Annotated in this window: 51 protein-coding genes and 2 riboswitches (2 of these 53 only partly in view); of the genes, 22 read left to right on the top strand and 29 right to left on the bottom strand. The window is 66.9% G+C overall.

All coding sequences use genetic code 11. The features are described 5' to 3' along the window. Positions 1 to 307, bottom strand: partial view of a serine/threonine dehydratase gene (locus VX037_RS10245; protein ID WP_287016429.1) — the start only. Its footprint begins 644 nt before the window's first position; 307 of the gene's 951 nt are visible here — the first part of the coding sequence; it begins with the start codon at positions 305 to 307; its stop codon lies off the left edge, out of view. 53 nt (positions 308 to 360) lie between these two features. On the opposite strand from VX037_RS10245, the gene VX037_RS10240 reads away from it, so the two are divergent. The 3 genes from VX037_RS10240 to VX037_RS10230 all read left to right on the top strand — a co-directional run bounded on the left by VX037_RS10240 (position 361) and on the right by VX037_RS10230 (position 3,203). Continuing rightward, a complete protein-coding gene (locus VX037_RS10240; RefSeq protein ID WP_235723724.1) occupies positions 361 to 1,239 on the top strand; it encodes a bifunctional methylenetetrahydrofolate dehydrogenase/methenyltetrahydrofolate cyclohydrolase in 879 nt (292 codons plus the stop codon). After that, on the top strand, positions 1,236 to 1,583 hold the full coding sequence (locus VX037_RS10235; RefSeq protein WP_372475002.1) for a DUF3017 domain-containing protein: 348 nt from the start codon (positions 1,236 to 1,238) through the stop codon (positions 1,581 to 1,583). Before VX037_RS10240 ends, VX037_RS10235 begins: the two co-directional genes overlap by 4 nt. Before the next feature lie 120 nt (positions 1,584 to 1,703). Next, the gene (locus VX037_RS10230; protein ID WP_328714129.1) at positions 1,704 to 3,203 is read left to right on the top strand and encodes an Hsp70 family protein; all 1,500 of its coding nucleotides are present in this window, start codon (positions 1,704 to 1,706) and stop codon (positions 3,201 to 3,203) included. Between the two features lie 38 nt (positions 3,204 to 3,241). Here VX037_RS10230 and metX read toward each other — a convergent pair whose 3' ends face one another. Further along, positions 3,242 to 4,390, bottom strand: coding sequence for a homoserine O-acetyltransferase MetX (metX, locus tag VX037_RS10225; RefSeq protein WP_235723726.1), 1,149 nt, complete (start codon positions 4,388 to 4,390; stop codon positions 3,242 to 3,244). Positions 4,391 to 4,465: 75 nt separating this feature from the next. After that, positions 4,466 to 5,794, bottom strand: a complete 1,329-nt coding sequence (locus tag VX037_RS10220; RefSeq protein WP_328714128.1) for a bifunctional o-acetylhomoserine/o-acetylserine sulfhydrylase — start codon at positions 5,792 to 5,794, stop codon at positions 4,466 to 4,468. A 61-nt stretch (positions 5,795 to 5,855) separates the two neighbouring features. Beyond that, positions 5,856 to 5,975, bottom strand: a riboswitch (SAM riboswitch). A 241-nt stretch (positions 5,976 to 6,216) separates the two neighbouring features. On the opposite strand from VX037_RS10220, the gene VX037_RS10215 reads away from it, so the two are divergent. Next, the gene (locus tag VX037_RS10215; protein ID WP_328714126.1) at positions 6,217 to 8,082 is read left to right on the top strand and encodes a cutinase family protein; all 1,866 of its coding nucleotides are present in this window, start codon (positions 6,217 to 6,219) and stop codon (positions 8,080 to 8,082) included. Positions 8,083 to 8,185: 103 nt separating this feature from the next. Beyond that, positions 8,186 to 9,421 carry an MFS transporter gene (locus VX037_RS10210; RefSeq protein ID WP_328714168.1) on the top strand — a complete coding sequence of 412 codons (1,236 nt, stop codon included), beginning with the start codon at positions 8,186 to 8,188 and terminating at the stop codon, positions 9,419 to 9,421. On the opposite strand, the gene bfr is transcribed toward VX037_RS10210, so the two are convergent. Together bfr and VX037_RS10200 are read right to left on the bottom strand one after the other, a co-directional pair. Next, positions 9,379 to 9,864 carry a bacterioferritin gene (gene bfr, locus VX037_RS10205; RefSeq protein ID WP_235723729.1) on the bottom strand — a complete coding sequence of 162 codons (486 nt, stop codon included), beginning with the start codon at positions 9,862 to 9,864 and terminating at the stop codon, positions 9,379 to 9,381. The genes VX037_RS10210 and bfr overlap by 43 nt on opposite strands. 105 nt (positions 9,865 to 9,969) lie before the next feature. Beyond that, on the bottom strand, positions 9,970 to 10,152 hold the full coding sequence (locus VX037_RS10200; protein ID WP_235723730.1) for a (2Fe-2S)-binding protein: 183 nt from the start codon (positions 10,150 to 10,152) through the stop codon (positions 9,970 to 9,972). Between the two features lie 114 nt (positions 10,153 to 10,266). Here VX037_RS10200 and VX037_RS10195 point away from each other — a divergent pair, with 114 nt between their 5' ends. From VX037_RS10195 to VX037_RS10185, 3 genes are read left to right on the top strand one after another with little or no spacing between them, the layout of a single operon-like run. After that, positions 10,267 to 11,103, top strand: coding sequence for an exodeoxyribonuclease III (locus tag VX037_RS10195; protein ID WP_235723731.1), 837 nt, complete (start codon positions 10,267 to 10,269; stop codon positions 11,101 to 11,103). Between the two features lie 28 nt (positions 11,104 to 11,131). Beyond that, entirely contained in the window at positions 11,132 to 12,166 is a 1,035-nt protein-coding gene (gene trpS / locus VX037_RS10190; protein WP_328714124.1) for a tryptophan--tRNA ligase, read from the top strand. A gap of 50 nt (positions 12,167 to 12,216) precedes the next feature. Next, complete coding sequence (locus VX037_RS10185; protein ID WP_328714122.1) at positions 12,217 to 13,269, top strand: YhjD/YihY/BrkB family envelope integrity protein; 1,053 nt, start codon at positions 12,217 to 12,219, stop codon at positions 13,267 to 13,269. Between the two features lie 3 nt (positions 13,270 to 13,272). On the opposite strand, the gene VX037_RS10180 is transcribed toward VX037_RS10185, so the two are convergent. From VX037_RS10180 to sdhC, 9 genes are all read right to left on the bottom strand, one after another. Further along, on the bottom strand, positions 13,273 to 14,496 hold the full coding sequence (locus tag VX037_RS10180; protein ID WP_328714166.1) for a D-alanyl-D-alanine carboxypeptidase family protein: 1,224 nt from the start codon (positions 14,494 to 14,496) through the stop codon (positions 13,273 to 13,275). Between the two features lie 318 nt (positions 14,497 to 14,814). Further along, the gene (locus VX037_RS10175) at positions 14,815 to 15,834 is read right to left on the bottom strand and encodes an adenosine deaminase (protein ID WP_328714120.1); all 1,020 of its coding nucleotides are present in this window, start codon (positions 15,832 to 15,834) and stop codon (positions 14,815 to 14,817) included. Positions 15,835 to 15,837: 3 nt separating this feature from the next. Beyond that, on the bottom strand, positions 15,838 to 17,235 hold the full coding sequence (locus VX037_RS10170; RefSeq protein ID WP_328714119.1) for an aspartate aminotransferase family protein: 1,398 nt from the start codon (positions 17,233 to 17,235) through the stop codon (positions 15,838 to 15,840). Then, a complete protein-coding gene (locus VX037_RS10165; RefSeq protein WP_235723736.1) occupies positions 17,232 to 17,696 on the bottom strand; it encodes an Lrp/AsnC family transcriptional regulator in 465 nt (154 codons plus the stop codon). Before VX037_RS10165 ends, VX037_RS10170 begins: the two co-directional genes overlap by 4 nt. 117 nt (positions 17,697 to 17,813) lie before the next feature. After that, positions 17,814 to 18,254, bottom strand: a complete 441-nt coding sequence (locus VX037_RS10160) for a hypothetical protein (protein ID WP_328714118.1) — start codon at positions 18,252 to 18,254, stop codon at positions 17,814 to 17,816. A 132-nt stretch (positions 18,255 to 18,386) separates the two neighbouring features. Next, a complete protein-coding gene (locus tag VX037_RS10155; protein WP_266059541.1) occupies positions 18,387 to 19,175 on the bottom strand; it encodes a succinate dehydrogenase iron-sulfur subunit in 789 nt (262 codons plus the stop codon). Next, a complete protein-coding gene (gene sdhA, locus VX037_RS10150) occupies positions 19,175 to 20,929 on the bottom strand; it encodes a succinate dehydrogenase flavoprotein subunit (protein WP_235723739.1) in 1,755 nt (584 codons plus the stop codon). Before sdhA ends, VX037_RS10155 begins: the two co-directional genes overlap by 1 nt. Before the next feature lie 17 nt (positions 20,930 to 20,946). Beyond that, complete coding sequence (locus VX037_RS10145) at positions 20,947 to 21,405, bottom strand: succinate dehydrogenase hydrophobic membrane anchor subunit (protein WP_328714116.1); 459 nt, start codon at positions 21,403 to 21,405, stop codon at positions 20,947 to 20,949. Positions 21,406 to 21,415: 10 nt separating this feature from the next. Continuing rightward, positions 21,416 to 21,823 (bottom strand): succinate dehydrogenase, cytochrome b556 subunit, encoded by a 408-nt coding sequence (sdhC, locus tag VX037_RS10140; RefSeq protein ID WP_235723762.1) that lies wholly within the window; start codon positions 21,821 to 21,823, stop codon positions 21,416 to 21,418. A gap of 224 nt (positions 21,824 to 22,047) precedes the next feature. Here sdhC and VX037_RS10135 point away from each other — a divergent pair, with 224 nt between their 5' ends. Genes VX037_RS10135 through VX037_RS10125 form a run of 3 tightly spaced genes read left to right on the top strand, consistent with a single transcriptional unit; the run spans position 22,048 to position 24,955 of the window. Further along, positions 22,048 to 22,449, top strand: coding sequence for a cytidine deaminase (locus tag VX037_RS10135; RefSeq protein WP_328714115.1), 402 nt, complete (start codon positions 22,048 to 22,050; stop codon positions 22,447 to 22,449). Next, positions 22,446 to 23,798, top strand: a complete 1,353-nt coding sequence (locus VX037_RS10130) for a thymidine phosphorylase (protein WP_328714113.1) — start codon at positions 22,446 to 22,448, stop codon at positions 23,796 to 23,798. The genes VX037_RS10135 and VX037_RS10130 overlap by 4 nt, the downstream gene beginning before the upstream one ends. Continuing rightward, positions 23,795 to 24,955 carry an adenosine deaminase gene (locus VX037_RS10125; RefSeq protein WP_235723743.1) on the top strand — a complete coding sequence of 387 codons (1,161 nt, stop codon included), beginning with the start codon at positions 23,795 to 23,797 and terminating at the stop codon, positions 24,953 to 24,955. Before VX037_RS10130 ends, VX037_RS10125 begins: the two co-directional genes overlap by 4 nt. 107 nt (positions 24,956 to 25,062) lie before the next feature. Here VX037_RS10125 and VX037_RS10120 read toward each other — a convergent pair whose 3' ends face one another. The 3 genes from VX037_RS10120 to VX037_RS10110 form a co-directional block, all read right to left on the bottom strand. Continuing rightward, positions 25,063 to 26,370 (bottom strand): primosomal protein, encoded by a 1,308-nt coding sequence (locus tag VX037_RS10120; protein WP_235723886.1) that lies wholly within the window; start codon positions 26,368 to 26,370, stop codon positions 25,063 to 25,065. A 198-nt stretch (positions 26,371 to 26,568) separates the two neighbouring features. After that, the gene (locus VX037_RS10115) at positions 26,569 to 27,501 is read right to left on the bottom strand and encodes a C40 family peptidase (protein ID WP_328714111.1); all 933 of its coding nucleotides are present in this window, start codon (positions 27,499 to 27,501) and stop codon (positions 26,569 to 26,571) included. Then, a complete protein-coding gene (locus VX037_RS10110; RefSeq protein WP_328714109.1) occupies positions 27,501 to 27,854 on the bottom strand; it encodes a type VII secretion target in 354 nt (117 codons plus the stop codon). Before VX037_RS10110 ends, VX037_RS10115 begins: the two co-directional genes overlap by 1 nt. A 69-nt stretch (positions 27,855 to 27,923) precedes the next feature. Here VX037_RS10110 and upp point away from each other — a divergent pair, with 69 nt between their 5' ends. Beyond that, positions 27,924 to 28,547 carry a uracil phosphoribosyltransferase gene (gene upp / locus VX037_RS10105; protein ID WP_235723883.1) on the top strand — a complete coding sequence of 208 codons (624 nt, stop codon included), beginning with the start codon at positions 27,924 to 27,926 and terminating at the stop codon, positions 28,545 to 28,547. A gap of 108 nt (positions 28,548 to 28,655) precedes the next feature. Here the strand turns inward: upp and VX037_RS10100 are convergent, their stop codons facing one another. Genes VX037_RS10100 through VX037_RS10090 form a run of 3 tightly spaced genes read right to left on the bottom strand, consistent with a single transcriptional unit; the run spans position 28,656 to position 31,966 of the window. Continuing rightward, entirely contained in the window at positions 28,656 to 29,447 is a 792-nt protein-coding gene (locus VX037_RS10100; RefSeq protein WP_235723904.1) for an ABC transporter ATP-binding protein, read from the bottom strand. Between the two features lie 29 nt (positions 29,448 to 29,476). Further along, positions 29,477 to 31,156: a phospho-sugar mutase gene (locus VX037_RS10095; protein ID WP_235723882.1), complete on the bottom strand. Its 1,680-nt coding sequence runs from the start codon at positions 31,154 to 31,156 to the stop codon at positions 29,477 to 29,479. Between the two features lie 6 nt (positions 31,157 to 31,162). Continuing rightward, positions 31,163 to 31,966: a purine-nucleoside phosphorylase gene (locus VX037_RS10090; RefSeq protein ID WP_235723881.1), complete on the bottom strand. Its 804-nt coding sequence runs from the start codon at positions 31,964 to 31,966 to the stop codon at positions 31,163 to 31,165. 36 nt (positions 31,967 to 32,002) lie between these two features. Between VX037_RS10090 and VX037_RS10085 the strand changes: the two genes are divergently transcribed. Together VX037_RS10085 and VX037_RS10080 are read left to right on the top strand one after the other, a co-directional pair. Next, positions 32,003 to 32,701, top strand: a complete 699-nt coding sequence (locus VX037_RS10085; RefSeq protein WP_235723880.1) for an enoyl-CoA hydratase/isomerase family protein — start codon at positions 32,003 to 32,005, stop codon at positions 32,699 to 32,701. A 10-nt stretch (positions 32,702 to 32,711) separates the two neighbouring features. Further along, positions 32,712 to 33,905: an amidohydrolase gene (locus VX037_RS10080; protein WP_287016210.1), complete on the top strand. Its 1,194-nt coding sequence runs from the start codon at positions 32,712 to 32,714 to the stop codon at positions 33,903 to 33,905. 11 nt (positions 33,906 to 33,916) lie between these two features. On the opposite strand, the gene VX037_RS10075 is transcribed toward VX037_RS10080, so the two are convergent. After that, entirely contained in the window at positions 33,917 to 34,393 is a 477-nt protein-coding gene (locus VX037_RS10075) for a gamma-glutamylcyclotransferase (RefSeq protein WP_235723878.1), read from the bottom strand. A 216-nt stretch (positions 34,394 to 34,609) separates the two neighbouring features. Here VX037_RS10075 and VX037_RS10070 point away from each other — a divergent pair, with 216 nt between their 5' ends. Then, the gene (locus VX037_RS10070; protein ID WP_235723877.1) at positions 34,610 to 36,013 is read left to right on the top strand and encodes an NAD(P)H-quinone dehydrogenase; all 1,404 of its coding nucleotides are present in this window, start codon (positions 34,610 to 34,612) and stop codon (positions 36,011 to 36,013) included. A gap of 63 nt (positions 36,014 to 36,076) precedes the next feature. Here the strand turns inward: VX037_RS10070 and glpK are convergent, their stop codons facing one another. Further along, positions 36,077 to 37,585 (bottom strand): glycerol kinase GlpK, encoded by a 1,509-nt coding sequence (gene glpK, locus VX037_RS10065; RefSeq protein WP_328714108.1) that lies wholly within the window; start codon positions 37,583 to 37,585, stop codon positions 36,077 to 36,079. Positions 37,586 to 37,639: 54 nt separating this feature from the next. Between glpK and VX037_RS10060 the strand changes: the two genes are divergently transcribed. Both VX037_RS10060 and VX037_RS10055 read left to right on the top strand, forming a co-directional pair. Then, entirely contained in the window at positions 37,640 to 39,382 is a 1,743-nt protein-coding gene (locus VX037_RS10060; RefSeq protein WP_235723876.1) for a glycerol-3-phosphate dehydrogenase/oxidase, read from the top strand. 104 nt (positions 39,383 to 39,486) lie between these two features. Continuing rightward, positions 39,487 to 39,909 (top strand): pyridoxamine 5'-phosphate oxidase family protein, encoded by a 423-nt coding sequence (locus VX037_RS10055; RefSeq protein WP_235723902.1) that lies wholly within the window; start codon positions 39,487 to 39,489, stop codon positions 39,907 to 39,909. A gap of 98 nt (positions 39,910 to 40,007) precedes the next feature. On the opposite strand, the gene VX037_RS10050 is transcribed toward VX037_RS10055, so the two are convergent. Both VX037_RS10050 and VX037_RS10045 read right to left on the bottom strand, forming a co-directional pair. Beyond that, entirely contained in the window at positions 40,008 to 40,805 is a 798-nt protein-coding gene (locus tag VX037_RS10050; RefSeq protein WP_266062014.1) for a DNA-formamidopyrimidine glycosylase family protein, read from the bottom strand. After that, positions 40,798 to 45,435, bottom strand: a complete 4,638-nt coding sequence (locus tag VX037_RS10045) for an ATP-dependent helicase (RefSeq protein ID WP_287016445.1) — start codon at positions 45,433 to 45,435, stop codon at positions 40,798 to 40,800. The genes VX037_RS10050 and VX037_RS10045 overlap by 8 nt, the downstream gene beginning before the upstream one ends. A gap of 37 nt (positions 45,436 to 45,472) precedes the next feature. Then, positions 45,473 to 45,612: riboswitch (cobalamin riboswitch) on the top strand. A gap of 32 nt (positions 45,613 to 45,644) precedes the next feature. On the opposite strand from VX037_RS10045, the gene VX037_RS10040 reads away from it, so the two are divergent. The 4 genes from VX037_RS10040 to VX037_RS10025 all read left to right on the top strand — a co-directional run bounded on the left by VX037_RS10040 (position 45,645) and on the right by VX037_RS10025 (position 48,603). Further along, positions 45,645 to 45,881, top strand: a complete 237-nt coding sequence (locus VX037_RS10040) for a CbtB domain-containing protein (RefSeq protein WP_235723873.1) — start codon at positions 45,645 to 45,647, stop codon at positions 45,879 to 45,881. 26 nt (positions 45,882 to 45,907) lie between these two features. Continuing rightward, positions 45,908 to 46,729: a CbtA family protein gene (locus VX037_RS10035; protein WP_328714105.1), complete on the top strand. Its 822-nt coding sequence runs from the start codon at positions 45,908 to 45,910 to the stop codon at positions 46,727 to 46,729. A 2-nt stretch (positions 46,730 to 46,731) separates the two neighbouring features. Continuing rightward, the gene (locus VX037_RS10030; RefSeq protein ID WP_266062020.1) at positions 46,732 to 47,220 is read left to right on the top strand and encodes a histidine phosphatase family protein; all 489 of its coding nucleotides are present in this window, start codon (positions 46,732 to 46,734) and stop codon (positions 47,218 to 47,220) included. A 156-nt stretch (positions 47,221 to 47,376) separates the two neighbouring features. Then, positions 47,377 to 48,603: an acyl-CoA dehydrogenase family protein gene (locus tag VX037_RS10025; RefSeq protein WP_328714103.1), complete on the top strand. Its 1,227-nt coding sequence runs from the start codon at positions 47,377 to 47,379 to the stop codon at positions 48,601 to 48,603. Here VX037_RS10025 and VX037_RS10020 read toward each other — a convergent pair whose 3' ends face one another. From VX037_RS10020 to VX037_RS10000, 5 genes are all read right to left on the bottom strand, one after another. Then, complete coding sequence (locus tag VX037_RS10020; RefSeq protein WP_287016212.1) at positions 48,604 to 49,881, bottom strand: Nramp family divalent metal transporter; 1,278 nt, start codon at positions 49,879 to 49,881, stop codon at positions 48,604 to 48,606. Then, on the bottom strand, positions 49,859 to 52,630 hold the full coding sequence (locus tag VX037_RS10015) for a molybdopterin-dependent oxidoreductase (RefSeq protein ID WP_287016213.1): 2,772 nt from the start codon (positions 52,628 to 52,630) through the stop codon (positions 49,859 to 49,861). The genes VX037_RS10020 and VX037_RS10015 overlap by 23 nt, the downstream gene beginning before the upstream one ends. Beyond that, a complete protein-coding gene (locus tag VX037_RS10010; protein ID WP_235723868.1) occupies positions 52,627 to 53,445 on the bottom strand; it encodes an FAD binding domain-containing protein in 819 nt (272 codons plus the stop codon). The genes VX037_RS10015 and VX037_RS10010 overlap by 4 nt, the downstream gene beginning before the upstream one ends. Next, positions 53,445 to 54,803 carry an 8-oxoguanine deaminase gene (locus tag VX037_RS10005; RefSeq protein ID WP_235723900.1) on the bottom strand — a complete coding sequence of 453 codons (1,359 nt, stop codon included), beginning with the start codon at positions 54,801 to 54,803 and terminating at the stop codon, positions 53,445 to 53,447. Before VX037_RS10005 ends, VX037_RS10010 begins: the two co-directional genes overlap by 1 nt. 91 nt (positions 54,804 to 54,894) lie before the next feature. Beyond that, positions 54,895 to 56,346: an MFS transporter gene (locus VX037_RS10000; RefSeq protein ID WP_328714101.1), complete on the bottom strand. Its 1,452-nt coding sequence runs from the start codon at positions 56,344 to 56,346 to the stop codon at positions 54,895 to 54,897. 416 nt (positions 56,347 to 56,762) lie between these two features. Between VX037_RS10000 and VX037_RS09995 the strand changes: the two genes are divergently transcribed. Beyond that, positions 56,763 to 57,671: the beginning of a pyruvate carboxylase gene (locus VX037_RS09995; RefSeq protein ID WP_235723866.1), read on the top strand. The gene runs 2,481 nt beyond the window's last position; the window shows 909 of its 3,390 coding nt (coding positions 1-909); its start codon is at positions 56,763 to 56,765; the stop codon falls past the right edge of the window.

Raw genomic sequence — 57,671 nt, 5'->3', positions numbered from 1 at the left:
CAACGGTGCAGCGGCAACCGGCGATCCGGCCCGCCCAGGCCGCGCCGATCGCGGCATTGCCGCCCGAGGCCACCAGCACGCCGGCATCGTCGAGTCGTCCATCGTTTGCGGCATGCAGGACCGCGTTGAGGCTGCCGCGCGCCTTGAAGCACCCGCCGAGCTGCAGATACTCCAGCTTGATGACCACCTCGACGGGCCCGTCCACCGTGGGCAGTGCAGTTCGAAGCGTCGGCGTGCGCCGCAGATGCCCCGCGATCCGGTCTTGTGCCGCGATGACATCGGCTCGGGTCACGGCGTCGTTCGACATCGGATGAGTGTCCACGTCCGGTCACGCTAGTCGGAGTGGAACAATGGTCTCCCGTGACCGCGATACGACTAGACGGCAAGGCCACTCGCGACGAGATCTTCACCGACCTCGGAGCCCGCGTGGAGAAGTTGCGGGCCGCCGGCATCACCCCGGGCCTCGGCACGGTCCTCGTCGGTGACCACCCCGGATCGCAGTCGTATGTGAAGGGCAAGCACTCCGACTGCGCGCGGATCGGGGTGGCCTCGATCCGCAAGGACCTGCCGGCGGACGCGACAACCGAGGAACTCAACGCGGCCATCGACGATCTCAACGCCGATCCGGCATGTACCGGCTACATCGTGCAGTTGCCCTTGCCGCGGCACCTCGACGAGAACGCGGCACTCGAGCGGATCGATCCCGACAAGGACGCCGACGGTCTGCATCCCATCAACCTCGGGCGACTGGTTCTCGGCAAGGAGGCGACGCTGCCGTGTACGCCGCGCGGCGTCGTGCATCTGCTGCGGCGATACGACATCCCGATCGCCGGGGCGCGGGTCACCGTGATCGGGCGCGGCGTCACCATCGGTCGCCCGATCGGGCTGTTGCTGACCCGCCGCAGTGAGAACGCCACTGTCACGCTCTGTCACACCGGCACGCGTGACCTCGCGGCGGAAGTTGCCCGCGCCGACATCGTCGTGGCCGCCGCCGGCGTGCCGCACCTGATCACCGCGGACATGGTGAAGCCGGGTGCCGCCGTCATCGACGTGGGCGTCAGCCGCACGGATGCCGGACTCACCGGCGATGTGGCTCCCGACGTATGGGAGGTGGCCGGACACGTGTCGCCCAACCCCGGTGGCGTCGGGCCGCTGACTCGCGCGTTTTTGCTGGTCAATGTGGTGGAACGGGCAGAGGCGCAGCTGGCCGAACGGGCCCGGGTGGGAACGTCGGGGTGACGCCGGCCGACCGGGACCCTACGGCCCGCGGCTCCGTCACCAGGGTCCGGCGTGGCCGCAACGCAGCGCGGTTGCGCCGCTACCTGGTGCAGATTCCGTACTTCGTCGTGTTGCTCGGTCTGCTCGCCGCAGCGGTGCTCGTGTTGTTCGACCGCTGGCGTCGCGGCGCTTTCGTCTTCGGGTCGGTCTTGCTGCTCGGTGCCGTGTTACGTGCCTTCATTCCAACCTCAAGAGTGGGATTGTTGCAGGTCAGAAGTAAATTCTTTGACGTCGCCGTGATGGCGTCGGTGGGCTCGCTGATCTTGTGGCTGGCGACGTCCATCGATCCGTTGGGCACAGATTGATTACAATAGAGATCAACATGTGACCTGACGGCCCCCGACCGGGGACAACACAGCTGGAGAAAACGCATCACTTCGACGATCACCACCGACGACTCGACCACCGCCGACACCTACACGTCGATGGGTGTGTCCGCAGGCGAGGGCATGATCCATTTCGTCCTGCTCACCCGCGACGACGTGGGTCGCAACGTGGTCGACACCCGGGTCATCGACATCGATCGAAGCGACGGCCTCGACATGGCGGGTCGCGTGAACGCCGGCATTGACCTCATGCTCACCGCTGCCCGGGACGCCGGTCGGCGTGTCGGACCCATCGGCGTTGCAGCGCGCACCGCCAAGCAGCGGCGCGATCTGGCCTCGCGGGGCAGCGGTCCGCGTCGTCAGATCCATCTCGTCGACGAGGGCGACGCTGTGGTGGCCTATCTGTCGGCAAGCGGGCGAATCGACCGCTACGCGTCGGTCGTGGTGGCCGATTGCGGTGATACGGGGATGTCGCTCTACACCGTGGATCCGTCCTCGCAACGCATCTCGGCGCCGATGCGCTCGCGTGCGCTGGCCGGCCGTGACGTGGACCGGGCGCTCGTGGCCGAGCTGACCGCTGAAGACACCCACCGCGACAGTCACCTGGCGCGCGGCCGTCGCAGCGCACTCCTCGCGGCCTGCCGCGCCGCCAAAGAAGAGGTCACTCCGCACGGTGACGATTCGGTCGTGCTGGCCGAAGGCCGCGGTCATCCTCGCCTCACCAGCGCCGTGATGGAGCGGGCTCTCGCTCCGATGGTCGCCGAGGCCCGTGCGGTGATCACGCGCTATCTGTCCGAGAGTGCGGTGCGTGACGCCCGCCCGGAAGCCGTCGTGCTGGTCGGTGGCATCGCGAATCTGCCGGCCGTGCGTGCCATGCTCGACACGGCCCGCGTCGAGGTGGTGGTGCCCGACGCCCCGGAACTCGCGGCATCGGTCGGCGCGGCGATTGCGGCCCGGGCACAAACCTCGGCGGCAACCTCGCGATTGGCGTTCATCGGTGGGCGGCGCAACCGGGAATGGCTCTCGGCCACTCCGCTGGCGGTGGTGGGGGCGATCCTCGCGGCTGCGACGATGACGATCTATGCGGTGAGTTCATCGTTGGCGGGTCACAACGCCCCGGCGCCGTCACCGATACCGCCGGTCGCCACATCCATCGAGTCGGAGACGTCCACGACGACCGCCCAGACGTCGAGCACCACCACCGCCGCCGCACCGGCGCCGCGGACCCCGCAGCTCCAACCTGAACCGATGGTGCCGACGACGCAGCAGCCGCAACCGCGGTGGGACGAATCGCCGGGATGGGCGACCACGGAACTGCCGCCGACCGCAGAGTCGGGCCCCGCCACGTCGACACCGACACGCACGCTGCTGCCGTATCCGCTGCCGTCGTTGCCGTGGCCGCCGGGCACCCGCCCCACCCCGACCCTGCCGGAGTTCATCCCACCGGGACTGCTGCCGCAGTCGTCCACGCAGGCGCCACCCGCAGCACCGGTGACGCCGACCACGACGACGCCGGCACCGCGGCGCGCGGCTCCGGAGGATGCGGCGCCGGTGTCCACGACCACACCGACCACGACAACGCCGACCCCGGTCCGGTAGCGCCGATCAGGCCGACCGCCATCGGGTCGGGTCGGGTCTCAGGTTCGGGCGATCTCTGCCGTGCGCTTGAGAAGGTCACTGATCGCGTCGAATTCGGTCAGGAAACCGTCGTGACCGTTGTCGGAGTGCAGCACCTGCAGACCCCCGACGCAGTTGCCGAGTTGCTCGGCGAGTTCTTCCTGCAGCCGTATCGGATACAGGCGGTCCGACGCGATCCCACCGACGATCACCGGAACCTGGCAGGCACCCAGGACGTCCTCGACGCGGCCCCGGTTGCGGCCGACGTCGTGATGGTTGAGCACCTCGCTGAGTACGACGTAGCTGCCGGCGTCGAAGCGTTGGGTCAGCTTGTCCGCCTGATGCTGCAGGTAACTGTCGGCGGAGTAGCGACCACCGTGCAGGGGTTGTTCGTCGGCCTGGGGATGGTTGGCGAAGCGACGATCGAGTTCCACCTCACCCCGATAGGTGAGATGGGCGATCCGCCGGGCCACACCCAGTCCGGCGGTGGGAGCACGGCCCGTGCGGTGATAATCGCCGTTCTGCCATGCGGGATCAGCCTGGATCGCGGCGATCTGAGTGGTCTGGGTGCCGATCTGATCGGCAGTCGCCCGGGCCCCGACCGCGAGCACCAGTGCGCTGCGCACCATCTCCGGATATTCGATGGCCCACTCGAGCGCCCGCGCGCCGCCCATCGACCCGCCGACCACCGAGCCGATTCCGGTGATCCCCAGGTGATCCATCAGGATTCGTTCGGCGCGAACCTGATCGAGCACCGTGATCTGCGGAAAGCGAGAGCCCCACGGCCGCCCGTCCGGGGCCGGCGATGCAGGTCCGGTGGAGCCGCGACATCCGCCGAGCACGTTGGCCGAGATGACACACCATTCGTCGGTGTCGATGGCGAGTCCGGGGCCGATCAGCCCGTCCCACCATCCAGCGGTCGGGTGCTCGTCGTCGGCGGGGCCGGTGACGTGTGAGTCACCGGTCAGCGCGTGCAGGGTGAGGATGACGTTGTCGCGGGTGGGCGACAATGTCCCCCAGCGCTGGAAGGCCAGGGTGACATCGTCGAGCCGTTGGCCGTTGTCGAGAGATACCGCACCGATGCGGACACTGGACATCGCCCCGTCCGGCATCTGCTCCCAGTCGGGGCGATCAGCGGGCTGGGTTTGCGGTTCGATACTCACCGACACAATTCACTCACTCTTCGTCACACTCGATAGTCGACGCATTGGCCTGTTGTCACATGAATGCTGTTGTCCCACACATCACTTGGCAGCAGCAAACCCCAGTTCCAGGTCGGTGATGATGTCGTCGATGCCCTCGATACCCACTGCCAGCCGCACCAGACCAGGGGTGACGCCGGCGTCGATCTGCTCCTGCGGGGCCAGTTGGCTGTGGGTGGTGGAGGCGGGGTGGATCACCAGTGATCGCACATCACCGATATTGGCCACGTGACTGTGCAACGTCAGTGCGTCCACGAACTTCTTACCCGCATCCACGCCGCCGGTGATCTCGAAACTGACGATGGCGCCCTGCCCCTTCGGCAGTAGCTTCTGGGCGCGGTCGTACCAGGGCGACGACGACAGACCCGCGTAGGCGACCGACTCCACCTGCGCGTGCCCCTCCAGGAAATCGGCCACGCGACGTGCGTTGCTCACGTGGCGTTCGATGCGCAGACTCAGCGTCTCCAGTCCCTGCGCCAACAGGAAAGCGTTGAACGGAGAGATCGCCGCGCCGGTGTCGCGTAGCCACTGGACCCTGGCCTTCAGGGCGAACGCCGGGGCGCCGAGGTCGGCGAACACGGCGCCGTGATAGCTGGGGTCCGGTGTAGTGAAGCCCGGGAAGAGATCGACGCCGTCGCGCTGTACCCGCCAGTCGAAGGTACCGCCGTCCACGATGACACCGCCGATCGCGGTGCCGTGGCCGCCGATGTACTTGGTGGCCGAATGCACCACGATGTCCGCGCCGTGGGCGAGTGGGTTCAGCAGGTAGGGCGTCGCGACCGTGTTGTCGACGATCAGCGGGAGGCTGTTCCGGTGTGCGACCTCGGCGATGCCTTCGATGTCGAGGATCTCGTTGTTCGGATTGGAGATGGTCTCACCGAACACTGCCCGGGTGTTGTCCTTGATGGCCGCCTGCCAGGAGTCCAGATCCTCGGAATCATCGACGAAGGACACCTCGATGCCGAGCTTGGGCAACGTGTAGTGGAACAGGTTGAATGTGCCGCCGTAGAGCCGTGGGCTGGAGACCACGTGGCCACCGGTCTCGACGATGTTCAAGATGGAATACGTCTCGGCGGCCTGACCCGACGCGAGCAGGAGAGCGGCGACGCCACCTTCGAGTGCAGCGATTCGCTGTTCCACCGCATCCTGGGTCGGGTTCATCATCCGGGTGTAGATGTTGCCCGGTTCGGCGAGCCCGAAGAGGTTCGCGGCGTGTTGGGTGTCGTTGAAGACGTACGACGTCGTCTGGTACACGGGCAATGCCCGTGCGTTGGTGGTGGGATCCGCCGTCTGCCCGGCGTGGATCTGTTTGGTCTCGAAGCTCCAGTTCGCCGTGGGGTCGACGGCGTCGGAGCCAGTGGCGTCAGACATGACCATGTCCTACTTTCTGCGGTCGGCAGGGTGCGACGACCCTGGTGGGGTCCGACCTTCGGACCCGCGCTTGCCTCGGAACGCATCCGCATTCCTCAACCCGGTCATCACCCGGAGCACCCCACCGCGGTTGGAGGGTTGCCGATCAGCGAGCCGGGGCTTGACGCTGATGCTCATGACCTGGCGTCAAGGATATAGCACGCCCCTGCGCGACTGAGAACCGTGTTGTTCGCGGTGATCGGAACACGCCTGGATCGGCAGGTCACAAAATGAGAACAACTGTCGTCCGAAAGGATGAACTTCGGCCGCAGTGCGACTGAAACCCCAGGTGAGAGTCGTTAGTCTAACGAACGATGATGCGGTCTTTGAGATCGCGGATCTAGGCTGTCGCCAGCCCAGGCCCTGCGACGAGAAGAGATCTGATGCCTGCTCGGTGCCGTTCGGCACACCGGATGACGGTCGTGCTCGTTGCCATGGCGGGTGCTCTCGCGGTGGCTGCCGCGTACTGCCTTCCGGCTGGCGTGGCCCGGGCGGATTCGGACGACGACTACGACTGTGGTGCGGGCGCCGTGATCATCGTCGGCGGGACGAATGACCCGGACGCGGCGAACATGATCGGCGTCAAGCAACGGTTCAGCGGCACCGGAATCGATGACACGCCCGGGACCGCCGACGACTCGCGCTACGCGGACGCTCCCTACAAAGTGATCAACGCCGACTATCCGACGACGCTGTGGCCGCTCGGCGCCGCGGGCTATGACGACAGCGTGACGCAGGGCAACGCTGCGACGAAGCAGGCGATCGCGCGCTACCAGTATCACTGTGACACGCCGGTGGTGGTCGCCGGCTACTCGCAGGGTGCGCGGGTGGCCGGCGACGTCCTCTCCGACATCGGCAACGACCGCGACGACAAGGTCGTGCTGCTCGACGAGCACGGGAACCCGGAGCTCGACGACGAGGGCGAACCGATCGTCGTCGACATCAGTACCGACGGCCTGTCCGGCGAGCTCTACGCCGATCCCCGGCGGGTGGGGGACAAGACCGGCCGTGGCATCGAACTCTCACTGATCGGCGTGATCCCCGGACTCACCATGAGCGGCGCCCGAGAGGGCCATGGCAACCGGGGTTTCGGGGAGCTCGAGGACGCGGTGGTCTCGGTTTGCGTCGAGGGCGACCCCATCTGCGACCTGCCCGACCCGCTATACGACCCCATCGGGACCGTCGACGGCCTGGTCGGCTATTTCACCAAGCACGGTCTGTACAACTGGCAGATGTATCGCGATCCCACCGAACCGGTATGGAACACGGGACGCGCGGTCGATTGCGGAGCCGACCAAACCGACTGCATCGCCGAGGCGGACTCGGCCATCATCGGCGTCATCCGCGATGGTGCCGAGACGATCGGGCTCGACGGTACGAGGATCCGCGATGTCCTCGCCGATCGGTGGACCGTCGATCTGCCCTATGGGATCGAGCTGTCCAACCTGCAACCGGTGGTCCGCGTCGTCCAGGACGTCCTGCCGCCGCTGCCGAACGTCGGCTACGGCGGCTATCTTCCCGATCTGTTGGTGTTCGAGAAGATCCTCAATGGAGTGGTCGAACGGGCACCCGACGATGTCAAGGAGGGCGTCGCCGCCCTGGCCGCCAGCGCCAAGAGCATCGTGCTGATCCCCGCCAACTTCGTGAAGTACTGGGCCGGCGAGATCATCGGACCGCTGCCGACCCGCAGCACGGTCGTGGGTCCGCACGTCACGGAAGAGAGCGCCGACGATGCGCCCCGACAGGTCACCTTCTTGCGTGCGATGTCGCAGGTGACGGACATCGAGTCCGAGGCGGTGGGCCCCGAACGCCCGACGCCCTCGGAGTCCGGGGCCGTTACGTCGGCAGTGGCACCTGACTCGGGGCCTGAATCGTCACCGAGCGCTACGCCACCGAACGCTACGCCACCGAGCTGGCCGACGACGGCCGGCAGCTCGACGGCCACCTCGGTCCGCCGCACGCCGACGAGTCCGTCCACGACGGCCGACACTTCGCCCCCGTCGTCTCCGACGACACCGCCCGCCTCCTCGTCGGGCACGGCTTCCTCGACGGCCGAGGTGCCGGCACCGATCGAGACGGACACGTCCGACCCGGACACCCCGACCGCGGAGAACACCGATCAAGACGACGGCGAGGGCGACAGCAGAACCGAGCCCGGCCCCGCGACGGGCGTGACCGGCACCGGATCGGGCTCCGGCTCGTCCAAGGTCGATACGTCGGACGGCGACAGTCCGGAGGACGACGAGTAGCCGCGCACCCGTGTGAACGAACTCACGCCCGGCTCGGGGAATCACGTCCGGGGAGGCCGTGGTTGGTGACGGAGTGTCTTCAGCCCCTGCCGATTCCGCAGCCCTGACCGTCGCCGACCGCGCGCCGGTTCCCCCGTCGGTGCGGCGGTGGGCCATCATCGCGCTGGCACTGGGCGGCTTCGGGATCGGTACCACCGAGTTCGTGGCGATGGGATTGTTGCCCAACATCGCCGGCACCCTGGGGATCAGTGAGCCCACCGCCGGTCACGTCATCTCGGCGTATGCCCTCGGGGTGGTGGTCGGAGCCCCGTTGATCGCTGCGCTCACTGCCCGCGTCCCGCGCCGGACCTTGCTCATCGGTCTCATGGTCGCGTTCACCGTCGGCAACCTCGTGACGGTGCTGGCACCGAGTTACGGCCTGTTGATGGCCGCGCGCTCTGTCGCCGGTCTGCCGCACGGCGCCTACTTCGGGGTGGCGGCTCTGGTCGCCGCGCACCTGGCCGGCCCGCGTGATCGTGCCAAGGCAGTGGGCAAGGTGATGCTCGGGTTGTCGGTGGCCAATGTCGCGGGTGTGCCGATGGCCACCTGGCTCGGTGAATCGCTGGGTTGGCGTTCGGCGTTCGCACTGGTGGTGGTCATCGGTCTGGCGACGATCGTGGCGCTGATGCGCAGCCTTCCGCCGCTGGCCGACATGCGGGTGACCAATCCCATGACCGAATTGGGCGCACTGGCCCGGCCGCAGGTGTGGTTCACCCTGCTGATCGGCGTGGTCGGGTTCGGCGGCATGTTCGCCTACTACACGTACTTGAACTCGGCGCTGACCACGGTGGCGGGTGTGCCGGTGTCGCTCGTACCGGTGGCGATGATGCTGTTCGGACTCGGCATGGTCAGCGGCAACATCGTCGGCGGCATTCTCGCCGACCGCAGCGTCCCGTTCGGCATCCTCGCCGGCCTCATCGCCACCTCGGTGTCCCTGGCGCTGTTCGCTTTGACCCTGCAGAACGCCTGGGCGGCAATGATCCTGAGCTACGCCATCGGTCTGTCGGGGGCATCGACGATCCCCGCACTACAGACCCGGCTGATGGACGTGGCCGACGACGCGCAGACGTTGGCGGCGGCGCTGAATCACTCCGCACTCAACATCGCCAATGCGGCAGGCGCCTGGCTGGGCGGCCTCGTCATCGCCGCGGGGCACGGATACCGGGCGCCGTCGATGATGGGTGCGGGGCTGGCGGTCGCGGGGATCGCGGTGTTGGGCTTGGCGCTGTTCACCGGGCGACGCCGCGGGCCCCGACCTCAGTCGATGGTCGGGGGTGTGGCGACCGTCTTGGACAGGTAGAGCTGTTCGCCGATGCGGTCCATCAGCTCGAGCTGGGTCTCGAGATAGTCGATGTGGTGTTCTTCGTCGGCAAGGATGTCCTCGAGGATCTTCGCGCTGGTGATGTCGCCCTTCGAGCGACACATCGTGGCGCCCGGGCGGAGCCGTTCGACGACCTCCATCTCGATGGCCAGGTCGGACTCGAACTGCTCGCGCAGCGTCTGACCGATGCGCAGGGGAAGGATCTTCTGATAATTCGGCAGCGCCTCGAGGAACAGGATGCGATCGGTGAGGATCTCCGCGTGCTGCATCTCCTCGATGGACTCGGCGCGGGTTTTGCTCGCGATCTCGGTGAGGCCCCAGTTGGCCTGCATCTTGGAATGCAGGAAATACTGGTTGATGGCGGTCAGCTCGCTGGTGAGCTGTTCGTTGAGCAGTGCGATCACTTCGTCGTCGCCGCGCATGACCGTTCCTCCGTTCACAGTGGTGAGATGAACGTAGCACGCCGAAAAGCCCCACGTTCGGCATCTGAACGTGAGGTTGTGGATTCGGCCGTCACACGACGGTGATCATGCTGCGGTGGTCGCGGTGGCGGTCCTTTCGGAGACGATCTGTGCGAGTCGCTCGAGGCATGTGCCGCAACCTTCACCGGCGCCGCATCGTTCGCCGATGGCGTCCACGGACATGGCGCCCGCTGAGCAGTGCTCGTGGACTTCGTCCTCGGTCACTGCGCGGCATATGCAAACGAACATCGGTTTCACCTCGAATCGGATCAGTTAGGCAAGGATTACATAAAGCGCTACCCATGGCAAGGGTTGCCTTACCTTTGGTACGGACGCACCAATTTCGCCGGTACCCTCGTGGCCGTGTCACTTGCCATCACCACTGTCAACGTCAACGGAATCCGCGCGGCCGTGAAACACCGTTCGGAACGCAACCGCGGCCTGCATGCCTGGCTGGCCGGCACCGAGTCGGACATCGTGCTGATGCAGGAGATCCGAGCCGATGCCGAGCAGGCCCACGAGGCGTTGGCGCCGGCGCTTGCCGACGGTTGGCAACTGGAGATGAGCGACTCGGTCGTCAAGGGGCACGCCGGTGTGGGCATTCTCAGCCGCCTGCCGATCGAGGCGGTTCGCGTCGGCTTCGGTGATACCGAGTTCGATCCCACCGGCCGATACCTCGAGGCCGATCTCGACGGGCCGTTGGGTCCGATGACCGTCGCCAGTGTGTATCTGCCGAAGGGTGCGGCGGCGACGTCGGAACCCAAGGATGTGCAGAAGTACGACGAGAAGGTCCGATTTCTCGATGGCTTCGGTCGACACCTCGACCGGTTGGCGCGTCGGCAGCGCCATGTGGTGATCGGCGGTGACTGGAACATCGCGCACTCCGAGGCCGACATCAAGAACTGGAAAGGCAATCGCAAGAGTCCGGGCTTTCTGCCCCACGAGCGTTCCTGGGTCGGCGATCGGCTGGGTGCGGGATGGTCGGATGTGATGCGCGAGCTGACACCTGGGCAGGCGGGTCCGTATACGTGGTGGTCGTGGCGCGGCAAGGCCTTCGACAACGACTCGGGGTGGCGCATCGATTACCAGCTGGCCAATCGACGACTGGCCCGGCATGCGGTCAAGACATGGGTGGACCGCGCCGACGCCTATGACCTGCGCTGGTCGGATCATGCACCGATGACCGTCGTCTACGACTGACCCGAGGTCGTCTGAGACACTGGACGTCATGAGCAGTGACGTCCCAGGGTCAGGCGCCGCGCGGCCGCGCGTGTTGTCGGGTATCCAGCCGACCAGTGATTCCTTCCATCTCGGCAACTACCTCGGTGCCGTTCGGCAATGGGTTGCGCTGCAGGACGATTTCGAAGCCTTCTACTTCATCCCGGACATGCATGCCATCACCGTCGCCTATGAGCCCGCGGTACTGGCCGAGCGGACCCGGCGCAGCGTCGCCCAGTTGCTGGCGGTCGGCGTGGACCCGGCGCGGTCCACGATCTACGTGCAGTCCCACATTCCCGAGATCGCGCAGTTGACCTGGGTGCTGTCCTGCATCACCGGTTTCGGTGAGGCCAGCCGGATGACGCAGTTCAAGGACAAGTCGGCCAAGCAGGGTGTCGACGCCGCCGGCGTCGGGCTGTTCACCTATCCGATTCTGATGGCCGCCGACATCCTGGCCTTCGACGTCGACCGCGTGCCGGTCGGCGAGGATCAGCGTCAGCACCTCGAACTTGCGCGAAACCTCGCGCAGCGCTTCAACTCTCGTTTCGGCAAGGTCCTCAAGGTGCCCGAGGCGCATATCGTGCGCGAATTCGCCAAGATCTACGACCTGCAGAACCCGACCGCGAAGATGAGCAAGTCGGCGGAGTCCGACCGCGGCCTGATCAATCTGCTCGACGAGCCCAAGCGCTCGGCGAAGAAGATCCGCTCCGCGGTCACCGACACCGACACCGAGATCCGGTTCGATCCGGACACCAAGCCCGGGGTGAGCAACCTGCTGACCATCCAGTCGGCGCTCGGTGGTACTCCGGTGGATGTCCTGGTCGACAAGTATCAGGGCAAGGGATACGGCGATCTCAAGGTCGACACCGCCGACGTGCTGACCGAGTTCGTGACCCCGCTACGGGGCCGGGTGGCCGAGTACATGGACGATCCGGCCGAACTCGACGCGATCCTCGCGAGCGGCGCCGAACGCGCGCGGTCGGTCGCTTCGGCGACACTTGCGGCCGTCTATGACAAAGTGGGTTTCCTGGCACCCGGCGGGTGATCAGTCACCGACCGGGCTGACCCCGCAACCCGACCGAGGAGGCGGCGCAGGTGAGTTCGGTGGTTGATTCGGCCAAAGGGGCCGTGGAGCGTGCGAAGAGCGGATTCGCCGCCGCCCGGGAGAGATGGACCTGGCTCGAACACCTCATCCAGACGGTGCAGCGCTACAACGATCGCCGGGGCAACCTCTACGCTGCTTCGATCAGCTTCAACGGCATCTTGGCGTTGGTCCCGATCGTGATGGTGGTTTTCGCGATCGCCGGTTTCGTTCTGGCCAGTCAGCCCGACCTGCTCGACGACCTGCAACGGGCCGTGGTGGAGAACATGCCCGAAGGGCTGGGCGATCAGGTCAGCGATCTCATCGACTCCGCGGTCGACCAACGCGCCGCTGTCGGCATCGTCGGTCTGGTCGGCGCCGCGTTCACCGGCATCGGTTGGATCTCCGGGGTGCGCACCGGCATGACCGAGATGTGGGGCGGACGAGTCAACCGCAACCCGGTGATGTCCAAGGTGTGGGATCTGGTGACCTTCGCCCTGCTGGGCATCGCCTTCGCGGGGACGATGGCGATCACCGCGCTGGGGAACTCGGGGCTGACCACCGAGGTTCTGTCCTGGGTCGGTCTCGACGACGCGGCGTGGGCGCCGGCCGTCGTTCGCACGGTTGCGATCGTGGTGTCGGTATTGGCGAGTTGGTTGCTGTTCACCTTCGTGATGTCGCGACTTCCCCTGGTGCAGCTACCATTTCGCAACACGATGAAGGCCGGTCTGCTCACCGCGATCGCCTTCGAGATCGTCAAGACGGTCGGCGGCATATACTTGGAGTCGGTGCTGAACGGGCCCGCCGGAGTGACGTTCGGTCCCATCATCGGCCTGCTGGTCTTCGCGTACCTGGCCTCGCGGATCGTGTTGTACGCCGCCGCCTGGTGTGCCACCGACGTGGCCAACGAGCCGTATCAGGTGACCGAGGAGGACGAGACACCGGCGCCGGTGCTGGTGTCGCCGAACTATCAGGTCAGCCCGGCACCGCGACCGACGACGCTGGTGGCGGTGGCGGGGATCGGTGCTGCCGCAAGCGCCGTCGTCGGTTGGCTGATGCGACGCTGAGCATCACCTTTTGGCGAACAGGCGTATCGCGAGGAGCGCCAACAGCACTGCCACGAGCGCGGCAACGAGACCGATCAGGATGCGGACCGACCAGCCTGCCGGATGGTCGGGTCCGGTCGCGGTGACCGTCCGCGGCGATGCGGTCGGGGTGGTGGTCGGAGTGGACGTTCGTGTCCCAGTGGCGGCAGAGTCGGCCACGGGGGTTGTCAGCGTGCCGATCTCGACGTTCGCAGGTGACCGGAATCCGTAGTCGAACAAAGCTTTCGTCTGGTCCCAGTACGAATTGGTGCCGACGGTCAGGCCGAACATCTCCACAACGAGGATTCGTCGTCCGTCCCGCTCGGTGACGCCCACATACGTCTTGCGGGCATCGTCGGTGTAGCCGGTTTTGCCGCCGATCATGCCCGGATATCCCTCGAGCAGAAGGTGATTGGACGTCTGCATCAGATACGCGGGATGATCCTTGTCGCCCGGGACATCGGGACGCTTCGGGTAACCGGGAAACCGGTAGCTCTCGAGCGCGACGATCGACTGGAACGTGGTGTCGGTCATCGCCTCCCGAAAGATCACCGCGAGGTCGTACGGCGACGACGACATTCCTGGCGCGTCCAACCCAGACGGTGACGCCGCGCGGGTGTCGAGCGCACCGAGCGCCTGCGCCTTGGCGTTCATCTTCGCGAGCGTCTCCTCGACGCCACCCAGTTGACGGGCGAGCGCGTTGGCGCAGTCGTTGCCCGAGACGACGAGCAGGCCGGTGAGCAGGTCGCGATTGGAGTAGTGGCCGCCCGGGCCCATCCCGCAGGAGTCGCCTTCGGTGCTCCATTCCGCCACGGTGGGCGTGATGACGGCGTCGAGGTCGAGCTCGTCGAGGACGACGAGGGCCAGGAGCACCTTGATCGTCGAGGCCGGCCGGTACCGACCGTGGGGGTCCTTGGCGGCGAGTACCGCTCCCGAGTCGAGGTCGGCGACCAACCAACCGGCCGACGTGAGCGCGGGCGGGATGGGTCCGGCGATCGGATCGGCGACGACACCGCAGTGCGCGAGTTGTTCACCGCCCACGGACGTCGCAGGAACCGGCAGCGGTGTGGGGGTCGGTGAACCGGGTGCGACCACCTCGGACTCGTCCACCGGAGGCGGGGTGCCCACCCGATAGGGGCAGTGATCGGTGATCGGGGTCGTCGCCATCGGAGCGGCGGCGGCCGGCCCGAACGTCCCGCCGGTCACCATCAGGCACAGTGCCGCGGCGAAGGCCGCGGCCAGACGCTTGCCGACACCCGCCGGCCTCCCCTCCGTCACCGGCAGGAGCCTACCAGCGGCCGCCTATCTGCTGATGGCGTCGGGTGGCGAGTTCTGGCGGGACGTCGCGGGTTGAGTAGGTCGAGGCGCTAGCCGCGGCCGTATCGAAACCTGGTTGGCCGGGGTCTCGATACGCTGCCTCGCCCAGGGGCTCGGCGGCTACTCGACCGGCGGTGGGTGGCCGGTGGTGGGGTGGCGTGGCGGCTACTCGACCAGCGGTTTGTGGCCGGTGGTGGGGTGGCTCGGCCGTTACTCGACCGGCGGTGGGTGGCCGGCTGCCAGCCACTCGTCGATCTGGGCGAGCACCGTGTCTCGGCGCTCCTGTGGTAGGAAACTCGCGGTCACCGAGTTGCGGGCCAGCTGGGCGAGTGTGTCGTCGGTCAAGGCGAACTGTTCGGCGACGGCGCGGAAGTTGTCGTCGACGTGGCCGCCGAAATATGCGGGATCGTCGGAGTTGATGGTCACCACGACGCCTGCCTCGATCAGGTGCGGCAACGGATGCGATGCGAGATCTGCGACCGTGCGCAGCCGCACATTCGACAACGGACACACCGTCAGCGGAATGCGGTGGGCCGCGAGCTGGGCCATCACACCTGGATCGTCGACGCTGCGGATGCCATGGTCGACGCGGTGCACCGCCAGTTCCTCGATCGCCTCGCGCACCGATTCCGGACCTGACTCCTCGCCGGCATGGGCCACCCGTCGCAGGCCGAGCGCGGCTGCCCGCGCGAACACTTCGGCGAACGGCGCGGCGGGATTGCCGATCTCGGCCGAATCGAGGCCCACGCCGACGATCGGCGCGGACATGTCCACGAGCTCGTTGAGTACCGCCGACGCCTCGGCGACCGGCCGGTCACGCAGAAAACAGGCGATGAGATCGGTGGTGACACCGAACTCCGCCCGCGCATCATCGAACCCGTCGACGAGTCCGCCGACGACGTCGTGCAGTGGCACGCCACGTGAGCGGTGGGCCTGCGGGTCGAAGAACACCTCCGCGTGCACGACTCCGGCCAGGTGCGCCCGCGCGCCGTATTCGTATGCGAGGCGAGCGAAGTCGTGGCGGCGACGGAGCACATCGAGGTTGGCGTAGTAGATGTCGAGGAACGATGACAGGTCGGCGAACACGTAGCGCTCACGTAGTGCCTCGGCATCGGGATACGGCAGTTCGATGCCCTGATCGTGCGCGAGTTCCACTACGAGATCGGGCTCCAACGTGCCCTCGATGTGCACGTGCAGCTCGACCTTGGGTAGTTCGCGAATCCGGGACATGCTCTACAGGAGCGTATATGCCTCAGTGAGTACCGAGCGCAAGATCTGCTCCATCTCGTCGAACTCCGCTTGACCGGCGATCAGTGGGGGAGCGAGCTGCACAACCGGGTCGCCGCGGTCATCGGCGCGGCAGTACAGCCCCGCGTCGAATAGGGCAGAGGACAGAAATCCGCGCAGGATGCGTTCGGACTCGACGGTGGTGAACGTCTCCTTGGTGGCCTTGTCCTTGACGAGTTCGATCCCGTAGAAATACCCCGCGCCGCGGACGTCACCGACGATCGGCAGGTCACCGAGCCGCTCCAGGGTCGCCCGGAATGAAGCAGCGTTGTTCTTGACGTGGTCGTTGAGGTGCTCCCGCTCGAAGATGTCGAGGTTGGCCAGCGCCACCGCAGCCGAAACGGGGTGACCGCCGAAGGTGTAACCGTGCGGGAAACTGGTGGTGCCGTCGCGGAACGGTTCGAACAGTCGATCGCTGGCGATCATCGCGCCGATCGGCGAGTAACCCGAGGTCATTCCCTTGGCGCAGGTGATGATGTCAGGGACGTAGCCGAAGTCGTCGCAGGCAAACATCGACCCGATGCGGCCGAACGCGCAGATCACCTCGTCGGAGACCAGCAGCACGTCGTAGGTGTCGCAGATCTCGCGGACCCGATCGAAGTATCCCGGTGGCGGTGGGAAGCAGCCGCCGGCGTTCTGGACCGGCTCAAGGAACACAGCGGCCACGGTGTCCGGGCCCTCGAACTCGATGGCCTCGGCGATGCGGTCGGCTGCCCACCGACCGAACTTCTTCGGATCGGTGGCCAACTCGCCGGTACCGAAGGGATCCGGCGCGCGGTAGATGTTGGTGTTGGGTACCCGGAAGGCGCCCGGCGTCAGCGGTTCGAACGCCTCCTTGAGCGCGGGCACACCGGTGATGGCGAGTGCGCCCTGTGGCGTGCCGTGGTAGGCCACCGAGCGCGAGATCACCTTGTGTTTGCCCGGTTTGCCGGTGAGCTTGAAGTACTGCTTGGCCAGCTTCCACGCGCTCTCCACGGCCTCGCCGCCACCCGTGGTGAAGAACACGCGATTGAGGTCGCCGGGTGCATGAGCGGCGAGCCGTTCGGCGAGTTCGATCGCCGGCGGGGTCGCGTAGGACCAGAGTGGGAAGAACGCCAGGTCCTTGGCCTGCCGCGCGGCGGCCTCGGCGAGCTCGTCTCGGCCGTGCCCCACCTGGACGACGAAGAGGCCGGCCAGGCCATCGAGGTAACTCCGGCCGCGGTCGTCGAAGATCCGCACTCCCTCACCGCGGGTGATGACCGGTGGCCGGATCGCGTCGCCGTGCCTGGCGAAATGTCCCCACAGGTGTGCGGCGCTGCGGTCGCCGAGCGACAGGGTGGCGGTGGGCTCGTCGGCCATGCTCATCGGGTTCCCCAATTGTATTGCTGTTTCACGAGTTTGAGATAGACAAGGGTCTCCGTGGCGTTGACCTCAGGGTGGGCTCGGACGTGTCGGTTCAGAATCTGCAGCAGGTGGTCGTCGTCCTCGCAGACCACTTCGATGAGGATGTCGAACGAGCCTGCTGTGAGCACCACGTAGTCGATCTCCGGACGGGTGGCGAATTGCTCTGCCAATGCTTCGGTGTCGCCGGTACACCGGACGCCGATCAGGGCTTGCCGGGAGAAGCCGAGGGTGAGCGGGTCGGTGACCGCGACCACCTGCAGCAGCCCGCTCTCGGTCAACTTCTGGACGCGGTTGCGAACAGCGGCCTCCGACAGGCCCACTGCTTTGCCGATCGATGCATACGAGGCGCGGCCGTCGGCTTGCAGCTGTTCGATAATTCTCTTCGCGGTGTCGTCGAGTGTGGGGAGAGCGGATTCGGCCACACCTACGATCCTGGCGGATTCAGTAGTAGAAAGCAACAGATCTCACGGAATTCGTAGTCCTCTGCGCCTTGCGACAAGCGATTCTGTCTTTGGAGCGCCCCGAACCGTGTTGTCAACTCATGTGGACGGCCGGTCATCGGGTCCGCAGTACGCCGTGGCATGTTGCCCCGAATGTGCGGTCTTCTCCCGAACCTTCACCGCGTTCACCCAGACCGCGCATCGGGCGAATCCGCCGGACGATTGGAAGACGGCGTCGATCCTCTGATGTCGTACCCGACTGGTGAACACCAGCGACGCAGAGTATCTCGCGGACGTCGGATCATGACGGGTGAGCGGGACACGGGTCTGGCTGCGCAGCGTGTTGTGGCTGTCGTACCAGGACGCCCCACTGTTGACCTCGCGGTCTGAGGTCAGCACCACGGTGATGCGGTCACCGGCACCCGGGTGGCGCGGGGATGCTTGGGCGTGCGGCGAACCGACGGTGATCGCGACGCCCGGGCCGATGACGAGCCCGATGCAGACCAGTGCACCGACGGCCAGTGAATGTGTGCGGCTCATGGTGATTGGACGCATCAGGGGTGCGATCGGTTCCACCGACGACGATGCCCCTCCTCGAGAACCGAGGAGGGGCATCGTCGGGGCTGCAGATAGGTCTATCTGCTTCTGAGGGCCGGATCGGCCGTCAGCAGGTCAACGCGAGAACATCAGCGCACGTTTGACCTCTTGGATTGCCTGGGTGACCTGGATGCCGCGGGGGCACGCCTCGGTGCAGTTGAAGGTGGTCCGGCAGCGCCACACACCATCCATGTCGTTGAGGATGTCGAGACGCTCGACCGCACCCTCGTCGCGGCTGTCGAAGATGAAACGATGCGCGTTGACGATGGCGGCGGGACCGAAGTAGCTTCCCTCGTTCCAGAACACCGGGCAGCTGGTGGTGCAGCAGGCGCACAGGATGCACTTGGTGGTGTCGTCGAAGCGGGCACGGTCGGCCTGGCTCTGGATACGTTCCCGGGTCGGCTCGTTGCCCGACGCGATGAGGAACGGCTTGATCGCGCGGTAGGCATCGAAGAACGGCTCCATGTTCACCACGAGATCCTTCTCGACCGGCAGGCCCTTGATGGGCTCGACGGTTATGGTGAGCTCCTTGGATGTGTCCTTCGGGAGCATGTCCTTCATCAGCAACTTGCAGGCCAGGCGGTTGACGCCGTTGATGCGCATCGCGTCGGACCCGCACACGCCGTGGGCGCAGCTGCGTCGGAACGTCAGGGTGCCGTCCAGGTAACCCTTCACGTACAGCAGCAGGTTGAGCAACCGGTCGGTCGGCAGCGCCGGCACCCGGAAGCTCTCGAATCCCTGCGCGTCCGGGTTCTCCGGATTGAACCGGTAGATCTTCAACGTGACCATGGTGGCCTCGTCGGGCACCGGGGGCAGCGGCGGCTCGTCGGCGGATGGGGTGGGGTTCTCCATGATCGCTGTCATCAGTACTTACGCTCCATCGGCTCGTAGCGGGTCTGCACGACGGGCTTGTAGTCCAGCTCGATGTCCGCGAGAAGGCCCTCGCCCTTCTTGTACGCCATGGTGTGGCGCATGTAGTTGGTGTCGTCGCGGTCGGGGTAGTCCTCGCGGGCGTGACCGCCGCGTGACTCCTTGCGATTGAGCGCGCCGACCACGGTGACCTCGGCCATCTCCAAAAGGAAGCCGAGCTCGATCGCCTCGAGTAGGTCGCTGTTGAAGCGCTTGCCCTTGTCGTGAACGCGGATGTGGTTGTAGCGCTCCTTCAGTGCGTGCACGTCGGTGAGTGCCTGCTTGAGCGTCTCCTCGGTACGGAACACCGACGCGTTGTTGTCCATCGTCACCTGCAACTCGGTGCGGATGTCGGCGACGCGCTCATGGCCGCGTTCGCTGAGCAGCACCTCGAGCCAGTCGTCGACCATCTTGGTCGGCGTCTCGGGCAGTTCGATGAAGTCGGCCGACGTGGCGTAGTCGGCGGCGGCGATACCGGCCCGCCGGCCGAACACATTGATGTCGAGCAGCGAGTTGGTGCCCAGCCGGTTCGCGCCGTGCACCGACACACAGGCGCACTCGCCGGCCGCGTAGAGGCCGTGCACCACGGTGTCGTTGTCGCGCAGCACCTGACCCTCGATGTTGGTCGGGATGCCACCCATAACGTAGTGGCAGGTCGGGTACACCGGGACGTACTCGGTGACCGGGTCGACACCGAGGTAGGTGCGGGCGAACTCGGTGATGTCGGGCAGCTTCTCGTTGAGGACGTCCTCGCCGAGGTGGGTGACGTCGATGTAGACGTAGTCCTTGTTGGGCCCGGCGCCGCGGCCCTCGAGCACCTCGAGCACCATCGATCGGGCGACGATGTCGCGGGGTGCGAGGTCCTTGATGGTGGGGGCGTAGCGCTCCATGAAGCGTTCGCCGTCGGCGTTGCGCAGGATGCCACCCTCACCACGCACGGCCTCCGAGATCAGGATGCCGAGTCCGGCCAGGCCGGTCGGGTGGAACTGATGGAACTCCATGTCCTCCAGCGGCAATCCCTTGCGGAAGACGATGCCCATGCCGTCGCCGGTGAGCGTGTGGGCGTTGGAGGTGGTCTTGTACATCCGGCCCGAGCCGCCGGTGGCGAACACGATTGACTTGGCGTGGAAGACGTGGATCTCGCCGGTGGCCAACTCATAGGCGACCACACCATTGGCCACCATCTCGCCGTCTTCGTTTTCACCGAGGCAGATGTCGAGCGCGTAGAACTCGTTGAAGAATTCGACGTCGTGCTTGACGCAGTTCTGATACAGCGTCTGCAGGATCATGTGGCCGGTGCGGTCGGCGGCGTAGCAGGCACGTCGCACCGGCGACTTGCCGTGATCTCGGGTGTGTCCGCCGAATCGGCGCTGATCGATCTTGCCCTCGGGGGTGCGGTTGAACGGCAGCCCCATCTTCTCCAGATCCAGGACCGCGTCGATGGCTTCCTTGGCCATCACCTCGACGGCGTCCTGATCGGCGAGGTAGTCACCACCCTTGACGGTGTCGAAGGTGTGCCACTCCCAGTTGTCCTCTTCGACGTTGGCCAGCGCGGCGCACATGCCACCCTGTGCTGCGCCGGTGTGGCTGCGGGTGGGGTAGAGCTTGGTCAGCACCGCTGTCCGCGCACGTGGCGCGGATTCGATGGCGGCGCGCATGCCGGCCCCGCCGGCACCCACGATGACTACGTCGTAGCGATGTTCCTGCATCAGTTTCGTCAGTCTCCTCAGCCGACGTTGTTCACGTCGAAGGTCAGCAGTGCGTAGGTGCCGAGCACCAGCACCAGGATCATCGAGATGCCCAGCAGGACGTTCAGCCAGAACCGGGTGGAGTCCTTGCGTGAGTAGTCGGCGATGACGGTGCGGACGCCGTTGCCGCCGTGCAGCTGGGCCAGCCACAACATGCTGAGATCCCAGATCTGCCAGAAGGGTTCCTTCCAACGCGCGGCGACGAACGAGGCGTCGATGCGGTGCACGCCGTCGTCCCAGGCGAGCATGATGAACATGTGACCGATGGTCAGGATGATCAGCGCGAGCCCGGAGAAACGCATGAACAGCCACGCATACTTCTCGAAGTTCCCGCCTTTGCGCATCCGCGGTGCGCGGGGATTGTCCAGGCTTGCCGGACGGTCGTAGTCGGTGCCCAGCGTCTTCGCGGCACCCGGAGTTGCTTGCGATGCAGTCATCAGGTGCCTCCTAGAACGAGTGGGTGATCAGGATCTGCAGCAGACGGACCGCACCCGCGCCGAAGACTATGACGAACAGGGTCAGGATCACCCACAGCATCTGCCGCTGATACTTGGGGCCCTTGGACCAGAAGTCGACCAGGATGATCCGCACACCGTTGAACGCGTGGTAGACCACACACGCGACCAGCGCGATCTCCATGAGTCCGATGATCGGCGTCTTGTACGTCTCGATGATCTCGGAGTACTTGTTGGGATCGATGCGGATGACCGCGGTGTCCAGTACATGGACGAAGAGGAAGAAGAAGATGGTGACACCGGTGATGCGGTGCAGCACCCACGACCACATGCCTGGGTCGCCTCGATACAGGGAGCGTTTGCGCACCGGCTCTGGTGCTACCTCGGTGGGGGTGCTCATCGCGAAATTGGCCTCCAACAGCGTCGATGGATGTGCCGAGTCGGCATTATCAGGCTCGGCCGTGGACCCATGCATGAGACTCTAAACCTATGCTGAGGCCGGGCGTAAATTGCCCGAACAGATTTGGGCGACAACTGATCTCGAATTAGGTATGCCTTACCAAGGTTATTGGTCGTATCCGGGGTCACATCTTGCTCGCCCGTACCGATTGTGAGGAGCCTGTCGTGTCTGTCGACGTGGACTGGAAACTGTTGCGGGACAACGCTGAAGCCATGATCGAACGGGCGTATGCGCCATACTCGGGCTTCCCGGTGGGTGCGGCCGGCCTGACATCGGACGGACGTGTGGTGCTGGGCTGCAATGTGGAAAATGTCTCATATGGTCTCGGCATCTGCGCAGAGGTCGCCCTGGTCGCGCACCTGGTCGCGACCGGTCGACAGCCGCTGGTCGCGGTGGCGGTGTGCGATGCCCGCGGGGCGATCCTGATGCCGTGCGGACGCTGTCGGCAGGTATTGCTCGAACACGGCGGGGCCGGGCTGCTGGTGGACCATCCCAGCGGGCCGCGGCGCCTGGCAGAGCTGTTGCCCGATGCGTTCGGGCCCGAGGATCTGGAGGCGGCGCGATGAGTGACCAGGACGTCACGACCGAATCGTGGCCCGAGGACGCAGAGGTCATCGACACGATCTCGGTGATCCGGACCAAACGTGACGGTGGGGAGTTGTCCGACGCCCAGATCGACTGGGTCATCGATCGCTACGCCGCGGAGCACCGCGACGTCGTTGACGAACAGATGTCGGCGTTGTTGATGGCGATCCTGATCCGGGGTATGTCGCGCCGCGAGATCGCCCGCTGGACCCAGGCGATGGTCGACACCGGGCGCCGGATGGATTTCACCGGGCTGCGCCGCGACGGCCAGCAGCTGACCACCGTCGACAAGCACTCCACCGGCGGGGTGGGGGACAAGATCACATTGCCGTTGGCGCCACTGGTGGCGTCCTACGGTGTGGCGGTTCCGCAACTGTCTGGGCGTGGGCTCGGCCACACCGGCGGCACGCTGGACAAGCTGGAGTCGATCGCGGGCTGGCGTGCCGATGTCGGTCCAGACGAGATGGTCGATCAGCTCGAGCGGGTCGGTGCGGTGATCTGCGCGGCGGGCCGTGATCTGGCACCGGCCGATCGCCGGCTCTACGCGCTTCGTGATGTCACCGCGACGGTGGAGTCGATTCCGCTGCTGGCGAGTTCGATCATGTCGAAGAAGATCGCCGAGGGCACCGGTGCGCTGATCCTGGACGTCAAGTTCGGCAGCGGGGCCTTTCTGAAGACCGAGCAGCTCAGCCGGGAACTGGCCGAGACGATGGTCGAGCTCGGTGAATCGGCCGGGGTCACCACCCGCGCGCTGCTCACCGACATGAACACGCCGTTGGGGCTGACCGCGGGCAATGCGCTCGAGGTGGCCGAGTCGGTCGAGGTGCTCGCGGGTGGCGGCCCGGATGATGTGGTGCAGCTGACTGTGGCGCTCGCCAGGGAGATGCTCGACGCGGCGGGGCTCGGCGAGGTGGACCCGGCGGTCAACCTCGCCAACGGCAAGGCCATGGATGTGTGGCGGGCGATGGTGGCCGCCCAGGGCGGCGACCCGGATGCGCCGCTGCCGGTCGCCGACCACACCGACACCGTCACGGCCGAGCACTCGGGCGTGGTCGTCGGTCTCGACGCCTGGGATGTCGGGATCGCGGCGTGGCGTCTCGGAGCGGGACGTGCGGTGCCGGGTGCGGCCGTGCAGGCCGAGGCGGGCGTCACCATCCACGCCAAGCCCGGGGATCGGGTGCGTCGGGGCGATCCGCTGTTCACTCTGCACACGCAGACCGCCGAACGGTTCGCGCCGGCGCGGGCCGCGTTGCGCGCCGCGGTCACGGTGGGCGACGCGCCGGGCGAGCCCGCGCCCCTGATCGTCGATCGCGTTACCGTCGGTGCATGACGACCGCGCAAGTGCCCGCTTCGAATCGGGCGACCGACCTCGGGCCGGGACGGCCGCTGGATCTGCCCAACATCAGGCTGGCCCCGAAGGTGCTGCTGCACGACCATCTCGACGGCGGTCTACGACCGAGCACGGTGCTCGAATTGGCGCGGGAAACCGGGTATGGCGAGCTGCCGGCCGACGATCCGGACGAACTCGCCGAATGGTTTCGCGACGCGGCCGACAGCGGCTCACTGGAGCGCTATCTGGAAACGTTCGCGCACACAGTCGCCGTGATGCAGACGCCCGCCGCGCTGACCCGGGTGGCCCGCGAGTGCGTCGAGGACCTCGCGGCCGACGGGGTGGTGTATGCCGAGGTGCGCTATGCGCCCGAACAACACCTCGAACAGGGTTTGACGCTCGACGAGGTGGTCCAGGCAGTACTCGACGGATTCGCGGCAGGTGAGCGGGAAGCGGCCGAGGCGGGACGCCCGATCATCGTGCGATGCCTGGTCACCGCGATGCGTCATGCCGCGCGGTCGCGCGAGATCGCGGAGTTGGCGGTGCGTTTCCGCGACGCCGGCGTCGCGGGTTTCGACATCGCCGGGGCCGAGGCGGGCAATCCGCCGACGCGGCATCTCGATGCGTTCGAGTTCATGCGGGCCAACAACGCTCCGTTCACCATTCACGCCGGCGAGGCGTTCGGTCTGCCGTCGATCCATGAAGCGATCGCGTTCTGCGGTACCGACCGGCTCGGTCATGGTGTGCGGGTCATCGACGACATCGTGCTGCCTCCTGGCGCGGACCTCACCGCAGAGAGCTTCACCGGTGCCGAGCTCGGGCAAGTTGCCGACATCGTCCGCGACAAACGCATCCCATTGGAGTTGTGTCCCAGCTCCAATGTGCAGACCGGAGCTGTCGCCTCGATGGCCGATCATCCGTTCAACGTGCTGGCCCGCCTTCGTTTCCGGGTCACGGTGAACACCGACAACCGGTTGATGAGCGACACCACGATGAGCAAGGAGTTCTTGCGGCTCGCGGAGCAGTTCGGCTACGGCTGGGCCGATTTCGAACGGTTCACGGTCAACGCGATGAAGTCGGCGTTCATCCACTTCGACGAACGACTCGCGCTGATCGACGACGTGATCAAGCCGGGGTATGCGGTCCTGCTGGGTTGACCCTTCGTGACGCTCGCAAGCTCGCTCCTCAGGGATTGGGGTGGGCATCTGCTCCCTGAGGAGACCCGGAGCGCTAGCGCTAGCGGAGGGTCGTCACGAAGGGTCGCTCAGCCCTTCTTGACCAGACGGCCCTCGAAGTCGTGCACCAGGGCGCGCCATGCCTCCGACTCGTTCTCGAACGGGGGGCTCGGCGCCATCCGCTTGGGATCCGGGTTGATGGCGTAGTCCACGAACCATCCCAGCGGGGTGGTCGATCCGAGGGCTTCGCTCACCGAGTCGTCGTCGGCGTAGTCGGCCGCGTCGGAGAGCAACTCCACTGCGAGGTCGAGTTGGTTGCGGTCCATCCGGCGCGGTCCGTCGGCGATGTCGTCGGCGAGACCGGGCAGCACGTAGACGTTGTCGTCGATGACGTCGAACTCCAGCGACCCGTCAGTGGCTCCAGTGCGCACATCCTCGAACGTCGACAGGTCAGCGAGGTCGTGATCATCGGAGTCCGCGAGGAATCGGCTCAGCGAACGCGGCGAGGTGAAGACGAAAATCTTGCCGTTCGCCCCGAGGAAGACCGGGTCATCGCCGAGATAGCAACGCAGCGAGAGATATTCGTCGGCGTCGGTGACGATCCGGATCGGGTCGATGCCGACGCCTGCCCAGAAGTCGTCGTCGATCTCATCGTCGCTGTCGACCTCGTCGTCGGCATTCTCGGCACTGTCGTCGTCGGACTCGTCGCTGTCGTCGGACTCGACGGTGTCGTCGCCGTTGGTGCTCTCGACGAGATCCAGGTCATCATCGTCGGGTTCGTCTTCGTCCTCGGCGGACGCGGCAGCTTCGAGTTCGGCTTCGGCGGTCTCGACCGCGGACCGGTCGACCTTCGGGGTCGTGATGACATCGTCGATGGCGTCGATGACGTCGTCCCAATGCTTGGCGATGAGCCGACCGATGCGAACCCACAGATCCACGCCTTCGCGACCCTCGAAGTTGCGGGTTCCAGTGGTCACCGCACCCAGGATCGGGTTGCCGTTGAAGAACTTGGTGATGATGGTGAGTTCGCAGACCTCGCCGAGGATGCGAACGATCTCGAGCGCATCCTCTAGCTCCGCGATGACCTCGGGATTGGGATCCTCGGCAGCCAGTTCCGGCACACCGACGAGGTCGTAGCTGTGCCGGTCGTCGGGAACGAGTTCGTCGGCCTGCAGGCCCGCGACGGTCTCCCACGCCGGGTGGTCGACGAGGTCGTTGTCGTCGTCGGTGCGGATGAAGGCGGCCAGTTCGGCGACACCGGGGAATCCGTAGAGGTCCTCGTCGAGTCCGAGGAAGGCCTCCCACTCGTCGTCGCCCTCGCGCCACCGGGGTGCCCAGAGGGTGAAACTGTTTCCGTCGGTGAGTCCGAGCTCGATGGGGACAATGTCTCCGGCCATGAGGACACAGCGTACTGATCGGACCTGTGAACTCCGGTAGCGGCCCCGCGACGGTCCGGTGAACGGCCGGAGCGCGAGCGGTCGCCGGGCCGGGGTCGTCGATGTGGTCAGTGCGCGAGGTCCGGCCACCCGGGCTTCCGCCCGGCCGACCACGGTCGAGTGGGCGCCGTTTCGTATCGAGTGGGCGTATGAGCCAGATCAGCGTGGACGGAAGAAGCCCTGGAAACCCTGGCCGGCGTTCGTCGTGCGTAGCGGCGACGTCTGGACGGGGTCTCCGGCCTCGACGAGTTGGTTGTTGCCCACGTACATCGCCACATGGCCGTCCCAGACGGCCAGGTCACCGGGTTGCAGTTCGGACTGGCCGACCGCGACACCGGCCATGTCCTGATCTTGGGCGAGGCGGGGGAGTTCGACGCCGGCCTGACGATAGGCCCACTGGGTGAAACCGCTGCAGTCGAAACCGTCCGGTGTGGTGCCACCCCAGACATAGGGGACGCCGCGTTGACTCAAAGCGGCGCGCACCGCCTTCGCTGCTCGTTCGTTCGGGGCGTGTGCGATCGATCCGTCCGGCAATCGGATGGCCACCCCGGTGCCGTCGTTGGCGGACGGCGACGGCACCGAAGCCGGGGCCTCGGTCCGACCGATCGCCATCATCCGGTCAATGTCGGATCGGAGGTCGTACTGTGTGCGCGCGACGATCTGCATGCCGCGCTGGACGTGGTCGAGTGCCACCGGCAGGATCATCGCGATGCCCTGTGGACTGAACAGCGCGGGTCCGAGCGCCGCGGCCAGCGACTGGAAGGAGTCGATCAACGCATTCAGCTGATCGGCGGCAACCTTCACCTTCGCGCTGGCCTGCTCGATGAGCTCGGCGATCTCGGCGCTGTCATCAGTGGTCTCGATCATCGTTCGATGTGTCCGATGAGCCGCGTCGACGGCACCGTCGGCGCCCGTGCCCAACCAATCGGTGGCGACCCGGTTGGTGGCCGCGACCGATTCCCGGCGCGTGTGGTCGAGTGACCCCACCGAACTGCGCAGCCGATCAGCCGGGTTGTCGGGCGGCAGGATGCCGGTGCCGAGGGCGGTGATCATGATGCGTAGCGGCTCGATGATGATCTCGATGGTCAGCATCAGAGATACAGCCCCTCCGTGTGATTCCCGATGTCCCGCGGCTTGTCGGTGGGTGGCCGCGACAACCAATGGCCGGCTCGAGCGTCGGCGTCGAGGTAGACGGTCGCGGCGCTGTCGGTGATGTCGCCCTGCTCGCCGTGACGCGTTGCCAACGTGTCGAGGCGACGCGCGCGGGTGTCGAGTGTGTAGGCGGCCGCGACCAGGAAATCGGCGCCGATGACGCCGAACGTGTCGGTGAGGTCGCCCACCTCGCCTCGCTGGGCGTTCGCGTGCGCTCGCACCACGTCGGCCGCGGTGTGCTGGTCTCGGGCGTAGTCGGCCAACGAGGGGGTATGGACGGAGACATCGGTCATGTTTGTTGGACGCACGGATACCGCTTTCGGTTCCACCGGAGTCCCGGACACACCATTAAGGTGATCGTCATGCAGGTACAGATCGTCGACCATCCATTGGCGGCCGCTCGACTGACCACGATGCGCGACAAGACCACCGACAACGCGGCGTTCCGCGGAGCGTTGTCGGACCTGACCCAGATGCTGGTGTACGAGGCGCTGGCGGGGGCACCGAGCGTGACGGTACCCATCGAGACGCCGCTGACCGCCCACGAAGGATCGCGGCTGGCGACTCCTCCGCTGCTGGTACCGGTGTTGCGCGCCGGTCTCGGCATGGTGGAGCAGGCACACGCGATGGTGCCCGAGGCGCACGTCGGTTTCGTCGGGGTGGCGCGCGACGAGACCACCGCGCAACCGGTGCCGTATCTGGAATCACTGCCCGGCGACCTGTCGGGATTGCCGGTGTTCGTGCTCGATCCGATGCTGGCGACCGGCGGTTCGATGCTGCACACGATCGAGCTCTTGGTGGCGCGCCATGCCACCGATATCACCGCGGTGTGCGTGGTGGCGGCGCCAGAGGGGGTTGCCGCGCTGGAGAAATCCGGTCACCCGGTGCGTCTGGTGGTCGCTGCCGTCGACGACGGCCTCAACGACGTCGCCTACATCGTGCCCGGCCTCGGCGATGCCGGGGACCGCCAATTCGGGCCACGCTGACACCGGTCGACTGAGCGGTCCCGCGCGAACTGATCGGCGGGAGTGAGGTGAACGTTAGGAATTCCGCGACGTTCACCTCACACGGCAGTGCCCGAGCGCCGTGTCGGCTCAGGCGGCGACCGCCGCCCATCGCCCGGCCGCACGCCGCACCACCACATCATGCTCGAAACAAGTGCTGATCGTCGTCGAGGTCAGGGCCTCATCGACCGCTCCGGCGGCGATCACCTGGCCATCGCGCAGCAACATCGCGTGACTTGTGCTGGCCGGTAGATCTTCGAGGTGATGGGTGACCAGCACACTGGCCAGGCCGGGTACCTCGGAGCGGAGCTGGTCGATACCGGTCAGCAGCTTCTCGCGCGCCGCAAGATCCAGGCCGGTCGCAGGTTCGTCGAGCAGCAGCAACGCCGGGCGCGGCATCAGTGCCCGCGCGATGAGGGTCCGGCCCCGTTCGCCCTGACTCATCACCGGCCACAGCGATTCGCGGCGGGTGGTCATGCCCAGCAGCTCGAGAAGCTCGTCGGCGTGACGGTGCTCGTCGACGGTGTAGTCGTGCCGACGGTCGAGCTCGGGGGTGTTGGTCAGGCCGGTGAGCACCACCTCGTGGGCCGTGAGCGGTACGTCGATGCGCCAGCGCGGATCCACATGGCCGATGTGGGTGCGCAGTTGACGCATGTCCACCCGTCCCAACCGCCGACCCAGTACGTCGACGGTGCCGGCGGTGGGGTGGCCGCGGGCGCCGAGGATCGTCATCAGCGTCGACTTACCGGCCCCGTTCGGGCCGAGCAATGCCCAGTGCTCGCCATGCGCCACGCGCAGACTCACGTCGTGCAGCAGGGGGCGGCCCCCGCGGATCACATCGATGTTCGCGGCGTCGAGTAGTGGTTCGGGGGAGGACACCAGCCCACCGTAGCCAGGCGATCGATCCCGACTCAGCGCGGGAGGTCGGCGATGACGTCAACGGCGAGCGCATGCAACCGCGCGGATGTCGCGGCCACGTCGGACTCGCGCGGCTCGGCAACCAGTTCGAGGTAGTACTTGAGTTTGGGTTCGGTCCCGGAAGGCCGCACCATCACGCGTACTGAGGTCTCGGGATCGTTTGCGGCACCGGACAGTTCGACGGCATTGGTGTTTAGGTGATCCTGTCGGGTGGCGTAGTCGACGCTCGTGACGCTGATCCCGGCGAGGGTCGTCGGGGGATGTGTGCGCAGCCCCGCCATGATGTCGGCGATCCGGTCGAGGTCGGTGACCCGGATCGAGTGCTGGGTGGTCACATGAACTCCGTGTTCGACGAACAGTTCATGCAGCGCTGTCGCGAGATCGGAACCGGCGCTGACCCGTTCGTGGGTGAGTAGTGCCGCGACCACCGATGCGCTGATCCCGTCCTTGTCGCGCACGGCGACTGGATCGACACAGTGGCCGATGGCCTCCTCGTACGCGTAGAGCAGCGGTTCACCTGCGCGGACGAGCCATTTGAAGCCGGTGAGGGTCCTCGCGTACCGGGCGCCGGTAGCCTCGGCCACGGCCTGCAACAGTGACCCGGACACGATCGTGCCCGCCACGACGGGTGCGTCGAGATCGGTGGCCGCGAGCAGATGCCTGCCCAGCAGGGCGCCGGTTTCGTCGCCGGTGAGCATCCGCCAGCTGCCGCCGATACGAGCGCCGAGCGCGCATCGGTCGGCGTCGGGGTCCAACGCGATGGCGAGGTCGGCGTCGACGTCGGCGGCGAGTGCCAGGAGCCGATCGGAGGCCCCGGGTTCCTCGGGGTTGGGAAAACGCACGGTGGGGAAGTCGGGATCGGGTGCGAACTGCTCGGGCACCACCTCGACGTCGGTGAACCCGGCCCGGCGCAGAGCGGTGAGCGCCAGCGCGCCGCCCACACCGTGCATGGCCGTCAGCGCGATCCGAACCGGCGACCGTGGTACCCGTCCGAAGCGGTTCGTCAGCCGGGTCAGATACCGCTCGGTGTTGGCGGCCGCCCACGGATCATCGGCGGACACAGTCGTCCGGGGCACGGTGTTGGCCGGCGCGGCCGTCGCGATCAGCCGCTCGATCTGCGTGTCGTCTGGCGGGATCAGCTGGGCGCCACCGGACACGAAGACCTTGTACCCGTTGTCGGCCGGCGGATTGTGTGAGGCGGTCACCGCGATCGCCGCGGACGCACCGAGATCCCGGCAGCAGAACGCGATGAGTGGAGTGGGGGTGGTCCCCGGTAGCCGCACCACATCGAATCCCTGCGCCGCGAGCACCTCGGCGCAGGCATCTGCGAAGTCGGCCGACCCGTGGCGGGCATCGCGGCCCACCACTACCCTCGACCCGGCGTGCCCGCCGTCGATGAGCCAGCGTCCGAGCGCGACGGTCGTCCGCACGATTACTGCGACGTTCATCCCGGATGGCCCGGCCCGGACCGGTCCACGCAAGCCGGCGGTGCCGAAATGCAATGTGTGGGAGAACCGCTCGGTCAACTCGGCGGGTGTCAGCGCACGCAGCTCGGCGCGGGTGCGCGGATCGGGGTCGGCGGCGATCCAGGCCTGCGGATCTGATGTCGGCGGATCGGACGCCGCCTGTGGATCGGACACCCCTTGCGAATCCTGTGGATCAGGTACAGACATGGCGTGTCAGAGTTCGGCGATGATCGACGCCAGTAGCTCGCCCATCCGGGTCGCCGAGGCACGCCCCACCTCGAGTACCTCGGTGTGGCTGAGCGGTTCACCGGTGATGCCGGCAGCGAGGTTGGTCACCAGCGACATGCCCAGCACCTGCAGGCCCGCGGCACGCGCGGCGATCGTCTCGTGCACAGTGGACATCCCGACGAGATCGGCGCCCAGGGTGCGCAGCATCCGGATCTCGGCGGGCGTCTCGTAATGCGGACCGGGTAGCCCTGCATAGACACCGTCGGACAGTGACGGGTCGGTGCGTCGGGCGATCTCCCGCAATCGCGGCGCGTAGGCATCCACCAGGTCCACGAACTGCGCGCCCCGCATCGGAGACCGAGCGGTGAGATTGAGGTGATCGGCGATGAGGATCGGCTGACCGACCTTCATGTCGTCGCGTAGTCCGCCAGCCGCGTTGGTCAAGACGATGGTGTGCGCGCCTGCCGCTGCGGCGGTGCGCACGGGGTGGACCACGCGGGCCAGGTCGTGCCCCTCGTAGGCATGAATTCGGCCGAGCAGGATCAGCACGCGACGATCACCCACACGCACAGAGTGAACCGTTCCGCCGTGCCCCGCGGCCCGCGGTGCGCTGAAACCGGGAATGGACGCCATCGGCACGCTCGCGATGGGGCGGCCGAAGGCGTCGGCGGCCGGGGCCCAGCCGGAACCGAGGACCACCGCCACGTCGTGGGCGGCGCAATCGGTCTCGGCGGCGATGGTCGCGGCCGCGGCGATTGCGGCCGCGTCGGCGTCGGCTGTGGGGTCCATGGCCCCAACCCTAGTGCCCGACGATAAAGTCCCTACATGCCGTTTCTCAGTTCTGTAGGCGATGTCACCGAGCTCTATCTGGGCACCGAAGGGGTCGAGCTCGACGAGTCGAACCCGGAGAACCGGTTCCGTCTCGACTGGCTGACGACGGTCGAGAACGCGCTCGCCGAGGTCGCCGCGGAACCGACCCGGCCGCTGATCATCACGGCCACCGGCAAGTACTTCACCAACGGACTCGACACCGACCACATCCTGGCCGAGCCCAAGGCGTTGCCCGACTACCTCGACCGCGTGCACGCGCTGTTCAGCACACTTCTCACGTTGCCGGTGCCGACCGTCGCCGCGATCAACGGTCACGCCTTCGGTGCCGGGGCGATGTTCGCCCTGTGCGCCGACCACCGTCTGATGCGCACCGAACGCGGGTTCTGGTCACTGCCCGAGGTCGCGCTGGGTATGCCGTTCCCGTTGGGGATGAGTTCGTTGCTGCGTACCCGCCTCGCCGATCCGGTGGCCACCGAGGCGATGCTGACCGCGCGGCGCTACTCGGGCGAACAGGCACGTGCCGGTGGCATCGTCGAGGAAGCCGTCGACATCGACTCCCTGCTCGCCCGGGCGCGGGAGGTGGCTGCCGAGCGTGCACCGTTGGCGGGCCCCAATCTCGGTGAGGTCAAACGCAACCTGCGTCAGCCACTGATCGCTGACCTGCAGATCGCGTATCCGCGGAGGGCACTGTGAGGTTCTCGCGATGGCCGTGAGCGAACGCGGAATCCGGCCGGCGGCGCCACGCGACGTCATCGACGCCTGGTGGGCCGCGCACCGCGACGACGTGGTGCGGTGGCGCCGGGAGATCCACGCCCACCCGGAGTTGTCCCGCCAGGAGGTCAACACCACCGAACTGGTGATGGCCGAGTTGACCGCGGCGGGTCTGACCCCGCGTCGACTACCGCTGGGCACCGGCGTGGTCTGCGACATCGGCGGGGACGAGATGCCGCGGGTCGCGCTGCGCGCGGACATGGACGCGCTGCCGATCACCGAGCACACCGGTCTGGCCTTCAGTTCCACCGTGGAGGGTGTGTGCCACGCCTGCGGACATGACGCCCACACGGCGATCCTGATCGGCGTCGCCAAGTTGTTGGCGACGGTCGACGACCTGCCGGTCGGTGTCCGACTGATCTTCCAGGCGGCCGAGGAGGTCATGCCCGGAGGTGCGCTCGACGCGGTGGCGGCCGGAGTGATGACCGGCGTGGGACGGATCTTCGCGCTGCACTGCGATCCGAAACTACCGGTCGGTTCGGTGGGGCTGCGGGCGGGCGCCCTCACCTCGGCGGCCGATCACATCGATCTGCAGCTGCATTCGGCCGGTGGGCACACCTCGCGGCCCCATCTGACGGGCGACCTCGTCTATGCGATGGGGACGGTGATCACCGGGCTACCCGGAATCCTGTCGCGGCGCCTGGATCCGCGGTCGGGCACCGTGATGGTGTGGGGTGCGGCGAATGCGGGCACTGCACCCAACGCCATCCCGCAGGAGGGGCGGCTGCTGGGTACGGTCCGGACCGGTGACCACGAGAGCTGGGCGCTGCTCGAACCACTGGTGCGCAGCGTGATCGGCGAGCTGCTGGCGCCGCTGGGGGTCCGCTACGACCTGTCCTATTTCCGAGGTGTGCCGCCTGTGGTGAACGACGAACAAGCGATCGCCGCGATGCGGGCCGCGGTGGCGCAGATCGGCCCCAACGCGGTCGCCGACACCCCTCAGTCACCCGGCGGGGAGGACTTCTCCTGGTACCTGGAACACGTACCGGGCGCGATGGGGCGGCTCGGCGTGTGGGATGGGATCAGCCCGCGTGTCGATCTGCACCAGCCCAATTTCGACCTCGACGAGCGTGCGCTGGAGATCGGGGTCCGCACGTTGGCGGGAATCGTGCTCGGCGACGTGTGATTCCGGGGGCGTCAAGGTTCCAGCGGACCCGGGCCCACGTTGCGTGACTCGCGTAGTCGGAGGTCCTGTACATAGTCGGCCGGAGCGCCGGCGATCTCGGCGGCCTCGGCCATCACCCCGAGGTATCGGGCCGACGGCAGGCCACCCTCGTAGGCGTCGAGGACGTAGAGCCAGGCCAGCACCGGGCCGTCGGCGGTGTCCACCCGCACCCGGATCTTGACGTGGATGCCCAGCTCCGAGCCTTCCCAGCGGTCGAGGTTCTCCTCGTCCTCCGGGGTGACGTCGTAGAGCACGATGAAAACCCTGGCATCGGGATCGTCGCGATCCTCGGTGACCGTGGCCAGCGAACCCTCCCAGCCGATGTCTCCGCCTCCGAAGGTCAGGCGCCAACCGTGTAGCCATCCGGTCCCCGCCATCGGGGAGTGCGGTGCTCGCTCGGCCATCTGCTCGGGGTGCATATTGGAGCCGTAGGCTGCGTAGATGGGCATTTAGGTCTCTGACCTGCACTTTCTCCGCGTGGCGGACGCGTGGGCGATCCGCGCGATCATTGAAAACGTCTCAACTCCCGATTGATCGTATTACGCAGGCGGACCCGATACGTCCGCGAGATGTGACGTGTGCCCGGATGGCGCGGGCGCGGTGGGCGGACCGCGGGCACCGGGGACTAGGTTGGTAGGTGGTACGGCGGCGAACAGGAGTGACTTGTGACCAAGATCGTGATCATCGGCGGCGGACCCGCGGGCTACGAGGCCGCGTTGGCGGCGGCCGCGTACGGTGCCGACATCACGGTGATCGATTCCGACGGTGTCGGCGGCGCGTGTGTGCTCTGGGATTGCGTTCCGTCGAAGACGTTCATCGCCTCGACGGGCATCCGAACCGAGGTGCGCCGTGCGGTCGATCTGGGGATCAACCTGAGCACCGACGATGCGTTGGTGACGCTGCCGCAGATCCATCAACGGGTGCGTGATCTCGCCTTTGCCCAATCCGCCGACATCCGGTCCCGGCTGATCAGCGAGGGGGTGAAGCTGGTGTCGGCGCGGGCAGCGCTGGAGGAACGTCAGATCGGGGTCTCCACCCATGGTGTCGTGGCGACGCTGCCCGACGGTTCGACCGAACGCTACGAGGGCGACGTGGTGCTGGTGGCGACCGGTGCCTCGCCGCGCATCCTGCCCGACGCCCAGCCGGACGGTGAGCGCATCCTGACCTGGCGTCAGCTCTACGATCTCGAACAGCTACCCGAACATCTCGTCGTGATCGGGTCGGGTGTGACCGGTGCCGAGTTCGTGCACGCCTACACCGAATTAGGCGTCAGGGTGACCCTGGTGTCCAGTCGTGACCGCGTGCTGCCCGGGGAGGACGAGGATGCGGCCCTCGTGCTGGAGGACGCGCTGGCCGAACGCGGGGTCGAACTGATCAAGCATGCCCGCGCCGACAAGGTGGAACGCAACGGCGATTCGGTGACCGCGCACCTCGCGGACGGCCGGACGGTGACCGGGTCACATGTGTTGATGACGGTCGGTTCCATCCCCAACACCACCGAGTTGGGACTCGACCGGGCCGGGGTAGAGGTCGATCGGGGCGGCTACATCACCGTCGACCGGGTCTCGCGCACGTCGGTCCCGGGTATCTACGCGGCCGGTGACTGCACGGGTCTGCTGCCGCTGGCGTCGGTGGCCGCGATGCAGGGGCGGATCGCCATGTACCACTCACTGGGCGAGGGCGTGAGTCCCATCAAACTCAAAACGGTTGCATCGGCGATCTTCACGCGTCCCGAGATCGCCACCGTCGGGGTCTCGCAGCAGGCCATCGACAACGGTGACTACCCGGCCCGGACCGTGATGCTGCCGTTGGCGACCAATCCGCGCGCCAAGATGAGCGGGCTGCGGCGCGGTTTCGTGAAGATCTTCTGTCGGCCGGCGACCGGTGTGGTGATCGGAGGCGTGGTGGTAGCGCCCACCGCCTCCGAACTGATCCTGCCGCTGGCGCTGGCAGTGCAGAATAAGCTCACGGTGTCCGACCTCGCGCAGACCTTCTCGGTGTATCCGTCGCTGACCGGTTCGGTCACCGAGGCCGCACGCCAACTCGTGCGTCACGACGATCTCGACTGACCTCCGCGATCTTGTAGTACGAACGGGCGAAAAACGATACGTTCGTACTACGAAACCGGGGGTTCAGGCCAGGTCGAGACTGTGCTCGACGGCGCGGTTCCAGCCGGCGTAGAGCTCGTCGCGGGTGGCCGCCGGCATCCGCGGCTCCCAGCGGGTGTGCGCGGCCCAGTTCTCGCGGATCTCGTCCTCGGACTCCCAGTAACCCACTGCGAGACCGGCGGCATATGCGGCGCCGAGCGCGGTCGTCTCGTTGACCACCGGCCGAACCACGGGGACATCGAGGATGTCTGCCTGGAACTGCATCAGCAGGTCATTGACGACCATGCCGCCGTCAACTTTCAGTGTCGACAACTCCACACCCGAATCGGCCTGCATCGCCTCGATCACCTCGCGGGTCTGGAAGGCGCTGGCCTCCAAGGCGGCTCGAGCGAGATGGCCCTTGTTCACGAACCTCGTCAGGCCGACGATGACCCCGCGCGCATCCGGCCGCCAGCGGGGTGCGAACAGCCCGGAGAACGCGGGCACAAAGTAGGCGCCGCCGTTGTCGTCGACGCCGGCTGCGAGCGTCTCGATGTCGGCGGCGTCAGCGAACAGGCCCAGGTTGTCGCGCAGCCACTGCACCAGTGATCCCGTTACCGCGATGGAGCCCTCGAGTGCGTAGCGGGCCTGTTGATCGCCGATTCGGTAGCACACGGTGGTCAGCAATCCGTGATCACTGAAGACGGGTTCGGTGCCGGTGTTGAGCAGCAGGAAGTTGCCGGTGCCGTAGGTGTTCTTGGCCTCGCCCGGACTCAGGCAGGCCTGGCCGAAGGTGGCGGCCTGTTGATCGCCGAGGATCCCGGCCAGTGGCACGCCGGGCAGCGAGCCGTGTTCGCGCAGCGGGCCGTAGACCTCCGACGAACTGCGGATCTCGGGCAACAGTGCGGTCGGCACGCCCATCTCGGCACAGATCTGCTCATCCCATTGCAGGGAGCGCAGATCCATCAGCATCGTGCGTGACGCATTGGTGACATCAGTGATGTGCAGTCCGCCGTCGCGGCCGCCGGTCATATTCCAAGCGGTCCACGAATCCATTGTGCCGAAGCACAGTTCACCCGCCTCGGCACGATGGCGAGCGCCCTCGACGTGGTCGAGTAGCCAGCGGATCTTGGGACCGGCGAAATAGGTGGACAACGGCAGTCCGGTCCGATCCCGGTAGCGGTCGGTCCCGACGTCACCGGCGAGATCGTCGCACAGGTCGTTGGTGCGGGTGTCCTGCCAGACGATCGCATTGTGGATCGGCACGCCGGTCTCGCGGTCCCAGATGAGCGTGGTCTCACGTTGGTTGGTGACCCCGCAGGTGGCGATGTCGCCGTGCTTGAGGTCGGCCGAGGCGAGTGCGGCGGCCATCACCCGCCGGGTGTTGCGCCAGATCTCGGCGGCGTCGTGCTCCACCCAGCCGGCCTGCGGAAATATCTGCTGGTGCTCGATCTGCTCGCTGCTGACGACGCGTCCGCTGCGATCGAAGATCATCGCACGGGTGGACGTGGTGCCCTGGTCGACGGCGGCGACATATGTGTTTGCGCTAGCCACGCGGCCAGTGTCGCACGCGGTGGCATTCGAGGAGATCAATTAGGCTGGGCAAGCATGAACACCGAGTTCAACCCGGACCGGCCGGCCGATATGGGTCCGCTTTACCGTGCGGAAGCGTGGCGGCGCCTGGGCAGTGAACAGTTCGACATCGTGGTCATCGGAGGCGGAGTCGTCGGTGTGGGGGCCGCGCTCGACGCGGCGACGCGCGGCTTGCGCGTCGCGCTGGTGGAGGCCCGTGACATCGCGTCGGGGACGTCGAGTCGGTCGTCGAAGATGTTCCACGGGGGTCTGCGATACCTCGAACAGCTCGAGTTCGGGCTGGTCCGTGAGGCGTTGCGCGAACGCGAATTGTCGCTGCGTCTGCTGGCCCCGCATCTGGTGAAGCCGCTGCCGTTCCTCTACCCCCTCACCCAGCGCGTCTGGGAGCGACCGTATGTGGCGGCTGGATTGTTCCTGTACGACCGCATGGGTGGAGCAAAATCTGTTCCGGGACAGCATCATGTCACCCGGTCCGGCGCACTTCGCGTGGCTCCCGCGCTGAAACGGAGTTCGTTGATCGGTGGCATCCGATACCACGACACGGTTGTCGACGACGCAAGGCACAGTCTGACCGTTGCCCGCACGGCGGCCAACTACGGTGCGGTCATCCGCACGTCCACCCAGGTGGTCGGTTTCCTGCGCGAGTCCGACCGGGTTCTCGGTGTGCGCGTTCGGGATTCGGAGACCGGCGACGTCACCGAGATCCGCGGTCACTGTGTGATCAACGCGGCCGGGGTGTGGACCGACGAGGTCCAGGCGCTGTCCAAACAGCGCGGCCACTTCCGGGTACGTGCGTCCAAGGGTGTGCACATCGTGGTGCCTCGAGACCGGATCGTCAGCGAGACCGCGATCATCTTGCGCACCGCGAACTCGGTGTTGTTCGTGATCCCGTGGGAGACGCACTGGATCATCGGCACGACCGACACCGACTGGAATCTCGACCTCGCGCATCCGGCTGCCACCCGCGCCGACATCGATTACATCCTCGAGCGGGTGAACGAGGTGCTGGTGACCAAGCTCACCCACAATGACATCGAAGGCGTCTACGCGGGGTTGCGCCCGCTGTTGGCAGGGGAGGACGACGAGACCTCGAAGCTGTCCCGTGAGCACGCGGTGGCGACGGTGGCGCCCGGGTTGGTGTCGATCGCGGGCGGCAAGTACACCACCTATCGGGTGATGGCCGCCGACGCCGTGGACGCCTGTACCGATTTCATCCCCACCCGGGTGGCACCGTCGATCACCGAGCGGGTGCCGCTGCTCGGAGCCGACGGATACTTCGCGCTCATCAACCAGTGCGAGCATCTCGGCCAGCGATTCGGGTTGCATCCCTACCGAATTCGTCGTCTGCTCAACCGGTACGGATCGTTGATCGATGACGTCCTCTACTACGCCGACGACGATCCGTCACTGCTGCGCCCGCTCGCCGCGGCACCGCAGTACCTGCGCGTGGAAGTGGTCTATGCGGCGATAGACGAGGCTGCACTGCATCTCGAGGACGTGCTCGCGCGCCGGACGCGCATCGCGATCGAGTACCCGCACCGCGGCGTCGACTGCGCGCGGGAGGTGGCGGAGTTACTCGCGCCCATACTCGGCTGGACCGAGGAACACACGGCGTTCGAGGTGGCCACCTATATCGCCCGCGTGGAGGCGGAGGTCGCGTCGCAGCGCCAGCCCGATGACGATTCCGCCGATGCGCTGCGTGCGGCGGCCCCGGAGGCTCGCCCCGAGATCCTGGAGCCCGTTCCGGTTCCTGAGTGACCCGCGCGGATGGTCGTGGTGCCCATCACAGGAAGATGGGGACCTTCGACTCTGCCGAACACGTTCCGGTGGACGGAGAATGGTGTATGGCAGAAGGACAGGACATGGTCGACAACGCGGTTGAGGAACTCACCACCGACGAGGCGTGGGAACTGCTCGGGTCCACCGAGTTGGGACGCATCGGCCTCAGCGTCGGCGGTCACCCGGACATCTTCCCGGTCAATTACATTGCCGGAGAAGGTCGGATCACCTTCCGGACCGGCGAGGGTACCAAGCTCTCCGAGATCGCGGTCAACGAGAACGTCGCCTTCGAGGCGGACGACCACGATGACCAGCGCGGCTGGAGCGTCGTCGCGAAAGGCACCGCACGCGTGCTGGTTTCGACTCATGACATCGCTGCCGCCGACGAATTGTCACTGCGTCCGTGGATTCCCACGATGAAGTACAACTACGTCGAGATCGCGGTCACCGAGATCTCCGGGCGGCGGTATCTGTTCGGTCCTGAGCCGGAACGGTACCCGGTCTAGCTGTTTGCGAACAGCGCCATCGGGGGCGGGTATCGCCTCGCCTCATGCTGCCGTCGCGAAACACTTCCTGTCGGACGGTGAACGGTGTCTGGCAAGCGTCATGACTGACACTGTCGGCAGAAGTAGATCACGCGATCCTCGCCGATCGAGCCGAGCTGGTCTCGCTCGATCGGCGAACCACATCTGCGACACAGTTGGCCGCGCCGACCGTAAACCCACATGCGTGCATTGGGCGCGGTCTGGCCGGTCGTGGTCCGGGCCGTCCGCAGCCGGTTGGCCCACAACACCCGGCGGGCCAGGTCGACCATGGCCGTGACGTCGACTTCGCGCACCGGTCGGGTGGGCAGCACCCTGCGAAGGAAGCACAGCTCGCTTCGATAGACGTTGCCGATGCCCGCGACGAGCCGCTGGTCGAGGAGCGCGGTTCCGATCGGCTCATCGGCGCGGGCCTCGATGCGGCGGATGGCCTCGGTGGGCTCCCACTCGGCGCTCAGCAAGTCCGGTCCCAGGTAGGCAAGGTCCTGATCGGGGGTCTCGGTGAGCTCCAGGATGCCGAGGTCGAAACCGACGGCTTCGTGCGTCGCGGTACGTAACACGACCCGTGCCTGGTACCCGGGACGACGCCATTTCGTGCCGATGGGGTGGACATGCCAGGCGCCCTCCATCTTCAGGTGCGAATGCAGACTGACCCTGGCGAGTCCCGAGTCGTCGTCATCGGATCCGCCGACATCGATGAGGAGATGTTTGCCCACCGATCGGACCGAGGTGACCGTTCGGCCGGTCAGGTCGGCGGTGGCCAGCGACGGTATCCGGAACTGTGTCCGCGTCAGCCGTTGACCGTCGAGCGCCGCCCGCAGTCGTGCGGCGGCGGCGAAGACGGTGTCGCCCTCAGGCATGCCTGCCGTAGCGCATGCGAACACCGCGCGGTGTGGTGGCGAATCCGGCCTCGATCAGGATTCGGCCGAAATCCGAGGTCAGCACGGGCTCGGAGTCGACCTGATCGATCATGAGCCGAGCCACGCGGCCCGAGCGGACGATCTCGGCGAGAGCGCCGGCGGCGGTCTGCAGAGCGGGAAGCGATTCGGTGAACGTCAGCAGGGTCTTGCCGCCTCGTTCGACGTACACGACGAGTTCGCCGCCCACCATGACCACCATGGCGCCTGGTTTGCGACCCGGGCGGTGTCGGCCGTCCTCGGCGCGGGTCGTCGGCCAACCCAAAGCGGCGCCAAACGGATTGGCCGGATCTGTGGCCGCCAGCACGATCGCCGGTGGGGTGCGCCGATCGTCGAGGGCGTGGCGACGCAATTCGTCGATGGTTGCGGTCGAAGCGAACTGCGCACCACCCAGGCCGTCGACGAAGTAGCCGCGCCGGACCTGACCGTTGTCCTCGAACACGGTGAGGGCCTTGTAGATCCGGTAGAACCCGCCGACAATGTCTTCGTTGGTGACACTTCCGCGCGTGATGACCCCATAGCGCGCGAGCAGCTGATCGCACAGCGCCTGCGTGGCCACCGTCGGGTCGGTGGTGATACGGTCGGGAACCACCCAGCGGCCACCGGCGGTGGGCGGGACACTCTGGCCGGCACCGTGTTCGGTGAGATAGCGGGTGGACAGCCGCTGCGCCCGAAGTCGCGGCGCGCGTCCACGGGCCCGGTGGGCCGGTGCCGATCGCGGCGACGACGAGGTGCGCCGCGGTGCCAACATCGCGCGCACCGGAGCGAACGAGTCATTGCTCACCTGACCTGCCCACACCAGATCCCAGAGGGCGGCCTCGATGTCGGCGGCGGACACGGTGCCGTCGGAGGACACCGACTCGGCGAGCTTGCCGAACCGTAGCGCGCCGCCGGGGGCCAGTGCGGCGGTGAGTCGGTCGTGCACTCCGGTGGTGTCGATCTCGTCGGCGGGAGCCAACGTGAGCGGTGCGACATCCACCGGATGCAGGGCGATCCAGCCGTCCGACCCACCGATACGGCCGTGCCCGGACCAGATCACCTCGCCGGAGCTGAGCAATTCGTCGAGCATCGCCGGACTGTAGTCGGTGACGCGGGCGGGTAGGACCACCGATTCCCACGCCGAGGCGGGCAGCGGGTAGCCGGCCAACTGGTCGATCACCGTCGCCACCCCGTCGACGCCGCGGAGTTGTTCCTCAGGGGTGACATGCTGCCAGGACGCGGTGAAGCGGGTGAGGGTCTCGTGGTCGACCGGCGCGACCTCGGCGCGGCTCGCCGCCAGAGAACCGCGACGGATCTGACCGAGCACATCGGCATGGCACCACTGGGTCGCGTGCGGTGCGCCGGTCCGGGTTTGCGTGCCCTGCTCTGTCTCCTGGGCCTCAGGGAGAAAATCCCCCTCGATGACCCGACGGTCGGCGGCCAGCCGGACGAGAGTGTCGCGGACGACCCCGACCGCCATGCCCAGTGCATCGGCGGCCTCGGTGACGGTGAACGGGCCGTGCGTCCGTGCATATCGGCTCACCAGATCCCCCACCGGATCACCCACCGGTTGCAGGAAGGCCGCCGGAATGCCCAGCGGGGCCGGAACGCCGAGACCGTCACGCAATCGGGCGGTGTCGTCGATCGACGCCCACAGCGCTCGGCCACGATGGGTGATCGAGATGATCTGGCCGGATCGGTGCAACTCGGTCAGCTGATCGATCGCGGGTGTTTCGCCGCGATAGCGTGCATCGACGTCAGCGGTGTCGAGAGGACCGAGCCAGCGCAACAGGTCGACGATGTCCTCGGCATCTCGGGCCTGACGCTCGGCAACGGTGCGCTGCAGGCGTGCGGTCACCTCGGCGATCACGCCGGGATCGAGCAGCTCGCGCAAGTCGACGCGGCCGAGCAGTTGCGCGAGCAGGCTGGTGTCCAACGAGAGCGCGGCGGCCCGGCGTTCGGCCAGCGGTGCGTCGTCGGCGTAGAGGAACGCCCCGATGTAGCCGAACAGCATCGATGCGGCGAACGGGGAGGGGCTTGCGGTCTCGGTCTCGACGACTCGGACCCGCCGCTGGCGGATTCGGGTGAGCAGGTCGGTGAGCGCAGGAAGGTCGTAGACGTCCTGCAGACACTCTCGCACCGTCTCCAGGATGATCGGGAAGTCGGGGAATTGTGAAGCGACGGAGAGCAATTGTGCGCTGCGCTGACGCTGCTGCCAGAGTGGGGCGCGACGGCCGGGGTCGCGTTTGGGTAGCAACAGGGCACGCGCTGCACATTCGCGGAATCGGGAGGCGAACATCGACGAGTCGGCGAGAGCGTCGGTGACCCACTGCTCGATCTCATCGGGATCGAGGACGAAGACCGACGCGCCCGGCGGGTCGTCGTCGGTGTCGGGCAGCCGCACGATGATGCCGTCGTCGGAGGCCGTGGTGGCGCCTTCGAGGCCGAGTGTCTGCAACAATCGTGCCGAGATCGCACTGGCCCACGGTGCGTGCACGCGCAATCCGTAGGGCGAGTGCAGAATCAGGCGCCAATCGCCGAGTTCGTCGCGGAAACGTTCCACCACCAATGTGCGGTCGGTGGGCAGGTGGCCGGTGGCCTCCTGCTGTTCGGCGACGAGGGCGGCGAGGTTCTGTCGGGCATTGTCGGTGAGCCCGAGCCGGTGCGCGTGTTCGGCCAATGTGTCGGGATCGGCCACCGCCCCGGTGAACTTGCCGATCGCCGCACCGAGTTCGGCGGGGCGACCGATCGTGTCGCCGATCCAGAACGGCAACCGGCCGGGCTGGCCGTAGGCCGGTGACACCAGCACCCGGTCGTGGGTGATGTCCTCGATGCGCCAACTCGTGGCACCGAGCGCGAAGACATCCCCGACGCGCGACTCGTAGACCATCTCCTCATCGAGTTCGCCGACGCGGGTCGACTTCTCGCCGACCATGAACACGCCGAACAGTCCGCGATCGGGGATCGACCCGCCGGAGGTGACCGCCAATCGCTGCGCCCCGCGGCGTCCGACGAGTGTCCCGGCATCCCGGTCCCAGGTGACGCGGGGCCGTAGTTCGGCGAACTCGTCGGAGGGAAAGCGTCCGGAGATCAGGTCGAGGGTCGCCTCGTACACCTGGCGGCCGAGCTCGCGGTAGGGCGCGGCGCGGCGGACGAGGTCGTACCATTCGTCCACGTCGAGGTCGTCGACCGCGGCGGCCGCGATGGTCTGCTGGGCGAGGATGTCGAGGGGATTCTGCGGTACCCGTAGTGCCTCGATGGCGCCGTCGAGCATCCGTTCCACGGTCACCGTGCAATGGATCAGGTCGGTCCGGTGCTTGGGGTAGAGCACCCCCTGCGAGATCTCACCCACCTGATGGCCCGCGCGGCCGATGCGCTGGAGTCCGCCGGCCACCGACGGCGGGGCTTCGACCTGCACCACGAGGTCCACCGCGCCCATGTCGATGCCGAGTTCCAGCGAGCTGGTCGCCACCACGCACGGCAGGCGTCCGGCCTTGAGGTCGTCCTCGATCTCGGCGCGCTGTTCCTTGCTGACCGAACCGTGATGCGCGCGGGCCAGGATCGGGGCGGCGCCACCGCTGGCGCCGCTGGCCATGATGTACGCGGGAGCACCGCCGGCGACGGTGGGGTTGGCGGACGGATTCGGCACATTTCCGGTGCGCTCGGCGTGGATCTCGTTGAGGCGGGCGGTGAGCCGCTCGGCCAGTCGCCGCGAATTGGCGAACACGATGGTCGCGCGGTTCTTCTCGATGAGGTCCACGATGGACGACTCCACGTAGGGCCACAGCGACCCGGCGGTGGGGGAGAACGCGTCGTCGAGGTCTTCGCCGGCAGGTGTGTCCGGTGGTGGCGGGATGTTGGCCATGTCCTCGACGGGCACGTCGACCCGCAGATCGAAGGTCTTGGCCGCCTTGGGACGGACCACCGTGCACGGAGCGCTGCCGCTGAGGAACTCCGCCACGACCTCGGGTGGACGGACCGTCGCCGACAGTCCGATGCGCTGAGCCGGCCGGTCGAGCAGTTCGTCGAGCCGCTCGAGGGAGAGCGCGAGATGGGTACCGCGCTTGGTGGCCGCGACGGCGTGCACCTCGTCGACGATCACCACCTCGACGTCGGTGAGTGTCTCGCGGGCGGCCGAGGTGAGCATCAGAAAGAGCGATTCGGGGGTGGTGATCAGGATGTCCGGCGGAGTTTTGACCAGGGCCCGGCGCTCGGCGGCGGGGGTGTCGCCCGAGCGCACCCCGACGGTGATCGCCGGTTCGGGCTCACCGAGTTCCTGCGCCGCCCGGGTGATGCCGGTCAGTGGAGCGCGCAGATTGCGTTCGACATCGACCGCGAGCGCTTTGAGGGGGGAGATGTAGACGACACGTGTCCCGCGCTTCCGGTCGGGTCGGGCGGCGAGGCGATCCAGCGCCCACAGGAATGCCGACAGTGTCTTGCCGGAGCCGGTGGGCGCGATGACCAGGGTGTTGTTGCCGTCGGCGATGGAGGCCCACGCGCCGGTCTGCGCCGCGGTCGGTTCCTCGAACGCGCCGTCGAACCACCGCCGGGTGGGGGCGGTGAAGCGGTCGAGTACGGACGTCTTGCGGGGCACTCTGCCATCATCCACCACACGTCCGACAACGCCGGTAGTACAGTCATCACACACCAGTGCGCGGGGAATCCGGTGAGAGTCCGGAGCGGTCGCGCCGCTGTGATCCCGTCGCAGTACGGCCACCGAGCCCATCGGCGGCGGGAGAGCCAGAATGCCGCCTGGTGTGTGTTCGCCAACGGATGGGACGCGCAATCCCAGAAAGGACCACCATGACCGCCTCCACGCACTCATCATCGGCCCGCGCAGTGGCCGCGCCGAGCCTTGCGGTACCCAATGTCTCCGCGGCCAGCGCGGCGCTGTGGCTCAGCCTCACCGTGCTGCTCGCCGGGCTGGCCTATTACTTCCTCGGGTACGACCAGGGCGCGGTGAGCGTCTTCGGTTCCGACACCCACGTGCACGAATTCGTGCACGACGCCAGGCACTTCCTCGGTTTCCCTTGCCACTGATCGCCACTGGTAGGAGACAACCGAACATGGAGAAGAAATTCATCGGCGCAGGCCTGCTCTCGGGCCTGGTCGCCGGCATCGTCGCGTTCATCTTCGCGCGGCTGTTCATCGAACCCCTGGTGGTCGAGGCGATCGACTACGAAGAGGGACGCTCCCACGCCGAGGAAATGCTCGCCGGTGAGCACGGTGGCCACGAGCACGGCGAGATCTTCTCGCGCTCGATCCAGGAGAACGTGGGTGCCGGGATCGGAACCATTGTGTTCGCGGTCTGCATGGGCGCGTTCTTCGCGGTCGCGTTCACCGTGCTGTGGGCCTACCTCGGCCGTCGTCACCCGGCCACGGACCCGCGGATGGCCGCCGTGGCGCTGGGCGCGATCGGGTTCGTCGCGGTGTTCGCCGTGCCGTTCTTCGCCTATCCGGCCAACCCGCCGGCGGTGGGCGACGACGACACGATCGGTGCGCGCAGCGCGGCATTCCTGACGATCACCATTTTGTCGGTGGTGTTCGCAGTTGTCGCGGTGGTCCTGGCGTTGTGGCTGCGGCCACGGCTCGGCGGGCTCGTCGCGGGCGTGCTCGGGGCTCTCGCGTATCTCGTCGCGGTCTCTGTCACGATCATGCTGCTCCCGGAGTTCCACGAGGTGCCCGGCCCGCTGTCCGACGCCACCGGGCAGATCGCGTTCCCCGGTTTCCCGGGTGATGTCATCGGCGACTACCGGGTGTATGCGATTGCCGATCAACTGATCATGTGGACCGTGTTGACCGTCCTCTTCGCGCTACTCCTCGGACGTCTCATGCGATCGGGTTCCGACGAATCCCCCGACGCCCACGTCGCGCAGGTCGACGCCTGACGATGCTGATCGTCACCGCCGGCCGCACCGGCCCCAACAGATCGGTGCGGTTCGGCGGTGATGCATCTCTGGACGATCGTGGACGACGCGACGTGGCCGGACTCCGCGCGGAGGTCACCGCGACCATCGGCACCGGCCGTGTTGCCGGTGGTCCCGAGCGTGCGGTGGTCGAGTCGTCTGACGTGTTGCAGATCCAACCCGTGACGACACCAGCTCTCCGATCCCTTGATGTCGGTCGGTGGACGGGGCGGATGCCGACCGAGATCACCCCGGATGACTTGGCCGCCTGGTTCACCGATCCGGTCGCCCGCCCGCATGGTGGGGAGAGCGTCGCACGGTTCGTGGAGCGGATCCACCGGTGGTATGTCACCGATGGCGCCGATACCGACGTGTGCGTCGTCTCGATGCCGGTTGCACAGGCACTGCTGTGTACCGACCCCGAGGAGTTCTTCGGCGTCGAGATCCGACCGGCGACGATCTATCACCGCTGACAACTCTCGCCTCGGACGGCCGGGACAGCGGACCCAAGACACGAATTTCGGAATCCGTACCTTTACAACCCGGGTGACGCCTGACACAGTAACCTGGCAGGAAAGTGGAACATGTTCAGCCCGTACTGGCGGGCGCGGCGGTGGGGAGTTGTGACGATGTTCGAGTGGTCCGAAGAAGACCTGATGGTGCGGGATGCGTTGCGCGCGTTCATCGACAAGGAGATCAAGCCGCACATCGACGAACTCGAGACCGGTGTTCTGCCGCCGTATGACATCACTCGCAAGCTGCTGGCGACCTTCGGTGTCGACGCGATGGCCAAGGACGCGTTGGAGAAGGAGCTCGCGGCAGAGGCGGCCGGTGAGAAGCCGTCGGGCGGCGGTGGCGGCGGTGGCATGTCCGGGTCGATGTTCATGATCGTCAACATCGAGCTGGCCGGGGTGTGCCTCGGACTGGTCGGTTCGATGGGCGTCAGTATGGGGCTGACCGCCTCGACGATCCGCGGCAAGGGAACACTGGCGCAGAAGAAGCGGTGGCTGCCCGAACTCGTCACGATGGAGAAGGTGGGCGCGTGGGCGATCACCGAACCCGATTCCGGGTCGGATGCGCTGGGCGGCATGAAGACCACGGTTCGCCGCGACGGTGACGACTACCTGCTCAACGGGCAGAAGACGTTCATCACCAACGGTCCCTACGCCGACACCATCGTCGTGTTCGCCAAACTCGACGACGGCAGCGACACCGCGATGCGCGATCGCAAAGTGCTCTCGTTCGTCCTCGACAAGGGCATGCCCGGTCTCACCCAGGGCAAGCCGTTCAAGAAGATGGGTATGACGAGTTCGCCGACCGGTGAACTGTTTTTCGACAATGTGCGCTTGGGTAAGGATCGTCTGCTCGGCGAAACCGAGGACACCGGCGCCGACACCCGCGGCGGTGAGGGCGCCAAGGCAGGATTCACCGCCGAGCGCGTCGGCATCGCCGCGCTCTCGTTGGGCATCATCAACGAGGCGCAACGTCTGTCCATCGACTACGCCAAGACCCGCAAGCTCTGGGGCCAGGAGATCGGCCAGTTCCAGCTCATTCAGCTCAAGCTCGCCGAGATGGAGGTGGCCCGGATCAACGTGCAGAACATGTTGTTCAGCGCGATCGAACGCGGTCAGGCCGGCAAGCCACTGAGCCTCGCCGAGGCCTCGGCGATGAAGCTGTACTCCTCGAAGGCGGCGACCGACGTCGCGATGGAGGCCGTACAGCTGTTCGGCGGCAACGGCTACATGGCCGAGTACCGGGTCGAGCAGCTCGCGCGCGATGCGAAGTCGCTGATGATCTACGCGGGCAGCAACGAGATCCAGGTGACGCATGTGGCCAAGGGGTTGCTGAGGGGCTGATCAGGCACCCGTCACCACCAAACCGATCAACGTCAGGTTGAGGAGCACGATCAGCACCGACGCGATGCCCGCGGTCAGCCGCAGGGGCCATCCGTCGGCGAACTCGCCCATCAACGACCGGTCAGCGGTGAACCGGCCCAGCGGGATCACCGCGAACGGGATGCCGAAACTCAGCACCACCTGACTGATGACCAGCGCCCAGGTGGGGTCGACGCCGAGAGCCAGTACCACCAGGGCCGGGATGACCGTGATCACCCGCCGGATGAACAGTGGGATGTCTCTGTGCAGTAGGCCGCCCATGATCGCCGCGCCGGCAGACGATCCGACGGAGGTCGACGCCAGTCCACTGGCCAGTAGTCCGATGGCGAAGGCGGTTGCCATCCCCGATCCGAGGGCGTCGGCGACCGCGTCGTAGGCGCCCTCGATGGTGTCGGTACCTTCCTTGCCGCGCAGGTTCTGTGCGGCCAGCAACAGCAGTGCGACGTTGACCGCGCCGGCGACGATCAGTGCCACCACGACATCCCAGCGCGTGACCCGCACCAGTTGTCGTTGGCGCGTCGCCGACCGGGTGACCCCGTGTCGGTCGATGACCATCGCCGAGTGCACGTAGATGGCGTGTGGCATTACGGTCGCACCCAACATACCGGCTGCCAGCAGCACGGTCTCCGGTCCGTCCAGCCGCGGGACGAGCCCACCGAGTACCTCGTTTGCCGGCGGTGGATCGACCACCAGTCCGGCCAGGAAACCGATCACAATGATTGCCAACAGGCCGAGTATCACCTTCTCGAATGTGCGTTCCTGCCGCGGATTCTGTAGGAGCAGCACGGTCAACGAGACCGCGCCCACGATCACCCCGCCCAGCACCAGCGGCAGATCGAACAACAGCTGGAGGGCGACGGCGCCACCGAGCACCTCGGCCAGGTCGGTGGCGATGGCCACCACTTCTGCCTGAACCCAGAACGCCAGTCGCGGACGGGTGCTCAGACGGTCACCCAGCAGCCCGGGCAGGCTCTTGCCGGTGACGATGCCGAGCTTTGCCGACTGATACTGGATCAGCATGGCAATCACGTTCGCCAGCACCAGAACCCAGACCAGCAGGAAACCGTAGCGGGCGCCCGCGGTGATGTTGGCCGCGACGTTGCCGGGATCGACGTAGGCGATCGCGGCGACGAACGCCGGCCCGAACAGCGCGAGGTTGCCGACGATGTTCTTGCGGGTTCTCGACACCCGTTTACGCGTGGTGCCGTCCTCGCCGCTACGCGTGCCGACCAGTGCCACCCACCTCACGGTCGATCAGGCGCCACACCCGGTCGCGTGACATCGGCTGTTCGCAGGGCCGCACACCGATCGCACGTCGGATCGCATTGGCCATAGCCGGGGCAACCGGGTTGTACGGGGACTCGCTCATCGACTTCGCCCCGAACGGACCCAACTCGTCGGACGTCTCGGCGAAGTACACCTCGGTGACCGGCACATCGGCCATCTGCGGCACCCGATAGGTGCGGAACACACCCGTCAGCGGGACCCCGTCGGCGAGCATGATCTCCTCGTAGAGCGTCGATCCGATGGCTTGGGCCACGCCGCCCTCGACCTGCCCGCGACACTGTTGCGGGTTCATCACCGTACCGGCGTCGGCCGACTGGATCGACTGCAGGATGCGCACCACCCCGGTCCGGACGTCGACGGCGACCCGAAAAGCCTGAACGTTGAAGGCAATCGACCGTACGTCCCCGGTCTCCTCGCCGTCGGCGGTCACCTGGTCCGCGGCCGGATCGAGGACATCGATCATCTCGTCGAACGAGACCATCCGGTCACCCACCAGCGCGCCGTCGGAGGTGAGCACCACGCGGTCGGGTTCGGCGTCGGCCACGGTGGCGGCAGCGCCGATCAGGTTCTCCCGCAGACTGGTACACGCCCGGTGCAGTGCTTTGCCGGCCACCGTCGTGCCGGCGGAGGCGAAAGCTCCGGTGTCGTAGTCGGCGGCGTCAGTGTCGCCGTGTCGCAACCGAATCCGCTCGGGGACGGTCTGCAGGGTGGCGGCCACGATCTGGGTGTGCACCGTGGTGGTGCCGTTGCCGAATTCGGCCGTCCCGATGCCGACGTGATAGTCGCCGTGCCGGTCGACGGCCACCTGCACTCGGGAGATGTGCCCGCGTGGGGCCATGGTGGCGATAGCCGCGAGCGCCATTCCCTCACCTACCCGCCAGTGCGGACCGGCCGGCGGCTCGACGCCGTTGCCGCGATCGAGTGCCGCCTGCGCCAGGTCGAGGCACTGGTCGAGGCCATAGCTGCCGTAGACGAGATCGGGTTCGGGCTCGGCGTGGGCGGCCAGCAGCGGGTCGCCGTCGCGGACTGCATTGATTCGTCGGATGTCGAACGGGTCGATGCCGAGTTCGATGGCCAGCTCGTCGAGCGCGGACTCGATCGCGAAGATGACCTGCCCCAGACCGTAACCGCGGAAGGCGCCGGACGGCGGATTGTTCGTGTAGACGACCTCCGCGTCGACCCGTTTGATCGGACAGTTGTACACCGAGATCGACTCGGCGCAGGCGTGGAACATCACGCCGATCGCGTGGTTGCCGTAGGCGCCGGTGTCCGACAGCACGTCGATCTTCAGTGCGGTCAACACGCCGTCGGTGTCGGCGCCGAGATCCACGGCGACCCGGAACGGATGGCGATAGGTGGTGCGCGTCATCTCGTCGCTGCGGCTCATCTCATAGGCACACGGACGGCCCGTCCGTAGCACCGCCAACGCCACCAGGTCCTCGGTCAGCAGTTCCTGTTTGCCGCCGAATCCGCCGCCGACGCGGGCGCTGAAGACGCGGATCCGCTCCGGCGCGAGATCGAGGATGTGCGCGAGTTCGTCGCGGACCAGGAACGGCACCTGGGTGCTGGTCCGGATGACCAGCCGACCGTCGTCGTCGAGCCAACCGATGCTGCCGTGTGTCTCGAGCTGAGCGTGGGAGACCCGGGCGGTGGACCAGGTCCCCGAGACCGTGACCGCCGAATCGGCCAGTGCCGCATCGATGTCCCCTCCGAAACCGTGGTGGAAGTCGGCGATCACGTTGCGATCGGCGTGATTGACCCGATCCAGCGCGGTGCGGTCCGGGTGGATGGCCGGGGCGCCCGGTCGACGCGCTTCGCCGGGGTCGAAGACCGCCGGCAGGATCTCGTAGGAGACCTCGATGAGTCGGCAGGCCCGCTCGGCCGCGGCTGCGGTCTCGGCCACGACCGCCGCGACCCGTTGACCGACGAACCGGACGACGGGGTCCAACATCATCGTGTCGTCGGGGTCGTCCTCGCGATGCTCGTGACGAGCGGTGGAAAACCTTGTCTGCGGGACATTGTCATGGGTCAGTATCAGCGTGACACCGTCCACCCGCTCGGCGGCGGTGGTGTCGATGGACACGATGCGCGCATGCGCGTGCGGTGACCCCAGCACACGCAGATGGGTGAGGCCCTCGACGGTGACGTCGAACGTGTACGGTTCGGTGCCGGTGACCACGCGACGGGCCGCCGGTGGCGATACCGACCGGCCGATGCACGCCTCAGCCGCCTCTGGGGACGGGTCGGTGGGGTTCCGGAGATCATCGGCCGGGGCCACGGCCGCGGTGATCGCGTCGCGGATCGAACGGTAACCGGTACAGCGACAGATGTTTCCCTTCATCTTCCGGGGCAGATCATCGAGATCGGCGGCCTCGAGTGTGGACGCGGTGACGATCATGCCGGCGGTGCAGAATCCACACTGGAAACCGAAATTGTCGACGAACGACTGCTGCACTGGATGGAGGTCGTCCGGGGTACCGAGCCCGGTGACGGTCGTCACCGTGTGTCCCTCGACGCGTTGCGCCGGGTAGATGCACGAGTGCACCGGGGTGTCGTCGACCAGCACCGAACACGCGCCGCAGTCGCCGGCATCGCAGCCCTTCTTCACCTCGAAGTGGGCGTTGTCGCGCAGGAGCGTGCGCAGGCACTGGCCCGGACGCGGAGTGGCGTCGTGCATGTCGCCGTTGACGGAGAACTTCATGCCGTCACCCCACCGGCGAGTTCGGCGCGGATCTCTTCGGCGAGCACTGCCGAGGTGGCGCGTCGCCAATCCGCCGATCCGAGAGGGTCGGTGTAGAAGTCGTCGGCAGCCACGACCCGGTCGTGGAGTTCGTCGATGGTGGGGATCGCGTCGAAACGCATCACATGTGGGCGCAGGGTGGCGGCGGTGACGACCAGGATCAGTGTGCCGTCCTCGTCGCGACGGCCGGTCACCACCGCACCCGACCGGCCGAGTTCGGCCAGCGCGATCTTGCGGAACGCGGTGACCGATTGCATCGAGGTGCCGGGTATGTCGATGGCGCGCAGTATCTCTGCGTCGCCGAGTGAGTTTGTGCCGTTGCCGGTGATCAACTCCGCCACCGGGGTGCGACGTTCGCTGCCGTCGGGGCACCAGATGACGGCCGTGGCATCGAGGCCCGCTGCCAGCGAGACCATCGAGGCCGCGGCGAACGACCGACAGATGTTGCCGCCGACGGTCGCGACATTCCAGATCTTGAACGAGGCCAGGAGCGCGTTGGCGCACTCGGAGAACAGTGGTTGCGCACGCCAGGCCGATCGAGCGGGCAACCTGGTGATCTCGACGATGGGGCAGGTGGCGCCGATCCGCAGCCCGTCATCGGGAAGATCCTCGAATGCCGGCCAACCCATGGTGGTGAGGTCCACGATGCCGTCGGCGTCGACCTGCGGTTCGGAGAAGAACCAGGTGCCGCCGGCCACCACGCGCTCGCCCGGGCCGAGCCGCAGATCCTCGCGGGTACGGGCGTAGCGGTAGCGGTCGATGGTGTTGAGGTCCATCACCCGGCCTTCTCGATCAGTCGGCGATGTTCGCGCACCACGTCGGCGGCGATGCGTTCGGCATCGACGGTCCGTAACATGTTGTGCTCGACCACCTGTCGCCCGTTCACCCAGCTCGCGGCAATCGGCGGGATCGCGCCGAGCACGAGCGCCGCGACCGGGTCGTCGATTCCACTGTGTGCCACCGACGTCAGATCCCACAGCACCAGGTCGGCGAGTTTGCCCACCTCGATCGACCCGGTGTCGGCGGCGCGGCCGAGCACCTGAGCGCCGCCGATCGTGGCCAACTCGATGGCGGTGCGCGTGGTCAGGGCGGTGGGTCCACCACGGGCACGGGCCATCAGCACCGCCTGGTGGGCTTCCTCGAGCAGCCGGCACGACTCGTTGGACGCCGCACCGTCCACGCCGAGTCCTACGGGGACACCCGCGTCGACGAGATCGCGGGTACGGCAGATCCGGTTGCCCAGCCGGGCGTTGGAAGTGGGGCAGTGGGCCACTCCGGTGGACGTTGCGGCGAGCCGGCCGATCTCGTCGTCGTCGAACTCGATGCCGTGGGCGAACCACACGTCGTGGCCCACCCAGCCGACCGACTCCATGTATTGCAGTGGGGTGGAGCCGAAGTGCTGCTGGCAGTAGGTGTTCTCGTCCAGCGATTCGGCCAGATGGGTGTGCATGCGTACGTCGAGTTCGCGTGCCAGCGTTGCGGATTCACGCAGGAGATCAGTGGTGACGGAGAACGGTGAACACGGTGCCAGGGCGATGCGCAGCATCGAGTCGTCGGCGGGGTCGTGCCAGCGCGACACCGCGTCCGAACTGGCCGTAAGGATTTCGTCGATGCTCTGCACCACCGAGTCCGGCGGTAGACCGCCGTCCTTTTCCGAGAGGTCCATCGAGCCGCGGGTCGGGTGGAAACGCAGCCCGACTGTGGTTGCGGCGTCGATCTCGGCACCCAGTAGATCGCCGCCCTCGGCCGGGAAGACGTAGTGGTGGTCGGTGGTGGTGGTGCAGCCGGACAGTGCCAGTTGGGCGAGACCACCGAGGGCGGCGGTGCGCACCGCCGCCTCGTCGATGCCGGCCCAGATCGGGTACAGCGTGGTGAGCCATTGGAACAGCGTGTGGTCGGCGGCGAGACCGCGGGTGACCCACTGGTATAGGTGGTGGTGGGTGTTGACCAGCCCGGGGGTGAGCACGCACCCGCGCCCGTCCACCCTGATCGCGTCGGCGGGCAGCTGCGCCGGCGGAGCGCCGACGGAGACGATCCGCGTCCCCTCGATAACCACGCAGGCGTCGGCGAGTTCTCGGCGCTGCGGGTCCACGGTCACCACGAAGGCGTTGTCGATCACGGTCACCGACGGCACGGAATCTGCATCGGATGACGACCCATTGGAGGACACCCGCGTCACGCTACGACGATCGCGTTACGAATTCGTTTCGGTGGTCGGTCACTGGTCAGACGTCCTGCACTGAGATCGGCCTCCGGGGTGGAATCGCGAGCGCCAGCACGATGGCGAGCACGCACGCGCCCAGCGAGATCGCCGACGCCCACAGGTACCCCGATTCGGTGGGTACACCGACTCCGGTGCCATCGGCGGCGGGCACCGAGATCATCGACCATGTGAGGATCATGCCCACGACCGCCGCTGACGTGGATGTGCCGACCACCCGCATCAGCGCGTTGACGCCGTTGGCCTCGCCGGTCTGTTCCACGCGCACCGAACTCATGATCAGCGCCGGCATCGCGGAATAGGCAACGCCCAGGCCGGCACCGATGAGGCAGGCGACGCCGAGCATGACGCCCCAATTCATCGCCCACGGGCCGGTCAGCGCCACGATGAACACCACGTAGCCGGCGGCGATGACGGCGCCGCCGGTGGCCAGCGACACCCGTGGGCCGAATGCTGCGGTCAGTCGGGCGGAGACGTGGGAGAAGATGAACATCAGGATTCCGCTGGGGGCCAGTACGAGGCTGGCGGTGAACATGTCCAGACCCAGTCCATTGGGGCCGGTCGTCGGTGCCATCAGGAGTTGGATCGGGATCAGCTGCATCGAGTAGAAGGCGAATCCGGTGGCGACCGATGCGATGTTGGTCAACATCACCGGCCGTTCGGTCGCGACATCGAGATCGATGAGCGGGTTGGCGCCGCGCCGCTCCACGAACCACCAGACCACGGCCACCACGACGAACGCCGCGAACATGCCGATGGTCAGCGGCGCCGACCATCCCCACTCCGATCCCTTCGAGAGGGGGAGCAGCAGGAAGACCAGCATCGCGGCCAGGCCGAGGGCGCCGAGCAGGTCGAAGCGGCCGCCGGTGCGCGACAGGCTCTCCGGAACGGTGAGCGCGATCCCGGCGGCGCCGAGTAGCGCGGCGGCCGCGCACGCCCAGAACAGTGCGTGCCAGCTGACGTGCTGGGCGATCGCGGCCGCGAAGGGCAGGCCGAGGGCGCCGCCGATCCCCAGCGATGCGCTCATCGTGCCCACCGACGACCCGAGATGCCGCGGCGGGACGATGTCGCGCATGACGCTGATGCCCAGGGCGATCGTGCCGAACCCGAGGCCCTGCAGTGCGCGACCGACCAGGAACGGGGGCAATGACGCCGACAGTGCGCACACGGCCGAACCGGTGGCCACACAGCCCATGCTTGCCACCAGCATCAGACGTTTGCCGTACATGTCTCCCAGGCGTCCGCCGATCGGCGTGATTACCGCACCGGCCAGCAGGGTGATGGTCAGCGCCCAGGTCGTGTCACCGGGATCGGCATTCAGCAGTGTCGGCAGCTGCGGGATCAGTGGCACGATGATCGTCTGCATCAGGGCGACGACGATGCCCGCGGCGCACAGGATCGTGACAGCAAGGCGCGGGTGGCGGTCGGGTACGAGCGCGCCAGAGTCCTCGTCCACCGGCCTCTTGATCGCACTCAATGCCCACACACCTCCGAGCGTCCACGCTATCGAGTGGGTGCTTGGTCCGGATCGGCGGACCCACCGAAGGTGGGTCCATATTTCGTTCGGTCGTCGCTTCCAGTGTCGTCGGAACCGATGTTGCGCCACCTTCCCAGCGGTCTGCGTGAATGCGGCAACCGGGCTGCCATACCGAGCGATTGCTCGGTGATGTTTCCGGAAACGCACAGGTCAACGGCATGATTGTGAGAACGCGGCGTCTCAGGCGTAGTCTTGAGTGTTTGCCTCGGGCGCCGTCGGCCGTAGAACACGCGCGCAGTACTCTGAGACACCCAGCGTGGATTGAATGCGGTACCGGTGCGCCCCCGACATTGTCGTCGCGAGAGCGCTCCGTCGCACTGACGAGAGAGAGACGCGTGTTCGAGAAAGTCCTGGTGGCCAACCGCGGAGAAATCGCCATCCGCGCCTTCCGAGCGTCGTATGAGCTCGGCGCCCGTACGGTGGCGATCTTCCCGTATGAGGACCGGAATTCGGTGCATCGGCTCAAGGCCGATGAGTCGTATCAGATCGGTACTCCGGGTCATCCGGTGCGCGCGTATCTGTCGGTCGATGAGGTGATCGCGGCGGCCGAGCGGTGTGGCGCGGATGCGATCTATCCGGGTTACGGGTTCTTGTCGGAGAATCAGGGTTTGGCCCAGGCGTGTGCGGATGCGGGGATCACGTTCGTGGGTCCGTCGGCGGATGTGTTGGAGCTGACGGGTAACAAGGCGACGGCGGTGGCTGCGGCGAAGGCGGCGGGGTTGCCGGTGTTGGCGTCGTCGGAGCCGTCGGCCGATGTGGCGGAGTTGCTCGCGGCTGCCGAGTCGATGCAGTTCCCGGTGTTCGTCAAGGCGGTGGCCGGTGGTGGTGGCCGGGGTATGCGTCGGGTGGAGAAGATCGCGGATCTGGCCGATGCGATCGCGGCGGCCTCGCGGGAGGCGGAGGCGGCATTCGGGGATCCGACGGTGTTCCTGGAGCAGGCGGTGGTCAATCCGCGCCATATCGAGGTGCAGATCCTGGCCGATACCCACGGCAATGTGATCCATCTGTTCGAGCGGGATTGTTCGGTGCAGCGTCGTCATCAGAAGGTGATCGAGTTGGCGCCGGCGCCGAACCTGTCACCGGAGTTGCGCGAGAAGATCTGCTCGGACGCGGTCGCGTTCGCCCGCCACATCGGCTACACGTGCGCCGGGACGGTCGAGTTTCTGCTCGACGAAAACGGTCAGCATGTGTTCATCGAGATGAATCCGCGCATCCAGGTCGAGCACACGGTGACCGAGGAGATC

Origin of the sequence: Gordonia sp. Z-3 (genome assembly GCF_036233855.1) — a bacterium.
Lineage (GTDB): Bacteria > Actinomycetota > Actinomycetes > Mycobacteriales > Mycobacteriaceae > Gordonia > Gordonia tangerina.
This window is presented reverse-complemented; position numbering and strand designations above follow the sequence as displayed.

Bases quoted from the DNA above. Each gene is read 5' to 3' on its own strand.
- VX037_RS10170 (WP_328714119.1), bottom strand. From the start codon at position 17,235: ATGAGCATGGCCGACGAGCCCACCGCCACCCTGTCGCTCGGCGACCGC.
- bfr (WP_235723729.1), bottom strand. From the start codon at position 9,864: ATGCGCGGCGACGACGAAGTGATCGCACTGCTCAACGAACAGCTCACC.
- VX037_RS10010 (WP_235723868.1), bottom strand. From the start codon at position 53,445: ATGGACCTCAACACCATCGACCGCTACCGCTACGCCCGTACCCGCGAG.
- VX037_RS10155 (WP_266059541.1), bottom strand. From the start codon at position 19,175: ATGACAGCGATCATGGAGAACCCCACCCCATCCGCCGACGAGCCGCCG.
- VX037_RS10025 (WP_328714103.1), top strand. From the start codon at position 47,377: ATGTTCGAGTGGTCCGAAGAAGACCTGATGGTGCGGGATGCGTTGCGC.
- VX037_RS10075 (WP_235723878.1), bottom strand. From the start codon at position 34,393: ATGCCCATCTACGCAGCCTACGGCTCCAATATGCACCCCGAGCAGATG.
- VX037_RS10095 (WP_235723882.1), bottom strand. From the start codon at position 31,156: ATGTCTGTACCTGATCCACAGGATTCGCAAGGGGTGTCCGATCCACAG.
- VX037_RS10050 (WP_266062014.1), bottom strand. From the start codon at position 40,805: ATGCCTGAGGGCGACACCGTCTTCGCCGCCGCCGCACGACTGCGGGCG.
- VX037_RS10035 (WP_328714105.1), top strand. From the start codon at position 45,908: ATGGAGAAGAAATTCATCGGCGCAGGCCTGCTCTCGGGCCTGGTCGCC.
- VX037_RS10085 (WP_235723880.1), top strand. From the start codon at position 32,003: ATGCCGTTTCTCAGTTCTGTAGGCGATGTCACCGAGCTCTATCTGGGC.
- VX037_RS10130 (WP_328714113.1), top strand. From the start codon at position 22,446: ATGAGTGACCAGGACGTCACGACCGAATCGTGGCCCGAGGACGCAGAG.
- VX037_RS10115 (WP_328714111.1), bottom strand. From the start codon at position 27,501: ATGCTGACCATCGAGATCATCATCGAGCCGCTACGCATCATGATCACC.
- VX037_RS10180 (WP_328714166.1), bottom strand. From the start codon at position 14,496: ATGGTGACCGGCGGGACGTTCGGGCCGGCCGCCGCCGCTCCGATGGCG.
- VX037_RS10230 (WP_328714129.1), top strand. From the start codon at position 1,704: ATGGGTGTGTCCGCAGGCGAGGGCATGATCCATTTCGTCCTGCTCACC.
- VX037_RS10110 (WP_328714109.1), bottom strand. From the start codon at position 27,854: ATGACCGATGTCTCCGTCCATACCCCCTCGTTGGCCGACTACGCCCGA.
- VX037_RS10125 (WP_235723743.1), top strand. From the start codon at position 23,795: ATGACGACCGCGCAAGTGCCCGCTTCGAATCGGGCGACCGACCTCGGG.
- VX037_RS10160 (WP_328714118.1), bottom strand. From the start codon at position 18,254: ATGAGCCGCACACATTCACTGGCCGTCGGTGCACTGGTCTGCATCGGG.
- VX037_RS10040 (WP_235723873.1), top strand. From the start codon at position 45,645: ATGACCGCCTCCACGCACTCATCATCGGCCCGCGCAGTGGCCGCGCCG.
- VX037_RS10055 (WP_235723902.1), top strand. From the start codon at position 39,487: ATGGTCGACAACGCGGTTGAGGAACTCACCACCGACGAGGCGTGGGAA.
- VX037_RS10015 (WP_287016213.1), bottom strand. From the start codon at position 52,630: ATGAAGTTCTCCGTCAACGGCGACATGCACGACGCCACTCCGCGTCCG.
- VX037_RS10030 (WP_266062020.1), top strand. From the start codon at position 46,732: ATGCTGATCGTCACCGCCGGCCGCACCGGCCCCAACAGATCGGTGCGG.
- VX037_RS10120 (WP_235723886.1), bottom strand. From the start codon at position 26,370: ATGGCCGGAGACATTGTCCCCATCGAGCTCGGACTCACCGACGGAAAC.
- VX037_RS10200 (WP_235723730.1), bottom strand. From the start codon at position 10,152: ATGTTCGTTTGCATATGCCGCGCAGTGACCGAGGACGAAGTCCACGAG.
- trpS (WP_328714124.1), top strand. From the start codon at position 11,132: ATGAGCAGTGACGTCCCAGGGTCAGGCGCCGCGCGGCCGCGCGTGTTG.
- sdhA (WP_235723739.1), bottom strand. From the start codon at position 20,929: ATGCAGGAACATCGCTACGACGTAGTCATCGTGGGTGCCGGCGGGGCC.
- VX037_RS10220 (WP_328714128.1), bottom strand. From the start codon at position 5,794: ATGTCTGACGCCACTGGCTCCGACGCCGTCGACCCCACGGCGAACTGG.
- VX037_RS10090 (WP_235723881.1), bottom strand. From the start codon at position 31,966: ATGGACCCCACAGCCGACGCCGACGCGGCCGCAATCGCCGCGGCCGCG.
- VX037_RS10175 (WP_328714120.1), bottom strand. From the start codon at position 15,834: ATGTCCCGGATTCGCGAACTACCCAAGGTCGAGCTGCACGTGCACATC.
- VX037_RS10215 (WP_328714126.1), top strand. From the start codon at position 6,217: ATGCCTGCTCGGTGCCGTTCGGCACACCGGATGACGGTCGTGCTCGTT.
- upp (WP_235723883.1), top strand. From the start codon at position 27,924: ATGCAGGTACAGATCGTCGACCATCCATTGGCGGCCGCTCGACTGACC.
- VX037_RS10145 (WP_328714116.1), bottom strand. From the start codon at position 21,405: ATGACTGCATCGCAAGCAACTCCGGGTGCCGCGAAGACGCTGGGCACC.
- VX037_RS10080 (WP_287016210.1), top strand. From the start codon at position 32,712: ATGGCCGTGAGCGAACGCGGAATCCGGCCGGCGGCGCCACGCGACGTC.
- VX037_RS10060 (WP_235723876.1), top strand. From the start codon at position 37,640: ATGAACACCGAGTTCAACCCGGACCGGCCGGCCGATATGGGTCCGCTT.
- sdhC (WP_235723762.1), bottom strand. From the start codon at position 21,823: ATGAGCACCCCCACCGAGGTAGCACCAGAGCCGGTGCGCAAACGCTCC.